Origin of the sequence: Pseudomonas sp. SMN11 (genome assembly GCF_052041945.1) — a bacterium.
Classification (GTDB): Bacteria; Pseudomonadota; Gammaproteobacteria; order Pseudomonadales; family Pseudomonadaceae; genus Aquipseudomonas.
The window spans coordinates 115,344-173,014 of sequence record NZ_JBKGGW010000007.1; the positions used below are offsets into that span (position 1 = coordinate 115,344).

At 64.6% G+C, this 57,671-nt stretch carries 46 protein-coding genes (2 of these 46 cut by a window edge); 25 read left to right on the plus strand and 21 right to left on the minus strand.

Going from position 1 to position 57,671, the window contains the following annotated elements:
* Positions 1-129, plus strand: the end of a protein-coding gene (locus ACLEJU_RS09570; protein WP_435425327.1) for a 1-aminocyclopropane-1-carboxylate deaminase/D-cysteine desulfhydrase. Its footprint begins 756 nt before the window's first position; 129 of the gene's 885 nt are visible here — the last part of the coding sequence; its start codon lies off the left edge, out of view; the stop codon is at positions 127-129.
* On the opposite strand, the gene cybB is transcribed toward ACLEJU_RS09570, so the two are convergent.
* Positions 120-665 carry a cytochrome b561 gene (gene cybB / locus ACLEJU_RS09575; protein WP_435425326.1) on the minus strand — a complete coding sequence of 182 codons (546 nt, stop codon included), beginning with the start codon at positions 663-665 and terminating at the stop codon, positions 120-122. The genes ACLEJU_RS09570 and cybB overlap by 10 nt on opposite strands.
* A gap of 57 nt (positions 666-722) precedes the next feature.
* On the minus strand, positions 723-1,748 hold the full coding sequence (locus tag ACLEJU_RS09580; RefSeq protein WP_435425325.1) for a DUF1853 family protein: 1,026 nt from the start codon (positions 1,746-1,748) through the stop codon (positions 723-725).
* 44 nt (positions 1,749-1,792) lie between these two features.
* Here ACLEJU_RS09580 and ACLEJU_RS09585 point away from each other — a divergent pair, with 44 nt between their 5' ends.
* From ACLEJU_RS09585 to ACLEJU_RS09635, 11 genes are all read left to right on the plus strand, one after another.
* Positions 1,793-2,683: an NAD(+) kinase gene (locus ACLEJU_RS09585; RefSeq protein WP_103449750.1), complete on the plus strand. Its 891-nt coding sequence runs from the start codon at positions 1,793-1,795 to the stop codon at positions 2,681-2,683.
* Entirely contained in the window at positions 2,683-3,654 is a 972-nt protein-coding gene (locus tag ACLEJU_RS09590) for a metallophosphoesterase (RefSeq protein ID WP_435425324.1), read from the plus strand. The genes ACLEJU_RS09585 and ACLEJU_RS09590 overlap by 1 nt, the downstream gene beginning before the upstream one ends.
* A complete protein-coding gene (locus tag ACLEJU_RS09595) occupies positions 3,651-4,538 on the plus strand; it encodes a rhomboid family intramembrane serine protease (RefSeq protein WP_435425323.1) in 888 nt (295 codons plus the stop codon). Before ACLEJU_RS09590 ends, ACLEJU_RS09595 begins: the two co-directional genes overlap by 4 nt.
* Positions 4,539-4,551: 13 nt before the next feature.
* The gene (locus ACLEJU_RS09600) at positions 4,552-4,812 is read left to right on the plus strand and encodes a YeaC family protein (protein ID WP_016485539.1); all 261 of its coding nucleotides are present in this window, start codon (positions 4,552-4,554) and stop codon (positions 4,810-4,812) included.
* On the plus strand, positions 4,809-5,639 hold the full coding sequence (locus ACLEJU_RS09605) for a DUF2797 domain-containing protein (protein WP_435425322.1): 831 nt from the start codon (positions 4,809-4,811) through the stop codon (positions 5,637-5,639). The genes ACLEJU_RS09600 and ACLEJU_RS09605 overlap by 4 nt, the downstream gene beginning before the upstream one ends.
* A gap of 13 nt (positions 5,640-5,652) precedes the next feature.
* On the plus strand, positions 5,653-8,310 hold the full coding sequence (pepN, locus tag ACLEJU_RS09610) for an aminopeptidase N (protein ID WP_435425321.1): 2,658 nt from the start codon (positions 5,653-5,655) through the stop codon (positions 8,308-8,310).
* Between the two features lie 268 nt (positions 8,311-8,578).
* Positions 8,579-9,604, plus strand: coding sequence for a WD40/YVTN/BNR-like repeat-containing protein (locus tag ACLEJU_RS09615; protein ID WP_435425661.1), 1,026 nt, complete (start codon positions 8,579-8,581; stop codon positions 9,602-9,604).
* A 20-nt stretch (positions 9,605-9,624) separates the two neighbouring features.
* Positions 9,625-12,000 carry an efflux RND transporter permease subunit gene (locus tag ACLEJU_RS09620; protein WP_435425660.1) on the plus strand — a complete coding sequence of 792 codons (2,376 nt, stop codon included), beginning with the start codon at positions 9,625-9,627 and terminating at the stop codon, positions 11,998-12,000.
* A 149-nt stretch (positions 12,001-12,149) separates the two neighbouring features.
* Positions 12,150-12,440 carry a DUF5629 family protein gene (locus tag ACLEJU_RS09625; RefSeq protein WP_435425688.1) on the plus strand — a complete coding sequence of 97 codons (291 nt, stop codon included), beginning with the start codon at positions 12,150-12,152 and terminating at the stop codon, positions 12,438-12,440.
* The gene (locus tag ACLEJU_RS09630) at positions 12,406-13,536 is read left to right on the plus strand and encodes a lactonase family protein (RefSeq protein WP_435425687.1); all 1,131 of its coding nucleotides are present in this window, start codon (positions 12,406-12,408) and stop codon (positions 13,534-13,536) included. Before ACLEJU_RS09625 ends, ACLEJU_RS09630 begins: the two co-directional genes overlap by 35 nt.
* 123 nt (positions 13,537-13,659) lie before the next feature.
* Positions 13,660-13,836 (plus strand): hypothetical protein, encoded by a 177-nt coding sequence (locus ACLEJU_RS09635; protein WP_177331676.1) that lies wholly within the window; start codon positions 13,660-13,662, stop codon positions 13,834-13,836.
* A gap of 146 nt (positions 13,837-13,982) precedes the next feature.
* On the opposite strand, the gene ACLEJU_RS09640 is transcribed toward ACLEJU_RS09635, so the two are convergent.
* The 9 genes from ACLEJU_RS09640 to ACLEJU_RS09680 form a co-directional block, all read right to left on the minus strand.
* Positions 13,983-14,576 carry a glutathione S-transferase gene (locus ACLEJU_RS09640; RefSeq protein WP_435423365.1) on the minus strand — a complete coding sequence of 198 codons (594 nt, stop codon included), beginning with the start codon at positions 14,574-14,576 and terminating at the stop codon, positions 13,983-13,985.
* Positions 14,573-18,217 carry an AAA family ATPase gene (locus tag ACLEJU_RS09645; protein WP_435423364.1) on the minus strand — a complete coding sequence of 1,215 codons (3,645 nt, stop codon included), beginning with the start codon at positions 18,215-18,217 and terminating at the stop codon, positions 14,573-14,575. Before ACLEJU_RS09645 ends, ACLEJU_RS09640 begins: the two co-directional genes overlap by 4 nt.
* Positions 18,214-19,452, minus strand: coding sequence for an exonuclease SbcCD subunit D C-terminal domain-containing protein (locus ACLEJU_RS09650; protein ID WP_435423363.1), 1,239 nt, complete (start codon positions 19,450-19,452; stop codon positions 18,214-18,216). The genes ACLEJU_RS09645 and ACLEJU_RS09650 overlap by 4 nt, the downstream gene beginning before the upstream one ends.
* A 374-nt stretch (positions 19,453-19,826) precedes the next feature.
* Positions 19,827-21,452, minus strand: coding sequence for a BatD family protein (locus ACLEJU_RS09655; protein WP_435423362.1), 1,626 nt, complete (start codon positions 21,450-21,452; stop codon positions 19,827-19,829).
* Positions 21,449-23,167, minus strand: coding sequence for a tetratricopeptide repeat protein (locus ACLEJU_RS09660; RefSeq protein ID WP_435423361.1), 1,719 nt, complete (start codon positions 23,165-23,167; stop codon positions 21,449-21,451). The genes ACLEJU_RS09655 and ACLEJU_RS09660 overlap by 4 nt, the downstream gene beginning before the upstream one ends.
* Complete coding sequence (locus ACLEJU_RS09665) at positions 23,164-24,240, minus strand: vWA domain-containing protein (protein WP_079227103.1); 1,077 nt, start codon at positions 24,238-24,240, stop codon at positions 23,164-23,166. Before ACLEJU_RS09665 ends, ACLEJU_RS09660 begins: the two co-directional genes overlap by 4 nt.
* Positions 24,233-24,727: a DUF4381 domain-containing protein gene (locus ACLEJU_RS09670; protein WP_435423360.1), complete on the minus strand. Its 495-nt coding sequence runs from the start codon at positions 24,725-24,727 to the stop codon at positions 24,233-24,235. Before ACLEJU_RS09670 ends, ACLEJU_RS09665 begins: the two co-directional genes overlap by 8 nt.
* Before the next feature lie 13 nt (positions 24,728-24,740).
* Positions 24,741-25,685, minus strand: coding sequence for a DUF58 domain-containing protein (locus ACLEJU_RS09675; protein ID WP_435423359.1), 945 nt, complete (start codon positions 25,683-25,685; stop codon positions 24,741-24,743).
* 3 nt (positions 25,686-25,688) lie between these two features.
* The gene (locus ACLEJU_RS09680) at positions 25,689-26,648 is read right to left on the minus strand and encodes an AAA family ATPase (RefSeq protein ID WP_027919334.1); all 960 of its coding nucleotides are present in this window, start codon (positions 26,646-26,648) and stop codon (positions 25,689-25,691) included.
* Positions 26,649-26,822: 174 nt separating this feature from the next.
* Here ACLEJU_RS09680 and ACLEJU_RS09685 point away from each other — a divergent pair, with 174 nt between their 5' ends.
* Positions 26,823-28,028 carry a phospholipase effector Tle1 domain-containing protein gene (locus tag ACLEJU_RS09685; RefSeq protein ID WP_435423367.1) on the plus strand — a complete coding sequence of 402 codons (1,206 nt, stop codon included), beginning with the start codon at positions 26,823-26,825 and terminating at the stop codon, positions 28,026-28,028.
* A 60-nt stretch (positions 28,029-28,088) separates the two neighbouring features.
* On the opposite strand, the gene ACLEJU_RS09690 is transcribed toward ACLEJU_RS09685, so the two are convergent.
* The 4 genes from ACLEJU_RS09690 to ACLEJU_RS09705 all read right to left on the minus strand — a co-directional run bounded on the left by ACLEJU_RS09690 (position 28,089) and on the right by ACLEJU_RS09705 (position 32,003).
* The gene (locus tag ACLEJU_RS09690) at positions 28,089-29,420 is read right to left on the minus strand and encodes an MFS transporter (RefSeq protein ID WP_435423358.1); all 1,332 of its coding nucleotides are present in this window, start codon (positions 29,418-29,420) and stop codon (positions 28,089-28,091) included.
* A 43-nt stretch (positions 29,421-29,463) separates the two neighbouring features.
* Entirely contained in the window at positions 29,464-30,657 is a 1,194-nt protein-coding gene (gene lhgO / locus ACLEJU_RS09695) for an L-2-hydroxyglutarate oxidase (protein WP_435423357.1), read from the minus strand.
* 103 nt (positions 30,658-30,760) lie between these two features.
* A complete protein-coding gene (locus ACLEJU_RS09700; RefSeq protein WP_435423356.1) occupies positions 30,761-31,471 on the minus strand; it encodes a FadR/GntR family transcriptional regulator in 711 nt (236 codons plus the stop codon).
* Positions 31,472-31,649: 178 nt separating this feature from the next.
* A complete protein-coding gene (locus ACLEJU_RS09705) occupies positions 31,650-32,003 on the minus strand; it encodes a hypothetical protein (protein WP_435423355.1) in 354 nt (117 codons plus the stop codon).
* Between the two features lie 275 nt (positions 32,004-32,278).
* Here ACLEJU_RS09705 and ACLEJU_RS09710 point away from each other — a divergent pair, with 275 nt between their 5' ends.
* Positions 32,279-37,144 carry an NAD-glutamate dehydrogenase gene (locus ACLEJU_RS09710; protein ID WP_435423354.1) on the plus strand — a complete coding sequence of 1,622 codons (4,866 nt, stop codon included), beginning with the start codon at positions 32,279-32,281 and terminating at the stop codon, positions 37,142-37,144.
* A gap of 220 nt (positions 37,145-37,364) precedes the next feature.
* Here the strand turns inward: ACLEJU_RS09710 and ppsR are convergent, their stop codons facing one another.
* Complete coding sequence (ppsR, locus tag ACLEJU_RS09715; protein WP_103449905.1) at positions 37,365-38,183, minus strand: posphoenolpyruvate synthetase regulatory kinase/phosphorylase PpsR; 819 nt, start codon at positions 38,181-38,183, stop codon at positions 37,365-37,367.
* 190 nt (positions 38,184-38,373) lie between these two features.
* On the opposite strand from ppsR, the gene ppsA reads away from it, so the two are divergent.
* From ppsA to ACLEJU_RS09755, 8 genes are all read left to right on the plus strand, one after another.
* The gene (gene ppsA / locus ACLEJU_RS09720; RefSeq protein ID WP_435423353.1) at positions 38,374-40,749 is read left to right on the plus strand and encodes a phosphoenolpyruvate synthase; all 2,376 of its coding nucleotides are present in this window, start codon (positions 38,374-38,376) and stop codon (positions 40,747-40,749) included.
* Positions 40,750-40,851: 102 nt separating this feature from the next.
* Positions 40,852-41,841, plus strand: a complete 990-nt coding sequence (locus ACLEJU_RS09725) for an alpha/beta fold hydrolase (RefSeq protein ID WP_435423352.1) — start codon at positions 40,852-40,854, stop codon at positions 41,839-41,841.
* A 191-nt stretch (positions 41,842-42,032) separates the two neighbouring features.
* The gene (gene rraA / locus ACLEJU_RS09730) at positions 42,033-42,524 is read left to right on the plus strand and encodes a ribonuclease E activity regulator RraA (RefSeq protein ID WP_085674904.1); all 492 of its coding nucleotides are present in this window, start codon (positions 42,033-42,035) and stop codon (positions 42,522-42,524) included.
* A 27-nt stretch (positions 42,525-42,551) separates the two neighbouring features.
* Complete coding sequence (locus ACLEJU_RS09735; protein ID WP_435423351.1) at positions 42,552-43,547, plus strand: zinc transporter ZntB; 996 nt, start codon at positions 42,552-42,554, stop codon at positions 43,545-43,547.
* Positions 43,548-43,640: 93 nt separating this feature from the next.
* Positions 43,641-43,904 carry a CrfX protein gene (locus tag ACLEJU_RS09740; RefSeq protein ID WP_294334533.1) on the plus strand — a complete coding sequence of 88 codons (264 nt, stop codon included), beginning with the start codon at positions 43,641-43,643 and terminating at the stop codon, positions 43,902-43,904.
* Between the two features lie 2 nt (positions 43,905-43,906).
* Positions 43,907-44,731, plus strand: coding sequence for a mechanosensitive ion channel family protein (locus ACLEJU_RS09745; RefSeq protein WP_159409471.1), 825 nt, complete (start codon positions 43,907-43,909; stop codon positions 44,729-44,731).
* Between the two features lie 113 nt (positions 44,732-44,844).
* Positions 44,845-45,411 (plus strand): RNA polymerase sigma factor SigX, encoded by a 567-nt coding sequence (gene sigX, locus ACLEJU_RS09750; RefSeq protein WP_003248665.1) that lies wholly within the window; start codon positions 44,845-44,847, stop codon positions 45,409-45,411.
* A gap of 110 nt (positions 45,412-45,521) precedes the next feature.
* Positions 45,522-46,559 (plus strand): OmpA family protein, encoded by a 1,038-nt coding sequence (locus ACLEJU_RS09755; RefSeq protein WP_435423350.1) that lies wholly within the window; start codon positions 45,522-45,524, stop codon positions 46,557-46,559.
* Between the two features lie 77 nt (positions 46,560-46,636).
* On the opposite strand, the gene ACLEJU_RS09760 is transcribed toward ACLEJU_RS09755, so the two are convergent.
* The 4 genes from ACLEJU_RS09760 to ACLEJU_RS09775 all read right to left on the minus strand — a co-directional run bounded on the left by ACLEJU_RS09760 (position 46,637) and on the right by ACLEJU_RS09775 (position 51,626).
* On the minus strand, positions 46,637-48,304 hold the full coding sequence (locus ACLEJU_RS09760; protein ID WP_435423349.1) for a protein kinase domain-containing protein: 1,668 nt from the start codon (positions 48,302-48,304) through the stop codon (positions 46,637-46,639).
* A 9-nt stretch (positions 48,305-48,313) separates the two neighbouring features.
* Positions 48,314-49,525 (minus strand): nitrate/nitrite transporter, encoded by a 1,212-nt coding sequence (locus tag ACLEJU_RS09765; protein WP_435423348.1) that lies wholly within the window; start codon positions 49,523-49,525, stop codon positions 48,314-48,316.
* A gap of 311 nt (positions 49,526-49,836) precedes the next feature.
* Complete coding sequence (locus ACLEJU_RS09770) at positions 49,837-50,412, minus strand: ANTAR domain-containing response regulator (protein ID WP_110632488.1); 576 nt, start codon at positions 50,410-50,412, stop codon at positions 49,837-49,839.
* Between the two features lie 11 nt (positions 50,413-50,423).
* Complete coding sequence (locus tag ACLEJU_RS09775) at positions 50,424-51,626, minus strand: CmpA/NrtA family ABC transporter substrate-binding protein (RefSeq protein ID WP_435423347.1); 1,203 nt, start codon at positions 51,624-51,626, stop codon at positions 50,424-50,426.
* 126 nt (positions 51,627-51,752) lie between these two features.
* On the opposite strand from ACLEJU_RS09775, the gene ACLEJU_RS09780 reads away from it, so the two are divergent.
* Positions 51,753-52,778 carry a quinone-dependent dihydroorotate dehydrogenase gene (locus ACLEJU_RS09780; RefSeq protein WP_435423346.1) on the plus strand — a complete coding sequence of 342 codons (1,026 nt, stop codon included), beginning with the start codon at positions 51,753-51,755 and terminating at the stop codon, positions 52,776-52,778.
* A gap of 96 nt (positions 52,779-52,874) precedes the next feature.
* On the opposite strand, the gene rmf is transcribed toward ACLEJU_RS09780, so the two are convergent.
* Entirely contained in the window at positions 52,875-53,090 is a 216-nt protein-coding gene (rmf, locus tag ACLEJU_RS09785) for a ribosome modulation factor (protein ID WP_079227119.1), read from the minus strand.
* A gap of 563 nt (positions 53,091-53,653) precedes the next feature.
* On the opposite strand from rmf, the gene rlmKL reads away from it, so the two are divergent.
* Together rlmKL and ACLEJU_RS09795 are read left to right on the plus strand one after the other, a co-directional pair.
* Positions 53,654-55,846: a bifunctional 23S rRNA (guanine(2069)-N(7))-methyltransferase RlmK/23S rRNA (guanine(2445)-N(2))-methyltransferase RlmL gene (gene rlmKL, locus ACLEJU_RS09790; protein ID WP_435423345.1), complete on the plus strand. Its 2,193-nt coding sequence runs from the start codon at positions 53,654-53,656 to the stop codon at positions 55,844-55,846.
* A gap of 94 nt (positions 55,847-55,940) precedes the next feature.
* Positions 55,941-57,671, plus strand: the 5' portion of a protein-coding gene (locus ACLEJU_RS09795; RefSeq protein ID WP_435423344.1) for a sensor domain-containing diguanylate cyclase. Its footprint extends 663 nt past the window's final position; 1,731 of the gene's 2,394 nt are visible here — the first part of the coding sequence; it begins with the start codon at positions 55,941-55,943; its stop codon lies off the right edge, out of view.

Here is a 57,671-nt window from a genome sequence, read left to right on the forward strand (position 1 = left end):
GAAGCGCTCTATACCGGCAAGGCCTTGCTGGCCCTGCGCGATCAGGTCGAGACCGGGCTGTTCGTGCCCGGTACCCGCCTGATCTTCGTGCACACCGGTGGCCTGCAGGGCCGTCGTGGTTACTTGTAGGGCAGCATGCGCAGCAGCGTGTTGTCGCGCTGCACGTAGTGGTGGTACAGCCCGGCCAGGGCATGCAGGCCTATCAGCCAGTAACCCCAGGTCGCCACCCGCTCATGCCAGCCCTTGATGAACTTGGCCTGGTCCGGGTCGGGGCCGATCAGGTGCGGCAGTTCCAGGCCGAAGAACGGCACTGGTTTGTCGGCGGCGCTGAGGATCAGCCAGCCGGCCAGGGGCAGGCCAATCATCAGCAGGTACAGCGCCAGGTGCATCAGGTGCGCAAGGCCGGTCTGCCAAGCCGGCGGCTTGGGCACGATTGGCGGGGTCGGGCGGCTGATGCGCACGGCCAGGCGCAGCCAGACCAGCACGAACACACTCAGGCCGAGCATGAAGTGCAGGTCTTTCATCAGGTTGCGTTCGGCGCTGTCCTTGGGGAACAGGCCGCGAAATTCGATACAGGCGTATACGGCGGCCAGCAGCACCAGCATTAGCCAGTGCAGGGCGATGGACAGGCGTGCGTAATGGGGCGCGGGGGTGGATGAAACCATGATCGGTCCTCGTCATCAGGGTCGGAATGGCGCTCTTGTTGGCGCTCAAATAGCACTCTAATGGCTATTTGAAACAAATCTTTGCGCTGGATCTGTGAAAATTCTGTTGTCCGGCAAATGTGGCCAACTGTCTGCCACTAGAAACACGCGCTCGACTTCCTGCCAGGCACCTTCGTCATCCGGCTCCATCCTGACCAGCAGCTGCGCGGGGGCATGTTCGTCCAGCTGGGCCAGCCAGGCCTCGAACTGCGGCACGGTCCAGCATTCGTCTGGTTCTGCCCGTGCTGGCGCCAGCCAGGCATGCCGTGGCAGCGGTTGCCAGCGTTCGTCTGCTGTCGCTGCCCAATTCCGCCGTCGCACCCAGCGCCCACGCAAATGCCGGGGGTTGGCACCTGCAGGCGGCTCGGCGTGGCCCGGCCACGGATAGAACAGGTAACCGCCCAGCCACAGGTGCGCCTGCACCTGATCGACCCCTACCGCGGCCAGCGCTTCGCGACTCTGCGTGTCTGCCGACATGGGCAACTGGTGCCCGGCCAGGTGAGCCAGTTTGCTGCCAAGCCGATCGTGGCAGCCAGGCCCGAGCCAGTGCGCCGGGTCGCGTCCGTCGTCCTCGGTCGGGCCCAGGTACAGCTTGATGGCCAGCTCCAGATGATGGGTGCCTTCGCCATCACGCAGCAGAATGTCCAGCTCGCCCAAGGTTCGCCCGCCTGCACGAATCGCCAGGTTGGACGCCAGCAGCTCGACCCTGGGCGCGTGCGCCAGGGCGAACTGCCACAGACCTTCGTAGTACAGCCCCAGGCGCCGGCTGGTGATCTTCGCCAACCACTCGCGCAAGGGCAGATCATCTGCATCCAGTGCGTGCAACCAGTTCTGCAAGCGTTGCGGATCGCCCGCCCAGGCGCTGCCCGCCAGCGGATGGCGCTGGGGGCAGGGCGGGGCGCTCAGCAGCGCGGGCGACAGCAGGGTCCAGGCCAGGTCGCGCACGGCAGGGCGGCGCAATCGGCGGGGCAGCTCATGGAGCTCGGCAAATGGCATCATGCTGCGAGCATAGCCGGTTTGCCGCTGCCCGGTCGTTTCGCCCATAATCGCGACATCGTCACCCCGCCGCAGAGCCTCGCAGGAGCCCCATGGAGCAATTTCGCAATATCGGTATCATCGGCCGCCTTGGCAGCTCGCAGGTGCTCGACACCATTCGCCGACTGAAAAAATTCCTCCTCGAGCGCCACCTGCACGTGATCCTCGAGGACACCATCGCCGAGGTGCTGCCCGGCCACGGCCTGCAAACCTCCACGCGCAAGCTGCTCGGCGAGGTCTGCGACCTGGTCATCGTGGTCGGTGGCGACGGCAGCCTGCTCGGCGCCGCCCGCGCCCTGGCCCGGCACAATGTACCTGTGCTGGGCATCAACCGCGGCAACCTGGGCTTCCTCACCGACATCCGCCCGGACGAGCTGGAAGAGAAAGTCGCCGAGGTGCTCGACGGCCACTACCTGGTGGAAAACCGCTTTCTGCTGCAGGCTGAAGTACGCCGCCATCACGAAGCCATCGGCCAGGGCGACGCGCTCAACGACGTGGTCCTGCACCCGGGCAAGTCGACGCGGATGATCGAGTTCGAGATCTATATCGACGGCCAGTTCGTCTGCAGCCAGAAGGCCGACGGCCTGATCGTCGCCACCCCGACCGGTTCCACCGCCTACGCGCTGTCGGCCGGCGGCCCGATCATGCACCCCAAGCTCGACGCCATCGTCATCGTGCCGATGTACCCGCACACCCTGTCGGGGCGGCCGATCGTGGTCGACGGCAACAGCGAGCTGAAGATCGTGGTGTCCAAGGACCTGCAGATCTACCCGCAAGTGTCCTGCGACGGCCAGAACCACTTCACCTGCGCCCCGGGCGACACCATCACGGTGAGCAAGAAGCCGCAGAAGCTGCGCCTGATCCACCCGCTCGACCACAACTACTATGAGGTGTGTCGTACCAAACTCGGCTGGGGCAGCCGCCTGGGAGGCAGGGACGACTGATGCTCGATCCGGCGCGCAGTTTCGACATCATCGGCGATGTGCACGGCTGTGCACTGACCCTCGAACGCCTGCTCGACGCCCTCGGCTACAAACGTGTCGGCGGCGTCTGGCGTCACCCTCGGCGCCAGGCCCTGTTCCTTGGCGACATCGTCGACCGTGGCCCGCGCATCCGCGAGGCGCTGCACATCGTGCATGACATGGTCGAGGCCGGCCAGGCGTTCTGCATCATGGGCAACCACGAGTACAACGCCCTGGGCTGGGTCACCCCGGCACTGCCTGGCAGCGGCAAGTCGTTCGTGCGCGAACACACCCCGCGCCACGCCCGGCTGATCGACGAAACCCTGACCCAGTTCGCCCACCACCCCGGCGACTGGCACGACTTCGTGCAGTGGTTCTACGACATGCCACTGTTCGTCGACGCCGGGCGCTTCCGCCTGGTGCACGCCTGCTGGGACCCGCGGCTGATCGAACCGCTGCGCCAGCAGTACCCGGGCGGGTGCATCGACGAGCATTTCATCCAGGCGTCGGCGGTGTCCGGCAGCTTTGCCGCCACCGTGTGCAACCGCCTGCTGCGCGGCACCGACATGCGCCTGCCGGACGGCCTGACCCTGACCGGCGGCGACGGCCTGACCCGCGCCTTCTTCCGCACCAAGTTCTGGGAAGAAGACCCGCAGACCTACGGCGACATCGTCTTCCAGCCTGATGCGCTGCCCGACGATGTTGCTCGCACGCCACTGAGCCATACCGAAAAGAATGCCCTGCTGCGCTACGCCGAGGACGAACCGCTGCTGTTCGTCGGCCATTACTGGCGTAGCGGCCGCCCGGCGCCGATCCGCGCCAACCTGGCCTGCCTGGACTACAGCGCGGTGCTGTACGGCAAGCTGGCGGCCTACCGGCTGGATGATGAAACCCGCATCGACCCGCACAAGTTCGTCTGGGTCGACGTTGAACGCCCTCAGGCCAATCAATGAAAATCATCGAAGTGATGCGCCTGCCGCTGTCGGTCGACCTCAGCGGCTTCGTCCACCTGCTGCAGCGCCTGCAGGTACCGCACCGGGTCAGCGAGGAGGGCGAGGAGCAAGTGCTCTGGGCCCCCGACACTTTGGTTGCCGACGTGCGCGAACTGTACCAGCGCTTCCCCGATGGTAACGCCGACGTGCAGCTTGCGCAGGACCCTGCAGGAGCGGATTCATCCGCGATGGCCCCCGCACAGCCCTCCCTGGCCGACCAGGCCAAAGCCTGCAAGGTCACCGCCACCATCCTGGTCCTGTGCCTGATCGTCGCCGGCCTCACCAGCCTGGGCGACAACCTCAATGCCATCAGCTGGTTCACCTTCCTCGACTTCCGCGTCCAGGGTGAATACCTGCATTTCACCCCCCTGGCCCAGGGCCTCGCCGAAGGCCAGTGGTGGCGCCTGGTCTCGCCCATGCTGCTGCACTTTGGCGTGCTGCACCTGGCGATGAACGGCCTGTGGTACTGGGAGCTGGGCAAACGCATCGAACTGCGCCAGGGCCCCTGGCTGCTGCTGGGCCTGACCCTGCTGTTCAGCCTGGTGTCCAACCTGGCCCAGCACTACACCAGTGGCCCGAGCCTGTTCGGCGGCCTGTCCGGCGTGCTCTATGGCTTGCTCGGCCACGTCTGGCTGTACCAGTGGCTGGCGCCCAACCCTCACTTCAACCTGCCCAAGGGCGTGCTGGTGATGATGCTGATCTGGTTGGTGATCTGCCTGACCGGCGTGGTCGGCCAGCTCGGCTTCGGCCAGATCGCCAACGCCGCCCATGTCGGCGGGCTGCTCATCGGATGCCTGACCGGGCTCTTGGGCGGGGCGCTGGCCCGGCGTAAACTGTCGGCTTGAATCAGGAGACACTATGTCCACTTTCGCGCAAATGATCGAAAACATCACCCCGGAAATCTACGAGAGCCTGAAACTGGCCGTGGAAATCGGCAAATGGTCGGACGGGCGCAAGCTCACCGCCGAGCAGAAAGAGCTGTCGCTGCAGGCGGTGATCGCCTGGGAGATGAAGAACCTGCCCGAAGAGCAGCGCACCGGCTACATGGGCCCGCAGGAATGCGCGTCGAAGTCGGCACCCATCGCCAACATTCTGTTCAAGTCGGACTCGGTACATTGATCGAACTCGCTCGTGGCTCTTTGAGCAAGATGGCGGTCAGCCTGCAGGCACCCCTGGTGCAATACAGCTTCCGCCTGGATGACACCCAGGTGCCGGTCAACCCACTGATCGGCCAGCGCCTGCGCCTGGAATACCTCGGCGCCATTCACTGCAGCCATTGCGGCAAGCGCACCAAGACCAGCTTCAGCCAGGGTTACTGCTACCCGTGCATGACCAAGCTGGCCCAGTGCGACGTGTGCATCGTGGCCCCGGAAAAATGCCACTACGACGCCGGCACCTGCCGTGAACCGTCCTGGGGCGAACAGTTCTGCATGACCGACCATGTGGTGTACCTGGCCAACTCGTCGGGGATCAAGGTTGGCATCACCCGCGCCACCCAACTGCCCACGCGCTGGCTCGATCAGGGCGCCAGCCAGGCGCTGCCGATCATGCGTGTGGCCACCCGCCAGCAATCGGGCCTGGTTGAAGACGTCCTGCGCAGCCAGGTACCGGACCGCACCAACTGGCGCACGTTGCTCAAGGGCGACGCCGAGGTGCTCGACCTGCCGGCCATCCGCGATCAGATCTTCGACGCCTGTGCCGACGGCCTACGCGAGCTGCAGGGCCGCTTCGGCCTGCAGGCGATCCAGCCGCTGCCGGACGCCGAAGTGGTGGAAATGCGCTACCCGGTCGAGGCGTATCCGAAAAAGATCGTCAGCTTCAACCTCGACAAGGACCCGGTGGCCGAAGGCACGCTGCTGGGCATCAAGGGCCAGTACCTGATCTTCGACACCGGCGTGATCAATATTCGCAAGTACACGGCCTACCAGTTGGCCGTGCTCCAGTAAAAAGGACCTGCACATGCGTACCGAACAACCGCAAGTGATCTACCTCAAGGATTACCAGGCGCCCGAGTACCTGATCGACGAGACGCACCTGACCTTCGAGCTGTTCGAGGACCACACCCTGGTCCACGCGCAACTGGTCATGCGCCGCAACCCGGCACGCGGTGCCGGCCTGCCGCCACTGGAACTGGACGGCCAGCAGCTGGAGCTGCTGCGCGCCTCGCTGGACGATGTCGAACTGCAGGCGAGCGACTACCAGCTCGAAGCCGACAGCCTGACGGTCCATCCCAAGGCCGAACGTTTCACCCTCGACACCAGCGTCAAGATCCACCCGGAAAGCAACACCGCGCTTGAAGGCCTGTACAAGTCCGGCAAGATGTTCTGCACCCAGTGCGAGGCCGAGGGCTTCCGCAAGATCACCTATTACCTCGACCGCCCGGACGTGATGAGCACCTTCACCACCACGGTGATCGCCGAGCAGCATCGCTATCCGGTACTGCTGAGCAACGGCAACCCGATCGGCAGCGGCCCGGCAGAAGACGGCCGGCACTGGGCGACCTGGGAAGACCCGTTCATGAAACCGGCGTACCTGTTCGCGCTGGTGGCCGGAGACCTGTGGTGCGTCGAGGACAATTTCGTGCGCCAGTCCGGCCGCGATGTGACCCTGCGCATCTACGTCGAGCCCGAGAACATCGACAAGTGCGACCACGCCATGGTCAGCCTGAAGAAGTCCATGCGCTGGGACGAAGAAGTCTACGGCCGCGAGTACGACCTGGACATCTTCATGATCGTCGCAGTCAACGACTTCAACATGGGCGCCATGGAAAACAAGGGCCTGAACATCTTCAACTCGAGCTGCGTGCTGGCCCGCGCCGAAACCGCCACCGATGCCGCCCACCAGCGCGTCGAAGGTGTGGTCGCCCACGAGTATTTCCACAACTGGTCGGGCAACCGCGTGACCTGCCGCGACTGGTTCCAGCTGTCGCTGAAAGAAGGCTTCACGGTGTTCCGCGATGCCGAGTTCAGCGCCGACATGAACTCGCGCACGGTCAAGCGCATCGAGGACGTCGCCTACCTGCGCACCCACCAGTTCGCCGAAGACGCCGGCCCCATGGCCCACCCTGTGCGCCCGGACAGCTTTATCGAGATCTCCAACTTCTACACCCTGACCGTGTACGAGAAGGGCGCCGAAGTGGTGCGCATGGTCCGCACCTTGCTGGGTGCAGACGGCTTCCGCAAGGGCAGCGACCTGTACTTCGAGCGCCACGATGGCCAGGCCGTGACCACCGACGATTTCATCAAGGCCATGGAAGACGCCAACGGCGTCGACCTGACTCAGTTCAAGCGCTGGTACAGCCAGGCCGGCACCCCGCGCCTGGACGTCAGCGAGGCCTATGACGCCGCCGCGCAGACCTACAGCCTGACCTTCCACCAGAGCTGCCCACGGACCCCGGACAAGGCCGAGAAGCTGCCGTTCGTGATCCCGGTCGAGCTGGGCCTGCTCGATGCCAAAGGCAACGACCTGCCGCTGCAACTGGCTGGCGAAGCTGCAGCAGCGGGCACCTCGCGTGTGCTGTCGGTGACCGAGGCCGAGCAGACCTTCACCTTCCAGGGCATTGCGGCCAAACCGCTGCCGTCGCTGCTGCGCGGCTTCAGCGCCCCGGTCAAGCTGAGCTTCCCGTACGACCGTGACCAGCTGATGTTCCTCATGCAGCACGACAGCGACGGCTTCAACCGCTGGGAAGCGGGCCAGCAGCTGTCGGTGCAGGTGCTGCAGGAGCTGATCGGCCAGCATCAGCGCGGCGAAGCGCTGAAACTCGACCAGCGCCTGATCACCGCGCTCGGTACCGTGCTGGGCAATGAGTCGCTGGACGCCGCCATGGTCGCCGAGATGCTCTCGCTGCCAGGCGAGGCCTACCTGACCGAGATCAGCCAGGTGGCCGACGTCGATGCCATCCACGCCGCCCGCGAGTTCGCCCGCCAGCAGATCGCCGAGCAGCTGTTCGACGCCCTGTGGGCGCGCTACCAGGCCAACCGCGAGGTGTCGCGCAACACCGCCTACGTGGCCGCCGCCGAGCATTTCGCCCGCCGCAGCCTGCAGAACATCGCCCTGTCGTACCTGATGCAGAGCGGCAAGCCGCAGGTGCTGGAAGCGACCCTGGAGCAGTTCGACAAGTGCGACAACATGACCGAGCGCCTGACCGCGCTGGCCGTGCTGGTCAACTCGCCGTTCGAAGCGGAGCGCGCCAAGGCCCTGGAAACCTTCGCCGAGCACTTCAAGGACAACCCGCTGGTCATGGACCAGTGGTTCAGCGTGCAGGCCGCCAGCACGCTGCCGGGCGGGCTGACGCGGGTCAAGGCGCTGATGCAGCACCCGGCGTTCACCCTGAAGAACCCGAACAAGGTACGGGCGCTGATCGGTGCCTTTGCCGGGCAGAACCTGGTCAACTTCCATGCGTCTGATGGTTCGGGCTATCGCTTCCTGGCAGACCTGGTGATCGAGCTGAATGCGCTTAACCCGCAGATCGCTTCACGTCAACTGGCACCGTTGACCCGCTGGCGCAAGTATGACGATGCACGGCAGGTGCTGATGAAGGGCGAGCTGGAGCGGATTCTGGCTTCCGGTGAGTTGTCCAGCGATGTGTACGAGGTGGTGAGCAAGAGCCTGGCGTAAGCCTGGTAGATCCTGGGGCTGCTGTGCAGCCCTTTCGCGACACAAGGCCGCTCCTACAGGAGAATACGAATTTCTGTAGGAGCGGCCTTGTGTCGCGAAAGGGCCGCACAGCGGCCCCAGTTTTTTTCGGTTAACAAAACATAACGTCCCGCGCGTTGAAATCGCGCAACCTTCCCCGATACGATCCCCCAAGCCTCTAACACAGGCTTTTCACAGCACAGACCCACCAAGAAGAACACAACAGGGGATGGTCATGAAGCAGCGGGTGATGACGCAGGCCAGGCGCGGTGCCTGGCCGTTGGCGGCCGGCGCTATGCTGGCGCTGGCACTGGGAATGTGGGCCGACAGCGCGCAGGCCGCTGCCGCCGACGAATACTCGACCGAATCAGCCAAGGCCAGCCAGAGCCTGCTGATCGGCGCCGCCCATGCCGGTAAGCGCCTGGTGGTGGTAGGTGATCGCGGCCACATTCTGTTCTCCGACGACCAGGGCAGCACCTGGACCCAGGCCCGGGTGCCGACCCGGCAGCTGCTCACCGCCGTGTTCTTCCTCGACGACAAGCGTGGCTGGGCGGTCGGCCATGATGCTCAGATCCTCGCCAGCAGCGACGGGGGTGCCACCTGGAGCAAGCAGTTCGAAGACCTTTCCCGTGAAGCGCCGCTGCTGGACGTCACCTTCCTCGACGCCCAGCACGGCTTTGCCGTGGGCGCCTACGGCGCGCTGCTGGAAACCCGCGACGGCGGCCAGCACTGGCAGGACATCGCCGAACGCCTGGACAACCCCGACCAGTTGCACCTCAACGGCATCACCCGGGTGCGCGACGCGGGCCTGTTCATCGTCGGCGAGCAAGGCGGCATGTACCGCTCCAGGGACAACGGCCAGACCTGGGCCAAGGTCCAGGGCCCTTACGAGGGCTCGTTGTTCGGTGTGATCGGTACCGCGAAGGCGAATACCCTGCTGGCCTACGGCCTGCGCGGCAACCTGTTCCGCTCCACCGATTTTGGTGACAGCTGGCAGCCGATCGCGCTCAAAGCCTCCCGCGGCGAACTCGAATTCGGTCTGGCAGGCGCTACGCTTGTCGAAGATGGCAGCCTGGTGCTGGTCGGCAACGGTGGCAGCGTGCTGCGCAGCACCGATGATGGCCAGACCTTCAGCGTCTACAACCGCAGCGACCGCATTGCCCTGGCCGGTGTTACGGGCCTGGCCGACGGTGGCTTGCTGCTGGTGGGGCAGGGGGGTGTACACCTGGCCAGCGCCGACGGCGCAGAGCCGGCTGCCAAGGAGGTGCGTCCATGACCAGCAGGGAGAGCATCACCATGCACCCGCACAATCAGGACAAAGCCACGTTGCTCGAACGCCTGATCTTCAATAACCGGCCGGTGGTCATCGCCTTGTGCCTGCTGGTCAGCATCTTCCTGTTCTGGCAGGCCACGCAGATCCGCCCCTCGACCAGCTTCGAGAAGATGATCCCGCTGCAGCACCCGTTCATTGAACAGATGTTGGAGCACCGCAACGACCTGGCCAACCTCGGCAATACCGTGCGCATCTCGGTCGAGGCGGTCAACGGCGACATCTTCGACAAGGACTACATGGAAACGCTGCGGCAGATCCATGACGAGGTGTTCTATATCCCCGGTGTCGACCGCGCCGGCCTCAAGTCGCTGTGGAGCCCCAGCGTGCGCTGGAGCGAGGTCACCGAGGAGGGGTTCTCCGGCGGCGAGGTCATCCCCAACACCTACAACGGCTCCCAGGACAGCCTCGACACCCTGCGCGACAACGTGCTCAAGTCCGGCCAGGTCGGGCGCCTGGTGGGCAACAACTTCAAGTCCAGCATCGTCGATGTGCCGCTGCTGGAAAGCTTCCCCGACCCGCAGGACCCAGGCAAGCAGGTCAAGCTCGATTACCAGCAGTTCTCGCACCAGCTGGAAGAAAAGATCCGCGACAAGTTCCAGGCGCAGAACCCCAACGTGAAGATCCACATCATCGGCTTCGCCAAGAAGGTCGGTGACCTGATCGACGGCCTGGTGATGGTGGCGATGTTCTTCGGCGTGGCCCTGGTGATTACCTGGATCCTGCTGTACTGGTTCACCTGGTGTATCCGCAGCACCATCGCCGTGCTCATCACCACCCTGGTGGCGGTGGTCTGGCAGCTGGGCCTGATGCACGCAGTGGGCTTCGGCCTGGACCCGTACTCGATGCTGGTACCGTTCCTGATCTTCGCCATCGGCATTTCCCACGGCGTGCAGAAGATCAACGGTATCGCCTTGCAGTCCAGTGACGCCGACAATGCCTTGACCGCGGCCCGGCGCACCTTCCGCCAGCTGTTCCTGCCGGGGATGATCGCCATCCTCGCCGACGCCGTGGGCTTCATCACCCTGCTGATCATCGACATTGGCGTGATCCGCGAGCTGGCCATCGGCGCGTCCATCGGCGTGGCGGTGATCGTGTTCACCAACCTGATCCTGCTGCCGGTGGCGATTTCCTACGTCGGCATCAGCAAGAAGGCCATCGAGCGCAGCAAGAAGGACGCGACCCGCGAGCACCCGTTCTGGCGCTTGCTGTCGAATTTCGCCAGCGCCAAGGTGGCCCCGGTGTCCATCACCCTGGCGCTGATCGCCTTCGCCGGCGGCCTGTGGTACAGCCAGAACCTGAAGATCGGCGACCTTGACCAGGGCGCGCCGGAGCTGCGCCCGGACTCGCGCTACAACCAGGACAACAACTTCATCATCAGCAACTACTCGACCAGTTCCGATGTGCTGGTGATCATGGTCAAGACGCCGCCGGAAAGCTGCTCGATCCACTCGACCATGGCGCCGATCGACGAGCTGATGTGGACCATGCAGAACACCCCTGGCGTGCAGTCGGCGATCTCCCTGGTGACCGTGTCCAAGCAGGTGATCAAGGGCATGAACGAGGGCAGCCTGAAGTGGGAGACCCTGTCGCGCAACCCGGACATCCTCAACAACTCCATCGCACGCGCCGACGGCCTGTACAACGCCGATTGCTCGCTGGCGCCGGTACTGGTGTTCCTCAACGACCACAAGGCCGAGACCCTGGAGCGTGTTACCGCGGTGGCCAAGGCGTTCGCCGACAGCCATGACAAGGAGGGCCTGCAGTTCCTGCTGGCGGCAGGCAACGCCGGGATCGAGGCGGCCACCAACGAGGTGATCAAGTCGGCCGAGCTGACCATCCTGATCCTGGTCTACCTCTGCGTGGCGGTGATGTGCATGATCACCTTCCGCTCGTTTGCCGCGACCCTGTGCATTGTCCTGCCGCTGGTGCTGACCTCGGTGCTGGGCAACGCACTGATGGCGTTCATGGGCATCGGCGTCAAGGTCGCGACCTTGCCGGTAGTGGCCTTGGGCGTAGGTATCGGCGTGGACTACGGTATCTACATCTACAGCCGCCTGGAAAGCTTCCTGCGTGCCGGGTTGCCGTTGCAGGAAGCCTATTACCAGACGCTGCGCTCGACCGGTAAAGCGGTGTTGTTCACCGGTTTGTGCCTGGCGATAGGCGTGTGCACCTGGATCTTCTCGGCGATCAAGTTCCAGGCCGACATGGGCCTGATGCTGACCTTCATGTTGCTGTGGAACATGTTTGGCGCGCTGTGGCTGCTGCCGGCGCTGGCACGGTTCCTGATCAAGCCGGAGAAGATGGTGGGCAAGGAGGGCGGCTCGATCTTCGCCCATTGAATGGCTGGGGGCCGCTTTGCGGCCCTTTCGCGACACAAGGCCGCTCCTACAAGAGAACGCGATCCCTTGTAGGAGCGGCCTTGTGTCGCGATGGGCTGCAAAGCAGCCCCAGGGGTTATAATCCCGGCACATCCCTTACAGGTACCCCCATGTCCCCCCTCGCCACCGCCCTCGCATCCTGCGACATGCTCCTGATCGACGGCCTGCACGCCTTCGATTTCACTTGCGACGATTCCGGCCTCACCGTCGAATGCATGGACGGCCGCCAGCACCGCCGCTGGTCGTTCACCCCCGAGCAACTCGCTGCCGCCGTCGGTGCCGGTGATGAATGGCAACTCGCCGATGCTCAGGGCGAGCATCGTCTAGTCTGTATGAGTGCCTTTCGCGCCCCGGATGAAGACGACGATGAACCGGATCTGGACGAGCCTGCTGACCGCTAGCCTGATGAGCCTGACAATCACCGCCCACGCCGCCACGTTGCTGGTGGGCAGCTACACCGATGGCCAGAGCCAGGGCATCTACCGCTACGCGTTCGACAGCAAGACAGGGCAGATCGACCCGACGCCGCAACAGGTGGTCAAGAGCGTCAGCCCGTCGTGGCTGGTGCTGTCAGCCGACCAGCGCCAGTTGTTCGCGGTCAATGAAACGCCGAACGGCCAGGTCAGCAGCTTCAGCGTCAGCGCCAAGGGCGAGATCAAGGCGCTGAACCAGGTGACCAGCCGTGGTGATGAACCGACCCACGCCAGCCTGAGCCGTGACCAGCGTTACCTGTTCGTTGCCAACTACGCCGTTGCCCCTGACCCGGGCGGCAGCCTGGTGGTGATCCCGGTGGCCAAGGATGGCAAGCTCAAGGACGTGGTGCAGCAGCTGCGGCACAAGCCCAGTGGCGTCAACCCCGAGCGCCAGGCCGGGGCCCATGTGCATTCGCTGGTCCTGTCACCCGATGGCCAGCATGTCTATGCCTGCGACCTGGGCGCGGACAAGGTATTCATCTATCGCTACGACGGCGCCAGTGCCGATCACCCACTGACCCCGGCGATCCCGGCGTCGGTGGACCTGCCCCCCGGTAGCGGGCCGCGTCACCTGCTGTTCGATGCCAAGGGTCGGCATGCGTACCTGACGCTGGAAATGAGCGGTGAAGTGGTCATGTTCGACGTCAAGGACGATGCCCTGCTGGAGCGTCAGCGCCTGCCACTGACCGAGAAACAGGATGCCGCCGCCAAGGCCTCGGGTGGCCTGCACCTGTCGGCGGACGGGCGCTTCCTGTATGTGAGCAACCGCGGCACGGCGAACGAGATCGTGGTGTTCAGCGTGGGCAAGGACGACGGCCAGTTGGCCTTCCTGCAGCGCCGTTCGGTGGAAGGCGACCACCCTCGGGAATTTGCCTTGGACCCGAGCGACAACTTCCTGTTGGTGGCCAACCAGAAGAGCAACCAGATCGTGGTCATGCGCCGCGACCCACGTAGCGGCAAACTCGGCGAGACGGTGCAGACCTTCACCCAGGCTGCGCCTTCGGACCTCAAGTTCTTCAAGTGACTATCGATATCGGTGATAACGCTTACCAGCGCAATGAATTTCTGCAGGCGACCTCAGCGGCGTAAGTTTGACCCAAGGCCCAAGTGGCTGAACGTCAAACCACACACGTCGAGGTCAGCCACCATGAACTTCAATCTCTTCCCCGTGATTGCCGCATCCGCCATCTCCGCCTCCGTCGTGCTGCCGGCCCATGCCCATGCCGACAGCAGCAAGCCCACGGCCACCCACAGCTACACCGAGCAGTACCTGCGCCAGAGCGCCAACTTTCATGCGGCCTTGAGTGGCAAGCACAGCCACTGAGCGTTACTCGGTCTTTGTAGGAGCGGCCTTGTGTCGCGAAAGGGCCTCAAAGCGGCCCCGGCAATCTCGGCGGTGACGCATAAACCTGGGGCCGCTGCGCGGCCCTTTCGCGACACAAGGCCGCTCCTACAAGGGACCGCGTAAACTCACTTGGCCATTACTGACTTGAACAGGTCAGACGCCAACCACCCCTCCAGCCAGCTCCGCACCCGCGGATAAGCCGCCTCGGCGAACCACTGCGGTTCGACCCCGGCAAACTGGCGCATCAGAGGCAACAGGGCGGCATCGGCCAGGCTCGGGTGATCGGCCAGCAGGTATGGCCGGCCATCGAGCAACTGTTCAAGCTCCGCCAGCCAGGCTTCGGCCTGATGGCGATAGTGCTCGCGTGAGTGCTCCGGGTAACGCTCGGCGTACTTGTACAGGTTCACCTGCGCCTTGAACGTGCTGTCGTTGCGGGCTATCAGCGCCTCCGCGTGCTGCGCGGCTGCGGGGTCTGCCTGCAGGCGCCAGTCCTGCGGATCATGCTGCTGCAGTGCCCAACGCATGATGTCCAGGCTCTCTTCCAGTACACCGTCACCGGTATCCAGCACCGGCACCGTGCCCTTGGGCGACAGGGCCAGCAGTGCGGCCGGCTTGTTCTTCATCGCCACCTCGACGATCTCCACCGCGCAGCCGGCATAGCGCAGCGCCAGGCGCGCACGCATCGCCCACGGGCAGCGACGGAACGAGTAGAGGATCACCCGCACACCTCCACGTCGCTCAGGCCATTGCCCTGACGGCGCACCTGGATCTGCACCGGAATGCGCTCGTGCATCTCTTGCACGTGGGAGATCACTGCGACCTTGCGCCCCTGCGCCTGCAGGCCGTCGAGGGCGTCCATGGCCAGTTGCAGCGACTCCGGATCGAGGCTGCCGAACCCTTCGTCGATGAACAGCGACTCGATGCGCAAGGTGCTCGAGGCCATCGATGCCAGGCCCAGGGCCAGGGCCAGTGAGACCAGGAAGGTTTCACCGCCGGACAGCGAGTGTACCGAGCGCAGCTCGTCGCCCATTTCGGTATCCAGCACCAGCAGGCCCAAGGCGCTGCCACCGCGCTTGAGGCGATAGCGGCGCGCCAGCTGGCGCAGCTGGGCGTTGGCGTGGTGCAGCAGCAGGTCGAGGTTGTAGCCTTGGGCGATTTTGCGGAACACGTCGCCCGAGGCCGAGCCGATCAGTGCGCTCAGCCGCGCCCAGCGCTGCCATTGCTGGCGGGCCTGCTCGATTTCCCCGGCCAGAGCCTGGCTCGCCTGCTGGCGGCGCTGGTCGTCGGCCTGCTGCGCGCGCAGTTCGGCGCATTGTTGCTCATGGCCGGCCAGCCGCTCGCGCAGCTCGCCCAGCGCTTGCTCAAGGTCTTCGACCGAAGCATCGACGCTCATCTGCGCGGCATGTTGCTGCAGGCGCTGTGCGCGTTCCTGGAGTAGCACGCGGCTCTGCTCGATGGCTTTTTCGGCAAGTTGCAGGCGCTGGCGCAGCTCACCCAGTTGGGCGTCGTCGATCGCCAGCAGGCGATCCAGTCCGGCGTCGTCCAGCTCCGGATGCTCGGCGCGCCACTGGGCGATGTCGCCCTGCAGCTGCTGGCACTCGCTTTCCAGCGCCTGCTGCTGCAGGGTATTGGCCTTGAGTTCGCTAGCCAGTTGCACACCCTGGGTGCGCAGGTCCTGCAGGCGCTGGGCGGTGTCGGCATCGACAGCGCGGGCCTGCTCCAGCTGGCTGTCCATGTGCTGCTGCCAGGCTTCGGCGCTGGCCTGCTCGCCAAGCAGCTCGGCCAGGGCGGTCTGAGCCTGCTGACGTTGGCTGTCGAGTGCGGCGAGCTGTTGCTCCACCTGCGCCAAGGCTTGCACGCGGGCTTGCTGCTGGTCGCGCAGCTTGTCCAGCTGCACTTGGCGTGCCTGCTGTTCTTCCTGCTCATCCTTGCGCTGCTCCAGCTGTTGCAGGCGCTGGGCAATCTGCTGGTCGAGGGCGAGGAAGGCGTTGGCCGGGTCATCGCTCAGGGCGTTGAGTACGTCGCCCGGGAGCACGTTGGCCAAGTCCTTGAGACCCTGCTCCAGCTGCTGCTCATCACTGGCCAATGCCTGGTGCTGCTGGTCGAGATGGCGCTGGGCCTGTTGCTGGACTTCCTGCGCTGCCTGCAGTTGCTGGTTGAGGCGGGCGGCATCCTTCTGCAGGGCGAGCAGGGCGCTCAGGCGCTTCTCGTCCTTGCCGATTTCTTCATCCAGGCGTCGCAACTGGCTGTCGAGCCAGGCCCCGCGGGCCTTGTCGTCCTGCGGGGCGAGGGCGGGCCAGAGGCTGTGCGTCTGCACCTGCGCCACCAGCAGTTGCAGCTGTTCGCCAAGCTGCTGCTGTTGCTGCTGATAGTCCTTGAGCTGGGCGTTGACCACGCCGAGCTGGGTGCGCAGCTCGACCAGCTTGCCGTTGAGGCTTTCGACCTGTTTCTGCGCGGCTTCTTCTTCAACCTGGTCATGGCGACCGAGGCTCTGCAGCAGGGCTTCAGGTTGATGGAACGGGTGTTCGGCACTGCCGCATACCGGGCACGGCTCGCCATCGCGCAACTGGCCGCGCAGTTCCTCAACGCTGGTGTTACGAGCCAGGCGCTGGCGTTCCAGCAACTGGCGGGTGAGGTTGAGCGCCTGTTCGGCGGCCTCCAGTTCGGCCTTGGCTGCAGTGCCTTCGCCGATCAGTTGCTGGCGTTGTTGCATGGCCTGCTGCTGACGCTCACGCAGGGCATCGAGCTGCTGGCGCAGTTCCTGTTCACGGCCATGCAGGCGTGACAGCTCCTCGACGGCGCGTTGCTGCTTGCGGTTGTCCTGCAACATGTTGCCGAGCAGATCGATCTGTTCGGCCAGGGCCTGGGGTTCGGCCTTGGCTTCGCGGAACAGTAGTTCGAAGTGGTCACGCTGGGTCTGCAGCTGGACATTGGCCTGGCTGGCCTGGGCCTGCAGACCGGGCAGTTCCTCGCGGCCCTTGGCCAGGCGGCCACCGATCAGCATTACCTGCTTGAGTTGTGGCAGGTAGGCCTGCCAGGCATTGGCCAGGCCGGCCAGGTGCAGGCTGTCGGCCAGGGCGGTGTCGATCTGGGCCAGTTGTTGCTGGCTGCGCTGCTGGTGCTCTTCCGTTTGCTGCAGTTGCTGCTGGCCTTCGGCAACGTGCTGCGCGGCCTGATCGCAGGCAGTGCGTTGCCCCGCCAGCTCGTGGTCAAGACGCGCCAGGTTGTCCTGGCCGGCGAAGGCTTGGCGCAGCCGCGGGGCATTATCGCTATGCAGGGTCTGGCTCAGCGCCAGGGCCTCGCGAGACGCCAGTAATGCCTGTTCCAGCTCTGCGGTGCGCGTGTGCAATTCGCTTTGCTGGCGCTGTTGCTCGGCAATCTGCGCAGCGACCGGGGCCAGTTGCGCGCCGAGCATCTGCTGGCGGTGGAACTGATGGCGCTGTGGCGCCAGGCGCTCCAGGCGTTGCAGGTCGAGGCGCTGCTCGGCCAACTGCTGCCAGTCCTGCTCGGCGGCTTGCAGGGTGGCGCCAGCTTCGGCGTGCTGGGCCTGCAACTGGTGTTGTTCATTGAGCCAGTTGCGTTGCTGCTCCAGCTGGCGCTCGCCGGCCTGGTCGGCCTTGAACTGCTGCAGCGCCTGCTCCAGGCGCTGGTCGAGTTCGGCGCGGGCTTCGGCGGCCATCGGCAGCAAGTGACTGGCGCGGTCATTGAGGGCTTTGTGTGCTTCGCCGGTCTCGCGTGCCTTGCTGAAGGCGCGCTGGCCGAGGCGGGTGTAGATGGCGGTGTTGGTGAGCTTTTCCAGCAGCTCGCTGCGCTCTTTGTCGTCAGCCTTCAGGAAGGCGCCGAACTCGCTTTGCGCCAGCATCACCGCACGGGTGAACTGCTCGAAATTCAGGCCCAGGCGGGCTTCGATCAGTTGCTTGTATTCGTTCTTGCCGCTGCCCAGCATCTGTTCGCTGTCCAGGTCGTACAGGCTCTGGCGGCTGAACTGCAGCTTGCCGTTGGCCTTGTCGCGGGCGCGGTTGGCTTCCCAGCGGGCGCGGTAGCGGTGGCCGTCGATGCCGACGAAGTCGACTTCGGCAAAGCCGCTGCCGGTGCCACGGCGCAGCAGGTTGCGCGGGTCAGACGTGGGGATTTCGCCGTCGGCGTCCGGCACCTTGGCTTCGCGACCGATGTCGTTCAGGCGCGGCACGGTGCCGAACAGAGCAAGGCACAGGGCATCGAGCAAGGTGCTCTTGCCGGCGCCGGTGGGCCCGGTGATGGCGAACAGGCCAGCGCTGGCCAGGGGCTCGGCGGTGAAGTCGATGTCGACCGGGCCGGCCAGGGATGCCAGGTTCTTCAGGCGGATGGCGAGAATCTTCATGGCTGTTCCTCTTCCAGCTGGACGTCCTGCAGCAGCAGGCCGAAATCGGCCAGGGCCTGCTCGTCGACGGGGTTGCCGTAGGCCTGCTCCCAGGCCCGGCTGAACAGGTCCTGCGGGGTCATCTGCGCCAGCTCGACGAATGCCAGGTCGTCGTCTTCGCTGTTGTTGCGGCCAGCATATTCAGCGCTGATGCGGATCAACCGCACGGCCTTGCCTGCAAGCGCGGATTCGATCTGCTGGCGCAGATCAGGTTGCGGCTCGTCCAGAATCACTCGCACCTCCAGCCAGGGCTGGCGGTTGGGGTCTTCGAGCAGGTCGATCACCGGCAGCTCGGCCAGTTGTTCGAGCAGTTCGCCCAGCGGCGCCGGGCCGACCCGCTGCAGGGCCACCGCACGCGGTACCGGGCGCGGCTCGACGCTGATCAGCTCGCTGCCCTCGAGCTCGACTTCCAGCACCTGGTGCGGGTAGTTGATTTCGGCGAACGACAGCGGGATCGGCGAGCCGCTGTAGCGGATGCGGCTTTCGCGGTTGACCTTCTGCGGCTTGTGCAGGTGGCCGAGCGCCACGTAGCTGATCGACTTGTCGAACAGCTTGGCCGGCAAGGCCTCGGCATTGCCGATGATCAGGCTGCGCTCGGAGTCTTCCGACACTGCGCCACCGGCCATGTGCGCATGGCTGATGGCGATCAGTGCCTGGTCCTTCTTGCGCTTTTTCTGCGCGGCGCCAATCAGCTGCTGGTGCACCTGGGTGATGCCTTGCAGGTAGTCGTCGCCCAGTTGCGGGCCGGTGACTTCTGCCGGACGCAGGAAGGGCAGGGCCAGGCACCAGGCAGCGACCTTGCCGCGACCGTTGGTCAGCGGAATCAGCAGGCGCTCGGCATCCAGCTGGCCCTCGTCGAGCCAGTGCACCCGGCCCAGCGCGTGGGTGCGCAGGCGGCGCATGAGCGCGGCGGGCAACTCGATGCGCGAGCCGGAGTCGTGGTTGCCGGCGATCATCACGATGTCCAGCTTCGGCTGCTGCTCGTGGGCCTGGACGATGAAGTCGTAGAGCCGCTCCTGGGCTTTGACCGGCGGGTTGACCGTGTCGAAGATGTCGCCGGCGATCAGCAGCGCGTCCGGCTGGCGCAGGCGCAGCTGGCCGAGCAGCCAGTCGAGGAAGCAGGCGTGTTCGAAGTCGCGTTCCTGGCCGTGCAGGCTTTGGCCCAGGTGCCAGTCGGAGGTGTGAAACAGACGCATGGATGACCTGTGGTGTCGAGTCAGCAAGCCGGGGCTTGGCGTGAATGATGGGCTTTGCGGAGCTGGGTATGGTAACCCAAGCTCGGGTTGATTGAGTTTCTGATTGCGTCAGGGCTGCCAGGTGCCTGGCGGGGGAGATACAGCGCCTGTGAGATCGAGGCGGGCCAGTAATGCCTGTGGCAGGCGCGCGCGACCGCCCTGTTGGTACCACGCAATATCGAGTCATACGCCAAGGCGTACGCGCGCAAATATCACAGGAAATATTGGTCCGAAACAAACGTACGAGCGAGCGTAGCTCGCGATGCGCCGCGCGGGGGGCGCTCGACCTCACAAGCGCTGAAAATCCGGAGGCATGCACCTCTCAGCCACACCCCTCACTTCGGATAAAGCGGCGGCAAGCTCCCACTCTCCCCAGCCGGCAACATCACCTGCTCTGCCGGCGGAATCGTCCCGATTGCCCGCCACAAATCTTCACCCTGCCAAAACTGCCCACTCTCGCTGTACAACGCCCCGTTCAACCCATCCAGCGCATCCGACAGCGGCACGAAGCGCGCCGCCATCTCGGCCAAGGTTTCCGGCTGCTGCCGTGCCCAGGCATCGAGCGCCTGGCGGGTGGCCTGGGGGTCGTTGGCCTGGCACGCGCGCTTGAGGTCATCCAACAGAGTACGGGGACTCGGGCCGTTCTGCGCGGCGCGCAGCACCGCCGGTTGCGAGCGGGCGCGCCACCACAGGGCGAAGCCGAGCACCGTGGTCAGGGCGAACAGCAGGGTGGCGAGCTGCCAGGGCCAGAGCAGGTGGCTGGCGCCGCTGCCGTCGCCGGCCGGGGACTCGGCGCTCAGCGCCGGATTGTCCAGCACGTCCAGGGTGCGCGCCGGCAGGCTGCTGTGCTCCAGATGGTCTTCGCGGGTGTTCCACCAGGTGACTTCCAGTGCTGGCAAGGCCAGGTTGCCGCTGTGGGTCGGCACCAGGGCCTCGCGTTCCTCGCGGTTGGCGGTCATGCCGCGTTCACTGATCTCGTTGCGTAGCACCGGCTGGTCGGGGTAGCGGCGCAGGCCGACGATTTCGGTGGCGGGTAGCTGCGGCAGCTGGGTGCTCGACAGGCCCTCGGCACGCAGGGTGATGCTGCGCGTGAGGGAGTCGCCGATCTGTGGCTGCTGGCTGGCCGGGTCGGGATTCCAGTGTTCTTCCAAGGTCAGGCTGCGTGCCGGCAGCCAGGGCACGTTGGCGGGCCAGTCGGCAGGGATGGGGCGGACGGCTAGGCGCAGCGGCAACGAGCTGACCTGGACTTGGCGGCCGACCCGGGTGGTGCCGGCGGGTTGCGGGCCGTTGTCGGCGGCGGTGGCGGTGAAGGTCAACGGTGGGATGTCCAGGTCGCCGCTCTGCTGCGGATACACCGCGTAGCGGGTTTCGATCACCCCATGGCGCACGCCGTTGATTTCTTTCTCATAGGTGCGCGATTCACCCAGCGGCTCGACCTTGGCGTTTTCCAGTTGCAGCGGGCTCAGGCTGCTGTCGTCGTAGAGCGACACTGAGTGGTAGATGCGCAGGGTCAGCACGGCCTGGGCCTGGACGTACACCTCGTTGCTGTCCAGGGTGGCCTCGACGAACACCTGCGAGGCGACTTCCGGGCGGCTGCTGTCGGCCTGCAGCACTTGCAGGTCGATGGCCTGGCTGTGCGACTGGCCCAGCTGCAGTTCGGGGATGCGCAGGCTGCCGCTGCGCCGTGGCAGCAGGGTGATGATCCAGCGGGTGCTGGCGCGGGTTTCGCCGTCGAGGGTGTGCAGGCTGTTCAGCTGGCGCGTACCGCGCACTTCGAAGTCGCTGTCCAGGGCGCGCAGGTCGGGCTTGCCGAACTGGGTCACGTCCTGGCTTTCGAGGGTCAGCTCAAGGGTTTCGCCGGCCTCCAGGCGCGTGCGGTCGACGCTGGCCTGCAGCGTGGGTAGGGCCTGGGCCATGACAGCCCACAACAGGCTGAGTAGAAAGACGCCGAAGCGACTCATCGTGTTTTTTCCTGATGCAATTGCTGTTCATACCAGAATTTGCGCCGCAACAGCTCCGCCGGGTTGTCGGGGATCTCGCGCAGCCATTGTTCCAGGGCCTGGCGCTGTTCGGCATCGAGGCTGGTCGATACCGGGCGCTGTGGCGGCTGGGTGATGCTGTCGTCATCGCCGCCTTGGTTGCCAGGCGCCGCCTGGCTGTTGTTGCTGCCTTCACCGGGTTGTTCGGCCTTGGCCTGTTCATCACTGCCGGGCGTGCCTTGGGTGGGGCTGCTGGCCGAGCTGCTGTTGCCTTCGGTTTCGCTGCCGGGGGTGCCCTGTGCATCGCTGTTGGTCGGCTGTTCTTCGGACTGGGCCTCGCGTTGCTGCAGCAGTTGCTGCACCAGCGCCTGGTTGGCCAGTGCCGGCTGCAGGTCGGGTTGGCGCTCCAGGGCCTGTTCGTAGGCATCCAGGGCGGCTTCCAGCTCGCCACTGCGGGCCAGGGCATTGCCTCGATTGTAGTGGGCTGCGGCGCTGTCGCCTTGGGCGAAGGCCTCGGCGGCACCGGCATAATCGCCGGCCTGGTACAACGCCATGCCCCGCCATTGCGGGTCGTGGAAGTGCCGGGCGGCGTCTGCCGGGCGTTGCTTGCGCAGCAGCATCTGGCCCTGTTGGTCGGGGCGCAGCCACAGGTCATTGAACTCGAAGGCTTGGCTCGGTTGCGGCAGGGCCAGCAGCAGCGGCAGGCAGAACAGCCAGCCGCGGCGCCCGGCACAGGCGGCCAGCAGCAGCAACGGCAGCAGTAACCAGTAGCCCTGGTCAGCCCAGCTGTCCAGTTGCAGGGTCTGGCCGGCATCGCGCAGGTGGCGCGGGTTGTCGAACAGGCCAAGGCCGCGCAGGTCGAGGTCGTCGATGCGGGCATGGCGGTAGCGCCCACCGGTGCCACTGATGAAGGCTTTGAGGCTGGCGCTGTCGAGCCGCGGCAGGAGGATGCCGCCCTGGTCATCCTTGAGGTATTCGCCATTGGCCTGGCGCACTGGCGCGCCGTCACCGGTGCCGATGCCGAGCATCAGCAGGCTCGGGCCCTGGCGGCCGAGGGCCTGCGTGATGCCTTGGCGCTCCGGCGCGCTCAGCGCCGAGCCGACCAGCAGCAGGCGGCCCTGGCCGAGTCCACTCTGGGCCAGCAGGGCCAGGCCTTTTTGTACGGCCAGATCGGCGCGCTGACCCTGTTTGGGCATGATCGACGGGTCGATGGCTTCCAGCAGGTTGCGCGTGGTGCCAAGGTCATCCGACAGCGGCACCAGGGTATGGGCACTGCCGGCATAGACGATCAACGCGGTCTGGCTGTCATTACGGTGTTCGAGCAGGTCGAGGATCTTGCGCCGGGCCTGTTCCAGGCGGTTGGGCGCAACGTCTTCGGCAAGCATCTGCGGGGTCAGTTCGAGCAGGATCACCAGCGGGTCGGCCGGGCGCTGGCGGGTTTCTTCCAGGCGCTGCCAGCTCGGCCCGAGAAGGGCCAGCACCACCAGCAGCCAGGCCAGGCCCAGGGCTACCCAGGGCAGCTTGCTGTTGCTGCCGCTGCCGCCGCCAAGCAGCACCGGGTGGAACGCTGGCGGCAGGATCATCTGCCAACGCCCGGCGCGCTTGCGCCGGTGCCACAGCTTGAACAGCAGCCAGCCTAGCAGGGGCACTACCAGCAGCCAGAGCGGGCGCAGCCATTGTGGCCAGAGATCGATCATCGCCGTTTCCTCAGGCGCAGGCGTTTCAGGCGCTGGCGCCATTCCGGATGGGGCTGCAGGAAACGCGGTTTGCGCAGCACCTTGTGCAGCAGGTTGTCGGGCCATTGCACCGCCACCACCAGCAACACGCTGAGCAGCAGGGCCAAGGCAAGCGGCCAGGCATAAAGCGCTTTGGCCGTGCGCGCCTGGGTCGGTTGCTGGGCCACCGGCTCCAGCTGGTCGAGGGTGTCGCCGATGGCGTTCAGCTCGGCACCGTCATGGGCGCGGAAGTAGGCACCGTGGGTGATGTCGGCGATTTCCTTGAGCGACGCTTCGTCGAGGTCCAGGCTCGGGTTCAGGCCGAGCAGGCCGGGCGTGCCGCTGGCCTCGGGGTTGGCGCCGATGCCGATGGTGTAGATGCGCACGCCCTCCTGGGCGGCCAGGCGGGCGGCGGTCAGCGGGTGGATCTGCCCGCCGTTGTTGGCGCCATCGGTGACCAGCACCAACACCCGGCTTTGTGCCGGGCGCTGGCGCAAGCGCTTGACCGCCAGGCCGATGGCATCACCGATGGCGGTGTTCTTGCCGGCGATCCCGATCTGCGCCTCGTCGAGGAAGGTGCGCACGGTGCGCCGGTCAAAGGTCAGCGGGGCTTGCAGGTAGGCCTGGCTGCCAAACAGGATCAGGCCGACACGGTCGCCTTCGCGGTCCTGCAGGAAGTCGCCGAGCAGCGCCTTGACCAGGTCGAGGCGGCTGATGTCTTCGTCTTTCCACTGCATGTCGGGGAAGTCCATCGAGCCTGACACATCCACCGCCACCAGCAGGTCGCGGCCGCTGGCGGCCACCGGCACCGGCTCACCGAGCCATTGCGGGCGCGCCGCGGCCAGCAGCAGCAACAGCCAGATCAGTACATACGGCGCCTGCTGGCGCAGGGTCGGCAGGTTCAGGCGCGCGCGGCGCCCGGCCAGGCCTTCCAGCTCGTCGAGGAAGCCGACCTTGAGCACCGGCTCGCCGCTGTCGGCGGCGGGCAGCAGCAGGCGCGCCAGCCACGGCAGCGGCAGCAGCACGAAGATCCACGGCCAGGCCAGCTCAAACATGTTTGCGAATCCAGGTTTCGACCGCCTGGCTGAGCCCGACGATGGCCTTGTCGTCGAGCTTGCACTCGGGCTTGTAGGCGCCTTCGACCAGCACCATCCAGCGGGTCAGGCCGGCGGCCGGGCAGCGGTTGTCGAGAAAGGCCAGCCACTGGCGGCCGTTCAAGGTATGGCTGTTGGCACCGGGGTAGTGGTTGCGGCACAGGCGCTTGAGCAGGGCGTTGATCTGCTGCAGCCAGGCGCCGGCCGGCGCGCCGTCGTAGGGGCGCGGCAGGCGGGCGAGTTCGGCCAGGGCTTCCAGGCGCACCGGGTCGAGTGGCAGCTCGGCGCGCACCACCGGGCGCTTGCCCGGGCGCCAGCGGCGCAACCGCCACAGGCCCCAGACCAGCAGCGGCAGCAGCGCCAGCAACAGCCACCAGCCTGGAGCCGGTGGCCACAGGCCGATTGCCGGCGGTGCAAGCAGTGGTTGCAACTGGTCCAGCGGGTTCATTGTGCGCCCCTCATCAGGAATCGCTCCGTGGTCGCTGGGCGTTCAAGTACTCGCGCAGTTGTTCGATCATCTCGCTCTGGGTGCTGAGCGGCATCAGCAGCACGCGCAGCTTTTGCGCCATCAGCTCCCAGCGTTCGATGCGCGCTTCGGCCTGTTGACGGTAGGCCTGGCGCAGGTTGGCGTCCAGGGTGTCGAGCTCCAGCTGCGAGCCGCGCTGGGCGAAGCGCAGCAGGCCGGCGGCGGGCAGGGCGTGGTCGAGCGGGTCGGACACCGGCATCAGCAACAGGTCGCAATGGCGCGAGAGCATGGCCAGGTGCTGCTCGGCCTGGGCGCTGAGCGAGCGTTCGTCGCAGATGACGATGGCCAGGCTGCCGGGGCGCAGTACTTCACGGGCGCGGCGCAGGGCCAGGCCAAGGCTGTCGGCCTGCGGCGCAGCTTCGGTGTGCAGGGCCTGGTTGACCTTGGCCAGCCGGTTGAGCAGCTGCAGCAGGCTCTGCTTGCTGCGCCGTGGCTTGATCTCGTGGTGCTCGTTGTCGCCGAACACCAGCCCGCCGATGCGGTCGTTGTGGCCCAGTGCGGCCCAGCCGAACAGCGCGGCGGCCTCGGCTGCGAGCACCGACTTGAACATCAGCCCCGAGCCGAAGAACAGTCGCTGGCTCTGTTCGACGAGGATGAAAATCGGCCGTTCGCGCTCTTCGTGGAACAGCTTGGTGTGCGGCTCCTGGGTGCGTGCGGTGACGCGCCAGTCGATGTTGCGCACATCGTCACCGGCCTGGTACACGCGCACCTGGTCGAAGTCCACACCGCGCCCGCGTAGCTTGGAATGGTGCAGGCCAACCAGCGGGCTGCGCTGGCCAGGGCGGGAAAACAGCTGGATCTCGCGCACGCGGTGGCGCATGTCGATCAGTTCGGCGAGGCCGATGCGGATGCCGGGTTCGGCCTGCGGCGCGGTGGGCATGGGTCAGGCGACGGCCACGACGTCGAGGATGCGCTGGACCACGCGGTCCTGGTCGATCCCCGCCGCTTCGGCTTCGAACGACAGGATGATGCGGTGGCGCAACACATCGAACAGCACCGCCTGGATGTCTTCGGGGCTGACGAAGTCGCGCCCGGCCAGCCAGGCATGGGCACGCGCGCAGCGGTCGAGGGCGATCGAGCCACGCGGGCTGGCGCCATAGGCGATCCAGTCGGCCAGCTCGGCATCGAATTTGGCCGGAGTGCGGGTGGCCATCACCAGCTGCACCAGGTATTCCTCCACGGCGTCGGCCATGTACAGACCGAGGATTTCCTTGCGCGCGGCAAAGATCGCCTGCTGGCTGACTCGGCGCTCGGGCTTCACTTCGCCGCCCAGCGCTTCGCCTCGGGCCTGGGCGAGGATGCGACGCTCCACGGCGGCATCGGGGAAGCCGATCTTCACGTGCATCAGGAAGCGGTCGAGCTGGGCTTCGGGCAGCGGGTAGGTGCCTTCCTGTTCGATCGGGTTCTGCGTGGCCATCACCAGGAACAGCGGCGACAGGTCGTAGGTGCTGCGGCCCACGCTGACCTGGCGCTCGGCCATGGCTTCGAGCAGCGCCGACTGCACTTTGGCCGGGGCGCGGTTGATTTCGTCGGCCAGCACCAGGTTGTGGAAGATCGGCCCCTGCTGGAACACGAAGCTGCCGGTTTCCGGGCGATAGATCTCGGTGCCGGTGATGTCGGCCGGGAGCAGGTCAGGCGTGAACTGGATACGATGGAACTGCGCCTCGATGCCTTCGGCCAGCTCTTTGATGGCCTTGGTCTTGGCCAGGCCAGGTGCACCTTCGACCAGCATGTGGCCGTCGGCCAGCAACACGATCAACAGCCGCTCGACCAGTTTTTCCTGGCCTAGGATCTGGGAGGAAAGAAAGGTGCGTAGCGCGATCAGCGCTTCACGGTGTTCCATCGGCGACGGTTCCTGGGTTTGCGCCAGGGTGCGAGCAGCCTGGCAGGGGGGGATACTTTAATCTATCCGCAGTGCCGCGTCGAAATCTGCACGCAGGGGTTGTGGGGTTCGCTGATGTTACCCATCGGCAGTTTGTCGCTTTCTGTTGCCTCCAAGGTGAACAGGAATACGACGATGGGCAAGCAATGCAGCTGTGTGCGAGTGGGTATCTTCTTTGACGGTACGGGCAACAACCAAGGCGATGCCTCCCAACCCCTCAGCAACATCGCCCTGTTGCATGGGCTTTACCCGCAAGGGCTGGTGGGTGACCAGGCATTCATCAAACTGTATGTGGAAGGTGTCGGCACGACCACGGGCGAGGCCGATTCGCTGTATGCGCAGGGAACTGGCAGGGGCGCAACCGGTGTGCAGGCGCGTGTGAACCAGGCTTTAGTCAGGGTTGGCGAGCAGTTGCGCCTGCTGGAAGTGCCCGACCGGGTCGAGTTCGACCTGTTCGGTTTCAGCCGCGGCGCGGCGACGGCCAGGCAGTTGGCCAACCAGCTTGGCAGCGATGAAGGGATGCCGACCGAGCTACAGCGGGCGCGGGTGGTCAACTTCATTGGCCTGTTCGACACGGTCGCGGCCATCGTCGAGCCCCTGCGTGGTCACTTCGACCCCGCCGACGCACGCCTGGGCGACCTGCGCCTTGGGTTGCCAGAGGGCATTGCCCGGCAGGTGGTGCAACTGGTGGCCAGGGATGAGCAACGGCACAACTTTGCCTTGGTGCGCAGTGGCAACGACATCATCGTGCCAGGGGTGCATTCCAACATTGGTGGCGGTTATGCGGAATCGATGCTTGAGCAGGTGTTGCTGAACAAGCCCTTTTCGAGCCGGGTGACGCAGGCAACACCAGCCGAACGAACCAACGCCTATGCCCAGGCCCACGCTTTGCTCACCGAGCTTGGCGTCCCCGCGGCGCGCGTGCTTACTTGGGAAGTGCCGGTGAGCGGAGGTCGGGCGCAGCGGGATGATGCGCAGAAACACGTTTATGCGGCGGTTTACCGGGAGCGAGAGGTGTGCGGCCACCTGTCGCGGGTTTATTTGAGCATCATGCGTGAACTGGGGCTGCGCAACGGCGTGCCTTTTCTGCCACTAGGCAATGACGAGGCTCACCGGGTACCGGATGAGTTGCGGGGGATCAGTCGCTCGCTGCACGACTATGTGCTGAACGGCGGGGCAGAGTTGACTGCTGAGGAAGAGGCGTTGTTGCAAACAAGATATGTACATGCCTCGGCGCACTGGAACGCGTTGAAGGGATTGCGCTGCAGCGGGCTGGATGTACTGTTTGTCGACCGGCCGGCGCAGGGTGGCAGGGTGGTGCATGACAATCCTGTTGGCTGAAGGGGCGTGCCTGGCAGTACCTGCCTCATCGCCAGCGAGGTGATGAGGCAGGAACAGGTATCAGTTCTTCGAGCTGGAGTGCTTGCGCCCTTGGTCGCACAGGGCGAACACCACCACCAGCACCCCGGCAATCGCCAGGATCAGCGCCACGCCATCGGTGGAATGGGTTGCCGACCCGGCCACCAGGGCCAGGCCGCCCAGCGGCGCCAGGCCGCCGGCTACCGCGGTGCCGATCTCACGGCCGGTGCCAAAGCCCGACGAGCGTGTCTGGGTCGGGAACTGGCGGCTGAGGAACGACCCCTGCGGAGCGAACATCATCGGCGCGAGGATGCCGGTGCCGATCGCGATGGCGATGTAGATCTGGGTGGGCTCACCAGTGCTCAACAGCTGCAGGAACGGGTAGGCGAACAGTGCCGACAGGACCCCGCCAAGCATCAGTACGGTCTTGCTGCTCCAGCGGTCGCACAGCCAGCCGAAGAACGGCACGGCGAAGATCGCCACCAGGCTGGCGATGGTCACCGACAGCGAGGTGACATGCGCTTCCACGCCCTTGAACTGGGTCAGGTAAGCCAGCGAGAAGGTCTTGAAGATGTAGCTCAGGGCGTTGTAGCCGATGGCCACGAAGAACACCACGGCCAGGCCCTTGAGGTCGTTCCTGAACAGCAGCTTCAGCGGCGACACCTGTGGCTTGCTGCTGTCGGCCTTGTCGAGTTCCTTGAAGTCCGGTGTCTCGGGGATGCTCTTGCGCACCCACAGGCCGACCGCCACCAGGGCGATGCTGGCAATGAACGGGATGCGCCAGCCGCCGGCCAGGAGGAACTCGTTGCCATTCATGGTCAGCAGGTACACGGTCAGCGACGATAGCAGCAGGCCCAGGTTCAGCCCCAGCGCCGGCCAGGCGCCCTGGCTGCCGCGCTTGCCTTCGCTGGCGTGCTCGTAGGAGGTCACCGCCGCGCCGGACAGCTCGGCCCCCGCGCCCAGGCCCTGGATGATGCGGATCACCACCAGCAGGATCGGTGCCCAGATGCCGATGTTGGCATAGCTTGGAATCAGCCCGATGAGCGCCGTGCACACGCCCATCATGCAGAAGGTGATCACCAGCACATGCTTGCGCCCGAAGCGGTCGCCCAGGTAACCGAACAGGATACCGCCGAAGGGGCGGGCGATGAAGCCGATGGCGAAGGTGGAGAAGGCCAGCAGCGAGGCCACCGCGGGGTTGCTGGCATCGAAGAAGATCTTCGAGAACACGATTGCTGCCATGGTCGCGTAGAGGTAGAAGTCGTACCACTCCAGCATCGAGCCGAAGATGGTCGCCGCCGCCACTTTGCGCAGGCGCTTGCGTTGCTGTTGTGGGGTCTCGTGCGCGGCCGGGGCCGCCTCATGTACCGACATGGGGGGTTCCTTATTGTCTTTGTAGTTGTGGGTGACGCAGATTTCAGCGGGCCTTCAGGATCTTCTCGGCGATCATCTGGCCGATGGGAATGGCCGAGGTGGCAGCCGGCGACGGGGCATTGCAGACATGCACCATGCGCGGGGTCTCGGCGAACAGGAAGTCATGCACCAGGGTGCCGTCGCGCATCACCGCCTGGGCGCGAATGCCCGCTTCGTAAGGCAGCAGGTCTGCCACTTCCAGTGATGGGCAGTACTTGCGGCACTGTTCCAGGTAACCGCGCTTGAACAGCGAGTTCTTCATCTCGGTGGTGCCGGAACCGAGGTTGTTCCAGATGGTTTTCCAGAACCCTGGGAAGCGGGCGTACTCGGCTACGTCGCGCCAGTTGACCGAAAGCTTGCGGTAGTTCTCGCGGCCAAAACCGAGCACGGCATTCGGGCCGACGGTAACGCTGCCGTCGATCATGCGTGTCAGGTGCACGCCGAGGAACGGTAGCTCCGGGTCGGGAATCGGGTAGATCAGGTGGTTGACGATCTGGTTCTTGCTGGCCGGCAGGCGGTAGTACTCGCCGCGGAAGGGGATGATCTGGTGGTCGATCTTAACCCCGGCCAGGCGCGCCAGGCGGTCGGACTGCAGGCCGGCGCAGGCCACCAGCTGGCGGGCGCGCCAGGTGTGGCTGTCGGTGCCGACGGCGACATGGTCGGCGTGCTCCTGGATGGCGCGCACGCGGGTGGACAGGTGCACCTCGCCGCCAGCCTGGCGGATCACCTTGGCCATGGCGTTGCACACGTGGGTGTAGTCGACGATACCGGTGGCATCGAGGAACAGCGCGCCCTTGCCGACGATGTTCGGTTCACGTTCAGCCAGCGCGGCGGCGTCCAGGCGCTCGACCTTCAGGCCGTTCTGCTGCGAGCGCTCGTACAGAGCCTGCATGCGTTGCACCTCCAGGTCGTTGGAGGCCACCAGCAGTTTGCCGCAGACCTCGAAGGCGATGCCGTGCTCGCTGCAGAAGTCCTTGGTCGCCTGAGCGCCACGCTTGCACAGTTCGGCCTTGAGGCTGCCCGGTGCGTAGTAGATGCCCGCATGGATCACGCCACTGTTGTGGCCAGTCTGGTGGCGGCCGAGGCTGGCTTCCTTCTCCAGGATCAGCAGAGATGCGCCCGGGCGCTGCTCAAGCAGAGCCATCGCAGTGGCGAGGCCGACGATGCCGCCGCCGATGATGCAGTAGTCGTAGGTCATGCAGGGGTACCTTGATGTTCTTGTCGGTTGATCTGCTTATCAGGTTGTCAGACTAAGTAGTGCGTAAAATGGCCCGCGTCGGGTCGCGTCGGTTTCTCCTTGGTCAGTCGAGGGCGGGGAGGTCGATCTTCAGGCGCTTGGCCGAGGCACGCAGGTGCGCTTCGGCGCAGGCCGCGGCCGCCTGGCGGTCGCCATCGGCGATGGCCTGGTACAGCGCCTGGTGCTCACGATTGGCATCGGCCGAACCACCCACCGAATGGGCAGCGGAGTTTTCCCAGGCGGTGCGACGGGCGCTGGCCAGCTGCCCACCGAGGAAGTCGTGGAAGGCCACGAAGTAATCGTTCTTGCTGGCTTCGGCAATCGCCCGGTGGAAGGCCACGTCGGCGGCCGAGGCGGTGGCGAAGTCGCTGCGCTTGTCGAGCATTTCCTGCAGGGCCTTGGCCATGTGGGCCAGGTCCTGCTCGTCGCGGCGGCGGGCGGCGATGGCGGCGGCCTGGGTCTCGATCCACAGGCGCATTTCGAACATCTGCACCTGGTCCGGTTTGCGGCCATTGCTGCCGGGGAAGCGGAACACGGTGCCGGCGGGTGTTTGCGAGATGTAGGAACCGAGACCGCGACGGGCGATCAGTACGCCGTCGGCCTTGAGCTGCGCCACCGCCTCGCGCACTACCGAGCGGCTGACGTTCAGCTGTTCGGCCAGTTGCTGTTCGGTAGGCAGGCGCGATTCGGCGGCCAGGCGGCCGGAGTCGATCTCGGCGCGGATGGCGCTGACGACCCGGTCTACCAGAGTGTCGGGGCGCTGGAGCTCTAGCATGGAAACGGTTGCCTAGTTATCAGGTTGTCAGACAATGCCTGTCGTGGGGCGGGCTGTCAACGGTTCCAGGTGGTGAAGAGGTTTGGGGTGTATGTCTTTAGAGGTTTGTTGCCTTTGAGATCGAGGGCCGCGCGGGCGGCGCTTGATCTCAAAGGCTGCAAATTCATCGGCATGCGCCTCAAAGCTCGCTGACGAAGGTGCCAGTGCCTTCGAGGATGTTCTTTAGGGTCAGCGCCACTTCCTCAAAGTCCGTCCCCGCCGAAGTCAGCACGATCTCCAGCGCCTCATCCCCTTTCAGCGCATCCCGATCCCCGGCCGCCACCTCGATCAGCAGGCGCTGCGCACTCAAGGTCACCTTCAGCCCGTCCAGGGTCGATGGCTCGTCATCCAGAGTCAGGTCGACGGTGTCTTCATCCGGATAACGGGTCAGCAGAAACATCTGCCCCTTGTCGCTGTGGCAGCACAAGGTCGCCATGTTGTCTTCCTCGTCATCGCAAGGGGTGGCGAACAGCAGGGCGGTCTTGATTTGCATGGCAACGGCTCGGGTTTCTGGAAATGAGAGGGAATTCTGACAGCCTTGCACACATCCATAAACGTAAAGTTGCCAGCCCTTGACCGAAATTGTCGCAGCCTCGCAAGCGGCAATGACCGCTCAGTCGTTAAGCTTCGGCGAGCCCTGAACGTGCCTGCCACGTTCAACGTCTGGTTTTTACCGTCCGGCTTGCCATGGGTTGGCTATTGTTGATCCGTACATGGCGGACGTGCGCGACGCTTCAACTAATACAAAGCCCAAGCGGAGTACCACAGATGGCGTTCTTCACCGCAGCCAGCAAAGCCGACTTCCAGCATCAACTGCAAGCGGCCCTGGCGCAGCACATCAGCGAACAGTCCCTGCCACAAGTGGCGCTATTCGCCGAGCAGTTCTTCGGCATCATCTCTCTCGACGAACTCACCCAGCGCCGGCTTTCGGACCTGGCCGGCTGCACCCTGTCGGCGTGGCGCATCATCGAGCGCTTCGACCCCGAGTACCCGCAAGTGCGGGTGTACAACCCCGATTACGAACGCAATGGCTGGCAGTCGACCCACACCGTGGTCGAAGTGCTGCACCACGACCTGCCGTTCCTGGTCGACTCGGTGCGCACCGAGTTGAACCGCCGCGGCTACAGCATCCACACCCTGCAGACCACGGTGCTGAGCGTGCGCCGCGGCGCCAAGGGCGAACTGCTCGAGCTGCTGCCCAAGGGCACCCAGGGCGAGGGCGTGCGCCACGAGTCGCTGATGTACCTGGAGATCGACCGCTGCGCCAATGCTGCCGAACTGACCGTGCTGGCTCGCGAGATCGAGCAGGTGCTGGCCGAGGTGCGCGTGGCGGTGGCTGATTTCGAGCCGATGAAAGCCAAGCTGCGTGATGTCGTCGCCGAAGTGGAGAACACCGTCTACGGCCCGGCCCAGCATGAAAAGGGCGAGGTGAAGGCCTTCCTCGAATGGCTGCTAGACAACCACTTCACCTTCCTCGGCTATGAAGAATTCACCGTCCGGGCCGACAGCAACGGTGGCCAGATGGTCTACGACGAACAGTCGTTCCTCGGCCTGCCGCGCCGCCTGCGGGTGGGCCTGACGGCGGAAGAACTGCGCATCGAAGACTACGCCGTGTCCTACCTCAATGAGCCACTGCTGCTGTCGTTCGCCAAGGCCGCGCTGCCCAGCCGCGTGCATCGCCCGGCCTACCCGGACTATGTCTCGATCCGCCAGCTGGATGCCGATGGCAAGGTCATCAAGGAACACCGCTTCATGGGCCTGTACACCTCGTCGGTGTACGGCGAAAGCGTGCATGCCATCCCTTACATCCGCGTGAAGGTCGCCGAAGTCGAGCGCCGTTCCGGCTTCGACCCGAAAGCGCACCTGGGCAAGGAACTGGCCCAGGTACTCGAAGTGCTGCCGCGTGACGACCTGTTCCAGACCCCGATCGACGAGCTGTTCAATACCGTGATGTCGATCGTGCAGATCCAGGAACGCAACAAGATTCGCGTGTTCCTGCGCAAGGACCCGTATGGGCGCTTCTGCTATTGCCTGGCCTACGTGCCGCGCGAAATCTACTCCACCGAAGTACGGCAGAAGATCCAGCAGGTGCTGATGGAGCGCCTGAAGGCCAGCGACTGCGAGTTCTGGACCTTCTTCTCCGAATCGGTGCTGGCGCGTGTGCAGCTGATCCTGCGGGTCGACCCGAAGAACCGCATCGATATCGACCCGCAGCAGCTGGAAAACGAAGTCATCCAGGCCTGCCGTTCGTGGCATGACGACTACTCGGCGCTGGTCGTCGAGAACTTCGGCGAAGCCCAGGGCACCAACATCCTCGGCGACTTCCCCAAAGGCTTCCCGGCGGGCTATCGAGAGCGCTTCCCGGCGCATTCGGCGGTGGTCGACCTGCAGCACGTGGTGGCGTTGTCCGAGAGCAAGCCGCTGGCGATGAGTTTCTACCAGCCGCTGACCCGCCTGGGCGAGCGCCTGCTGCATTGCAAGCTGTACCACGCGGACACCCCGCTGGCGCTGTCGGATGTGCTGCCGATCCTGGAAAACCTCGGCCTGCGCGTGCTCGGCGAGTTCCCTTACCGCCTGCGCCACGCCAGCGGGCGTGAGTTCTGGATCCACGACTTCGCCTTCACCTACAGCGAAGGACTGGACCTGGACATCCAGCAGCTCAACGACACCCTGCAGGATGCCTTCATCCACATCGTCAAGGGCGACGCCGAGAACGATGCCTTCAACCGCCTGGTGCTCACTGCCGGCCTGCCATGGCGTGACGTGGCGCTGCTGCGTGCCTATGCCCGCTACCTGAAGCAGATCCGCCTGGGCTTCGATCTCGGCTACATCGCCAGCACCCTGAACAACCACACCGACATCGCCCGCGAGCTGACCCGGTTGTTCAAGACCCGCTTCTACCTGGCGCGCAAGCTCACCAATGAAGACCTGGACGACAAGCAGCAGCGCCTGGAGCAGGCGATCCTCACGGCCCTGGACGAGGTCCAGGTGCTCAACGAGGACCGCATCCTGCGGCGCTACCTGGACCTGATCAAGGCCACCCTGCGCACCAACTTCTACCAGCCGGATGCCAATGGCCAGAACAAGTCGTACTTCAGCTTCAAGTTCAACCCCAAGCTGATTCCCGAGCTGCCCAAGCCGGTGCCGAAGTTCGAGATCTTCGTCTATTCGCCACGGGTCGAAGGCGTGCACCTGCGCTTCGGCAACGTCGCCCGCGGCGGGCTGCGCTGGTCGGACCGCGAGGAAGACTTCCGCACCGAAGTGCTGGGCTTGGTGAAAGCCCAACAGGTGAAGAACTCGGTGATCGTGCCAGTTGGCGCCAAGGGCGGCTTCCTGCCGCGCCGGCTGCCGTTGGGCGGCACCCGCGACGAGATCGCCGCCGAGGGCGTGGCCTGCTACCGCATCTTCATCTCCGGCCTACTCGACATCACCGACAACCTCAAGGACGGTGGTGTGGTGCCGCCGGCCAACGTGGTGCGTCACGATGACGACGACCCGTACCTGGTGGTGGCGGCCGACAAGGGCACTGCGACCTTCTCCGACATCGCCAACGGCATTGCCATCGACTACGGCTTCTGGCTCGGCGATGCCTTCGCCTCGGGTGGCTCGGCCGGTTATGACCACAAGAAGATGGGCATCACCGCCCGTGGCGCCTGGGTTGGCGTACAGCGCCACTTCCGCGAACGCGGCATCAACGTGCAGCAGGACCCGATCACCGTGATCGGCGTCGGCGACATGGCCGGCGACGTTTTCGGCAACGGCCTGCTGATGTCCGACAAGCTGCAACTGGTGGCGGCGTTCAACCACCTGCACATCTTCATCGACCCGAACCCGGACCCGGCCACCAGCTTCGTCGAGCGCCAGCGCCTGTTCGACCTGCCGCGGTCGGCCTGGAGCGACTACGACACCAGCATCATGTCCGAAGGCGGCGGGATCTTCCCGCGCAGTGCCAAGAGCATCGCCATCAGCCCGCAGATGAAAGAGCGCTTTGCCATCGAGGCCGATCGCCTGACCCCGACCGAGCTGCTGCACGCGCTGCTCAAGGCCCCGGTCGACCTGCTGTGGAACGGCGGTATCGGCACCTACGTCAAGGCCAGCAGCGAAAGCCACGCCGATGTCGGCGACAAGGCCAACGACGCCCTGCGGGTCAACGGCAACGAGCTGCGCTGCAAGGTGGTGGGCGAGGGCGGCAACCTCGGCATGACCCAGCTCGGCCGTGTCGAGTTCGGCCTGCACGGCGGCGCCACCAACACCGACTTCATCGACAACGCCGGTGGCGTGGACTGCTCCGACCACGAGGTCAACATCAAGATCCTGCTCAACGAAGTGGTGCAGGGTGGCGACATGACCGAGAAGCAGCGCAACCAGCTGCTCGGCAGCATGACCGACGAAGTCGCCGGCCTGGTGCTGGGCAACAACTACAAGCAGACCCAGGCGCTGTCGCTGGCCGCCCGCCGCGCCCGCGAGCGGATCGCCGAGTACAAGCGCCTGATGGCCGACCTCGAAGGCCGTGGCAAGCTGGACCGGGCCATCGAGTTCCTGCCGTCCGAGGAACAGTTGGCCGAGCGCCTGGCCGCAGGCCAGGGCTTGACCCGTGCCGAACTGTCGGTGCTGATCTCGTACAGCAAGATCGACCTCAAGGAGCAGCTGCTCAAGTCGCTGGTGCCGGACGACGATTACCTGACCCGCGACATGGAAACCGCTTTCCCGCCGTCGCTGGTCAGCAAGTTCGCCGATGCCATGCGCCGTCACCGCCTGAAGCGCGAAATCGTCAGCACCCAGATCGCCAACGACCTGGTCAACAACATGGGCATCACCTTCGTCCAGCGCCTGAAGGAGTCGACCGGCATGAGCCCGGCCAACGTCGCCGGGGCCTATGTGATCGTGCGCGACATCTTCCACCTGCCGCACTGGTTCCGCCAGATCGAGGCGCTTGACTACCAGGTGCCGGCGGAAATCCAGCTGACCCTGATGGACGAGCTGATGCGCCTGGGCCGCCGCGCCACCCGCTGGTTCCTGCGCAGCCGGCGCAACGAACAGGATGCCGGGCGTGACAGCGCGCACTTCGGGCCGAAGATCGCCCAGCTGGGGCTCAAGCTCGACGAGCTGCTGGAAGGCCCGACCCGCGAGCGCTGGATGGTGCGTTATCAGAGCTTCGTCGACGCCGGCGTACCAGAGTTGCTGGCGCGCATGGTTGCCGGCACCACCCACCTGTACACCCTGTTGCCGATCATCGAGGCCTCGGACGTCACCGGCCATGACCCGGCGCAGGTGGCCAAGGCGTTCTTCGCCGTGGGCAGCGCGCTGGACCTGACCTGGTACCTGCAGGAAATCAGCAACCTGCCGGTCGAAAACAACTGGCAGGCTCTGGCCCGCGAGGCGTTCCGCGATGACATCGACCTGCAGCAGCGGGCAATCACCATCTCGGTGCTGCAGATGGTCGATGCCCCGGAAGACATGGATGCCCGTGTGGCGCTGTGGGCCGAGCAGCACCGAGTGATGGTCGAGCGCTGGCGCGCCATGCTCGACGACCTGCGCAACGCCACCGGCACCGACTATGCGATGTACGCGGTGGCCAACCGCGAGCTGGTCGACCTGGCGCTGAGCGGGCAGGCGGCGGTGGTGCCGTCCTGAGTCAGGTACTGAGGTAAAAGAAAGCCCCGGCAGCGATGCCGGGGCTTTTTCATTGGTGCTTGCGCAATCTGTGTAGGAGCGGCCTTGTGTCGCGAAAGGGCTGCAAAGCAGCCCCGGCACTTTGAGAGGCGGAGCTGAAATCCTGGGGCCGCTTCGCGACCCTTTCGCGACACAAGGCCGCTCCTACAGGTACCGCGCAAGCCCTGATGCCGGATCAGGTTTACTTGAACCTGCGCTCGACGCCTTTCTCCACGAGGATCTTCGCCGAAATCTCTTCCACCGAGAAATGCGTGGAATTGATGTTGGGAATGTTCTCCCGGCGGAACAGGTTCTCCACCTCGCGCACCTCGAATTCGCACTGGGCGAAGCTCGAATAGCGGCTGTTGGGCTTGCGCTCGTGGCGGATGGCGGTCAGGCGGTCGGGGTCGATGGTCAGGCCGAACAGCTTACTGTGGTGCTTTTTCAGCACCGCCGGCAACTGCAGGCGCTCCATGTCGTCCTCGGTCAGGGGGTAGTTGGCGGCGCGGATACCGAATTGCATGGCCATGTACAGGCAGGTCGGGGTCTTGCCGCAGCGCGACACGCCAACCAGGATCAGGTCCGCCTTGTCATAGTAGTGGGTGCGCGCGCCGTCATCGTTGTCCAGGGCAAAGTTCACCGCCTCGATGCGTTCCATGTAGTTGGAATTGCCGCCAATCGAGTGCGATTTGCCCACGGAATACGACGAATGGGCAGTCAGTTCCTGCTCGAGTGGGGATAAAAACGAAGAAAAGATGTCGATCATGAAGCCGTTCGACGTCGCCAGGATCTCACGGATGTCCTGATTGACGATGGTGTCGAAGATGATCGGCCGCATGCCGTCGCGCTCTGCGGCAGCGTTAATCTGCTGCACCATGGTCCGCGCTTTTTCCGGGCTATCGATGTACGGACGGGTGAATTTACTGAACGGAATGCTTTCGAATTGAGCGAGCAGGCTCTGGCCCAGGGTTTCGGCGGTGATGCCGGTGCCATCGGAGATGAAGAACGCGGTTCGTTTCATTTGCGATCTGGGCCTTAAGCTGATGACGTTTCTTGGATATGATAAGTTCGGTTTGCCGAACGTGGCTGTCAGCATTCTGCCATATTTTGCGAACCTATTTTCCAGGTACAGGCCACAAGCGTCCGGCCCAGTCAACGAAGGCAGGCGGGCGCCCTTGAGTTTTTCCAATACAGTTAGTGGAGAGATCACCTTGGTAGAGTACGTAGTTTCCCTCGATAAGCTCGGCGTCCACGATGTGGAGCATGTGGGGGGCAAGAACGCATCCCTGGGCGAGATGATCAGTAACCTCGCTGGTGCCGGCGTGTCGGTGCCGGGCGGCTTTGCCACTACGGCTCAGGCGTACCGTGATTTTCTTGAACAAAGTGGCCTGAACGACCAGATCCACGCGGCCCTCGATGCGCTGGACGTGGACGACGTCAACGCCCTGGCCAAGACCGGCGCGCAGATCCGTCAGTGGGTGATGGAGGCCGAATTCCCGGCCCGCCTGGATGCTGAAATCCGCACCGCCTTCGCCGAAATGTCCAAGGGCAACGACAACATGGCCGTGGCCGTGCGTTCCTCGGCCACCGCCGAAGACCTGCCGGATGCCTCGTTCGCCGGCCAGCAGGAAACCTTCCTCAACATCCGTGGCGTCGACAACGTGATCCGCGCGGCCAAGGAAGTGTTCGCCTCGCTGTTCAACGATCGCGCCATCGCCTACCGCGTGCACCAGGGCTTCGACCACAAGTTGGTGGCCCTGTCCGCTGGCGTGCAGCGCATGGTCCGTTCGGAAACCGGCACCGCCGGCGTGATGTTCACCCTCGACACCGAGTCGGGCTTCCGTGACGTGGTGTTCATCACCGGCGCCTACGGCCTGGGTGAAACCGTGGTGCAGGGTGCGGTCAACCCTGACGAATTCTATGTGCACAAACAAACCCTGGAGGCTGGCCGCCCGGCCATCCTGCGCCGCAACCTGGGCAGCAAGGCGATCAAGATGGTCTATGGCGACGAAGCCAAGGCCGGCCGTTCGGTCAAGACCGTCGAGGTCGACCGCGCCGATCGCGCCCGCTTCTGCCTGAGCGACGACGAAGTCAACGAGCTGGCCAAGCAGGCGATGATCATCGAGCAGCACTACCAGCGCCCGATGGACATCGAATGGGCCAAGGACGGTGACGACGGCAAGCTGTACATCGTCCAGGCCCGTCCAGAGACCGTGAAGAGCCGCGCCAGCGCCAACGTCATGGAACGTTACCTGCTCAAAGAAAAAGGCACCGTGCTGGTCGAAGGCCGCGCCATCGGCCAGCGCATCGGCGCCGGCAAGGTCCGCGTGATCAACGACGTGTCCGAGATGGACAAGGTGCAGCCGGGCGATGTACTGGTCTCCGACATGACCGACCCGGACTGGGAGCCGGTGATGAAGCGCGCCAGCGCCATCGTCACCAACCGCGGCGGGCGTACCTGCCACGCGGCGATCATCGCTCGTGAGCTGGGCATCCCGGCCGTGGTCGGTTGCGGCAACGCCACCCAGATCCTCAAGGATGGCCAGGGCGTGACCGTATCCTGCGCCGAAGGCGATACCGGCTTCATCTTCGAAGGCGAGCTGGGCTTCGACGTCAAGCAGAACTCGGTGGACGCCATGCCGGAACTGCCGTTCAAGATCATGATGAACGTCGGCAACCCGGACCGCGCCTTCGACTTCGCCCAGCTGCCTAACGCAGGTGTGGGCCTGGCGCGCCTGGAATTCATCATCAACCGCATGATCGGCGTGCACCCCAAGGCGCTGCTGAACTACGCCGGCCTGCCAGCCGACCTGAAAGAAAGCGTCGACAAGCGCATCGCCGGTTACAACGACCCGGTCGGCTTCTATGTCGAAAAACTGGTCGAGGGCATCAGCACCTTGGCGGCGGCCTTCTACCCGAAAAAGGTCATCGTGCGCCTGTCGGACTTCAAGTCCAACGAGTACGCCAACCTGATCGGCGGCAAACTGTACGAGCCGGAAGAAGAAAACCCGATGTTGGGCTTCCGCGGCGCCTCGCGCTACATCAGCGAGTCGTTCCGTGACTGCTTCGAGCTCGAGTGCCGTGCGCTGAAGCGTGTGCGCAACGAAATGGGCCTGACCAACGTCGAGATCATGGTGCCGTTCGTGCGCACCCTGGGCGAAGCCAGCCAGGTTGTCGACCTGCTTGCCGAAAACGGCCTGGCCCGCGGTGACAACGGCCTGCGCGTGATCATGATGTGCGAGCTGCCGTCCAACGCGATCCTCGCCGAAGAGTTCCTCGAGTACTTTGACGGCTTCTCGATCGGTTCCAACGACCTGACCCAGCTGACCCTGGGCCTGGACCGCGACTCGGGCATCATTGCCCACCTGTTCGACGAGCGTAACCCGGCCGTGAAAAAGCTGCTGGCCAACGCCATCCAGGCGTGCAACAAGGCTGGCAAGTACATCGGCATCTGCGGCCAGGGCCCATCGGACCACCCGGACCTGGCCAAGTGGCTGATGGAGCAGGGCATCGAAAGCGTGTCGCTGAACCCGGACTCGGTCCTGGAGACCTGGTTCTTCCTGGCCGAAGGCCAGGGCGCGGCCTGATGCGGTAAATTGCGGGGGCGCGTCTGGCGCGCCCCCGCCTGGTTTTTTCCAGGGCGAGTTCCAGTGATGGATCACGCCCTTTTTTGTGCACCAAGCAACCTTATGCAAAGCAGCAGCAACCTTTTTCCCGTGGCCTTGCTCAGTGCCGAGCGCCGCGGTGACCTCAGCGAAGACGTATACCGGATCAAGGCCGGCAACGGCCCTGACCCCAGCGTCGAACTCGCCGTAACCCGCCTGGGCCTGGCTGATCAAGGCCGGCCCCAAGGCGAGCCGGTGATTCTGCTGCATGGCAGTTTCTCCAACCGGCGCTTCTGGTATTCGCCCAAGGGCATCGGCCTGGGGGCCTATCTGGCGCGGGCCGGGTTCGATGTGTGGATCCCGGAGATGCGCGGCCACGGCCTGTCACCGCGCAACCGCAACTGGAAGTACAACAGCGTGGCCGACTACGCCCGCGACGACCTGCCGCTGATTGCGGAGTTCGTGCGCGAGCAGTCTGGCCAGGTGCCGCACTGGGTTGGCCATTCCCTGGGGGGAACCACCTTGGTGGCGGCCCTGGGTGGCGGCTTCCTCGAGGCCGGGCAGGTGGCCAGCGTGGCGCTGTTCGGTACCCAGATCAGCCGTGTCTACTGGCCGCTCAAGGTACCGCCGCTGACCTGGGGGGCGAAAATGCTGCTCAAGCGTTGGGGGCAGATTTCCGGGCCGCGGTTCAAACGTGGGCCAGAAGACGAGCCAATCGGCCTGGCCCTTGAGAGCATGCGCTGGCATGGCCTGTTCGGGCGCTTTGGCGACAAGCAGAACGACTGGTGGGCGGGGCTGGCCGACGTGGATGTACCGTTGCTGGCGGTAGCCGGTGGGGGGGACTTTCAGGACCCGGTGTGGGCTTGCCGCAAGCTGTTCGATCAGCTGGGTGGCGAGCGTAAGCAGTTCATGCGCCTGGGCCGTGAAGAAGGTTTCGAGGCCTTTGGGCATGTCGACATGCTGGTGAGCAAGGCGGCGCAGGTGCAGGTCTGGCCGTTGGTGGAGCGCTGGTTGCGCGATCCGCTGTTGCCGGTGCATGAATCGACGGTAGCTGAGTTGGCCAGCGCCGTGTAGGAGCGGCCTTGTGTCGCGAAAGGGCCGCAGCGGCCCCTGGATTTCAGCAGCGGTGCGTGAAATGCTGGGGCTGCTTCGCATTCCTTTCGCGACACCAGGCCGCTCCTGCACCGGTCCCGGATGACTGCGACAGCTTCTACGGTGTAGCCTTGGCCGATACCCGCTTTCGTTGTGACTGACAGGAGCTCCCCATGCAGCATTACGTAACGCCCGACCTGTGTGACGCCTACCCGGACCTGGTACAGGTGCTGGAACCGATGTTCAGCAACTTCGGTGGCCGCGATTCCTTCGGGGGTCAGATCGTCACCATCAAGTGCTTCGAAGACAACTCCCTGGTCAAGGATCAGGTCGAGCTCGACGGCAAGGGCAAGGTCCTGGTGGTCGACGGAGGCGGCTCGCTGCGCCGTGCACTGCTCGGTGACATGCTCGCTGAAAAGGCCGCCAAGAACGGTTGGGAAGGCCTGGTGATCTACGGCTGCGTGCGAGACGTCGACGTGCTGATCCAGACCGACGTCGGAGTGCAGGCGCTGGCCAGCCACCCGATGAAAACCGACAAGCGTGGTATCGGTGACCTCAACGTGGCGGTGACCTTTGCTGGCGTCACCTTCCGCCCGGGCGAGTACCTGTATGCCGACAACAACGGCGTGATCATTTCGCCAAGCCCGCTGAAAATGCCGGAGTGATGCGCCGTACGCGCTGATGGAGCTTTGATGTTCGAGGAAGACAACGCGCAGTGGGGGCTGGTGCATGCCCTGGTGCTCGATGGTAAAGGCAGCGCGCGTTCGATCGCCCGGACCGAGCTGGACGACCTGCAGCTGCAGCCACACGAAAGCCTGTGGCTGCACTGGGATCGCAGTCATCCGCAAACCCGCACCTGGTTGCTGCAGGACAGTGGCCTGAGCGAGTTCGCCTGCGACCTGCTGTTGGAGGAAAACACCCGGCCACGGCTGTTGCCGCAGGCCGCAGAGCAGCTGCTGCTGTTCCTGCGCGGGGTCAACCTCAACCCGGGCGCCGAGCCCGAGGACATGGTTTCGGTACGCATCCATGCCCAGGCGCAGCGCGTCATTTCGCTGCGTTTGCGGCCGTTGCGTGCCAGCGATGAGGTCCTTCAGCAGCTTGAAGAGGGCAGAGGGCCGAAATCGGCGTCTGAACTGTTGCTGTTGATGGGCGAGCTGCTGACCGAGAAGGTCCAGAGCCTGGTCAGCGACCTCTCGGAACTGGTCGATGACGAGGAAGAAAAGGTCGAATCCGACGAACGGTATACGCCGGAGCATGGCAGCCTGCAGCAGATTCGTCGCCGCGCCGCGGGGTTGCGCCGGTTTCTGGCGCCACAGCGGGAGATCTATGCCCAGCTGTCGCGCAGCAAGTGGAGCTGGTTCTGCGATGCCGACGCGGATTACTGGAACGAGCTGAACAACAGTTTGATCCGGTACCTCGAAGAGCTCGAACTGACCCGCGAGCGGGCTGCGCTGGTGCTGGAAAGCGAAGACCGTCGGCGCAGCGAGCGGATGAACCGGACCATGTACCGCTTTGGCATCATCACCTGCATCTTCCTGCCCATGAGTTTCATCACCGGGCTGCTCGGCATCAATGTCGGCGGCATTCCGGGGTCGAGCAACCCTTATGGCTTCCTGCTGGCCTGCATCGTCGTGCTTGGCCTGGCGGTGGGGCAGTGGTGGTTGTTCCGGCGGTTGCGCTGGGTATGAAGATGCTGTGTCATCCTGAAACATTCGTTCCAATGCGATGTGTGACCCATCGCCCGGCCACCTCGTCTCTGAGTGACACTGCGCGAGGTGCCTATGCACGATCCGTTTGAAGAATCCCTGCGTGACCTGCTCAAGGCGTCGCCCTCCGGTGAGGAGCGAGACGATGCCGCGTGCCTGGGTCGCGTGCTGAAAACCGCCAACCGCCAGGTCGGTGCCGGTGATCTGTTCAGCCTGCTTGGCCGCTGGAGCCAGGCGCTGCTGATCGCCGTGAACAATGGCTCGGCGCATGTTGCGCCGGTGCGTCGACACTCTACCCGCAACGCTGCCACTGGCAGCAAAGCAGATAAGGCCGATTGAATATGGAACTCGATCTCTGGACCCAGAGCCTGGTCACTGCGATGACCGCCCTATGGACCAAGGTAGCGAACTTCATCCCCAACCTGTTCGGCGCGCTGGTCGTGGTGCTGCTCGGTTTCGTGGTGGCCAAGCTGCTCGATACACTGCTTTCCAAACTCCTGGCCAAGTTCGGCCTGGACCGCCTGATGGCCGGCACCGGGGCGACCAAGATGCTTGGCCGGGTTGGCATCCAGGTGCCGATCTCGACCTTGATCGGCAAGGTCGTCTATTGGTTCGTATTGCTGATCTTCCTCGTCTCGGCCGCTGAATCGCTGGGCCTGGAGCGGGTTTCGGCAACCCTCGACATGCTCGCCCTGTACCTGCCCAAGGTGTTCGGCGCAGCCCTGGTACTGCTGGCCGGCGTGCTGCTGGCGCAGGTGGCCAACGGCCTGGTACGCGGCGCTGCTGAAGGGATCGGCCTGGAATACTCCGCAGGCCTGGGGCGCATCACCCAGGGGCTGGTGATCATCATCAGCATCTCGGTGGCCATCAGCCAGCTCGAGGTCAAGACCGACCTGCTCAACCACGTGATCGTCATTGGCCTGATTACCGTTGGTCTGGCCGTTGCGCTTGCCATGGGCCTTGGCAGCCGCGAAATCGCCGGGCAGATCCTGGCCGGCATCTATGTTCGTGAACTCTACCAGGTCGGCCAGCAGGTGCGGATTGGAGAGGTTGAAGGAATGATCGAAGAGATCGGCACGGTCAAGACGACGCTGTTGACCGATGATGGCGAACTGGTGTCGCTGTCCAATCGCGTGCTCCTCGAGCAGCGAGTCAATAGCCGCTAACCGCACAAAAGCTGTTAATGTATGCCGCCGCGAAAATCGCCCCATGGGGCTGAGCGGCGACATTGACCTGACTGTCGGCCAGATCCGTTTTGAATAAAGTTCATTCGCCGCCCATGCGTTATGACCCCCGCGAGCTCACCGACGAAGAGTTGGTGGCGCGTTCGCATGAGGAGCTGTATCACGTAACCCGCGCCTATGAGGAACTCATGCGGCGCTACCAGCGGACCCTGTTCAACGTCTGTGCGCGTTATTTGGGGAACGACCGCGACGCTGACGATGTCTGTCAGGAAGTGATGCTGAAGGTGCTGTACGGTCTGAAGAACTTCGAGGGCAAGTCCAAGTTCAAGACCTGGCTCTACAGCATTACCTACAACGAATGCATTACCCAGTACCGCAAGGAGCGTCGTAAACGCCGGCTGATGGATGCCTTGAGTCTGGACCCCGTAGAAGAGGCGTCCGAAGACAAGGCTCCGAAACCGGAAGAGAAAGGCGGGCTGGACAAGTGGCTGGTGCATGTGAACCCGATCGATCGGGAAATTCTGGTGCTGCGTTTTGTCGCGGAACTGGAATTCCAGGAAATCGCCGATATCATGCACATGGGCTTGAGCGCAACGAAAATGCGCTACAAGCGCGCGCTAGACAAGCTTCGTGAGAAATTTGCAGGGCTGGATGAAACTTAGTCCCTTGTAAATATCTCTAACGGATCGGCGAGTTCTGCTAGACTTGCCGTCGAGTTGTCCCCCGGATGTTGGTGGGACTGCTTAACTATCACCAGATGGGGATTTAACGGATGAAATTGAAAAACACCTTGGGCTTGGCCATTGGCTCGCTCGTCGCAGCTACTTCGTTCGGCGTTATGGCTCAAGGCCAGGGCGCAGTCGAAATCGAAGGTAACGTTACCAAGCAGTACTACGACAGCGAACGTAACTTCAAGAACGACGGCACCAACCCTGGCGTTCGTCTTGGCTACTTCCTGACTGACGACGTATCCCTGGACCTGGGCTACAACGAGACTCACAACGCTCGTGGCGAAGTCTTCAACAAAGACATCAGAGGTTCCAAGGCCAAGCTGGACGCTACCTACCACTTCGGTACCGTCGGCGACGCTCTGCGTCCGTACGTTTCCGCTGGTTTCGCTCACGAGAGCCTGGGTCAGGCCACTCGTAGCGGCCGCGACCACTCCACCTTCGCCAACGTTGGCGCTGGCGCTAAGTGGTACATCACCGACATGTTCTTCGCCCGCGCTGGCGTTGAAGCCATGTACAACATCGACGACGGCAACACCGAGTGGGGCCCAACCGTTGGTGTGGGTCTGAACTTCGGTGGCAGCGGTGGCAAAGTTGCTGCTGCTCCGGCTCCAGTTGCTGAAGTCTGCTCCGACTCCGACAACGACGGCGTTTGCGACAACGTCGACAAGTGCCCAGACACCCCAGCCAACGTTACCGTTGACGCTGATGGCTGCCCGGCTGTTGCCGAAGTCGTTCGCGTTGAGCTGGACGTCAAGTTCGACTTCGACAAGTCGGTCGTCAAGCCAAACAGCTACGGCGACATCAAGAACCTGGCTGACTTCATGAAGCAGTACCCACAGACCACCACCGTGGTTGAAGGTCACACTGACTCCGTCGGCCCAGACGCTTACAACCAGAAGCTGTCCGAGCGTCGTGCCAACGCTGTTAAGCAGGTCCTGACCCAGCAGTACGGCGTAGAAGCCAGCCGTGTTGACTCGGTTGGCTACGGCGAAACCCGTCCGGTTGCCGACAACGCCACCGAAGAAGGCCGCGCTATCAACCGTCGCGTTGAAGCTCAGGTAGAAGCCCAGTCCAAGTAATTGGTCTGAAGCTTCAATGAAAAACCCGGCCTCGGCCGGGTTTTTCTTTGCCTGCAGTTTGTGGCCTCAGTGCTTGCTCAGCCCTTGAGCAGGGCGAACAGCAGTATCAGATTGAGCAGCAGGGACAGAAGAGCCAGGGTGCGCCAGACCTTCAACGGCTCACGCTCCAGCAATGGGCGGGGGCGGCTGGGCAGTTCCTGGCGGTCACCGCGTTCGAGCAGCAGCAACCATTGCTCGGCGGTTTCGTAGCGTTGCGCCGGGTCCACGGCAACGGCTTGCAGCACATTGTGCTGGAGCCACTCGGGCAGGTCGGGGCGATAACGGCAGGGGTTTACGGCCTGGCCAAAGCGCGGGCGCTGGAAGGCCTCGATTTCCCCGTACGGATAATGCCCGGTCAACAACCGATAGAGCGTGACGCCGGCGGCGTACAAGTCCTGACGCGGGCTCGGTGGCTGGCCCTCGAAGGCTTCCGGAGCGAGGTACGAGGGCGTGCCGGGCAACGCGTGCATCGGCTCCTGGGACAGGCCCGGGCAATACGCCAGGCCAAAGTCCAGCAGGCGCACCTGGCCATCATCTCCCAGGTGCAGGTTTTCCGGCTTGATGTCGCGGTGCAGCAGGTTGCGCCGGTGCAGCACGCCGACGGCCTGCAGCAGCTGGCGAGCGATTTCCAGCCACTGTGCCAGCGCCAACGGACCCTGTTCGTCGAGGTGCGTGGAGAGTGTCTTGCCGCTGTGTTCGCGCATCACGTAGTACAGGTGCTGGCGCTGGCTTGCGGCATGCAGTTCGGGAAAGTGACGGCCAGCGACCCGCCGCAGGAACCATTCTTCCAGCAGCAGGCCCTGGGCGGCGCCGGGTTCCTGTTCGCGCTCGCTGGGCAGGGTTTTCAGCAACCAGGGTTGGCCCTGGGTATCACGTACCCGGTAGAGCAGCGACTGGCGGCTATGCGCCAGGCGCGTCTCGACCTGCCAGCCATCGAGCGCCTGGCCGTCGCGCAGCGGGCCAGGCAATGGCCATTGCTGCAGTTGTACCAGGGTATCGCCGAGGTTGGCCGTGCCCAGCTGCTCGACCCGCACCAGCAAGGCGCTGGCATTGTCCTGGCTGCCGTTGTGATGGGCGCTGGCAACCAGAGTGTCCGCGGCCGACTGCAGGTCGGGCTGCTCGCGCAGCACGGCCCGGATGTGCTGGTCGCCGAGGCTGGCCCAGACGCCGTCGCTGAGCAGCAGGTAGCACTCACCAGCTTGCAGTTCGCCGTCCAGGTAGTCGACCAGCAGGTGCTGGTCCAGACCCAGGGCGCGCTTGAGCACGTGCTGCATGCCGGGCTGGTCCCAGACATGGTCTTCGCTCAGGCATTGCAGGTGACCGGCGTGCCAGCGATAGGCCCGGCAATCGCCCACGTGGGCCAGGGTGAAGCGGCGCCCGCGTAGCACCAGGGCGCTCAGTGTGGTCAGCAGCGGCTGGCTGCCCTGGGCGCGCAACCAGCGGTTCTGGGCCAGCAGCAGGCGGTCCAGGGCCTGGGCCACGCCCCAGGTGGCAGGCGTGGCGTAATAATCCATGGCCAGCGCCTGCAGGCTGGCGCGGGCTGCCAGGCCACCGTCGGCGCACTGGCTGACGCCGTCGGCGAGGGCGAACAGATAGCCCTTGCTGGCGGCCAGCTCCGGCGCCGGCGTGACCAGGCGCAGGGCGTCCTGGTTCTCCGTGCGTGGTCCGGTGGCACTGGCCTGGGCAAAGCTGAGCTGCAGGCTCATCGTCGTGCCTCAGACCCGTGCAGCGGTAACCGCTGCCGAGCCCCAGGTGGTGCGCCAGCGTTGCTTGACCCCGTGCAGGCCGAACCAGGCGAACAAGCCAAGGCTGGCGAACAGCCAGAGGCCCAGCTGATAGTCGCCAGTGTGCTGCTTGATGGCGCCGAGCCCTGCTGCCAGCAGGAAGCCGCCGATGCCACCGGCCATGCCGATCAGCCCGGTCATCACGCCGATCTCCTGGCGGAAGCGTTGTGGCACCAGCTGGAACACCGCGCCATTGCCGGCGCCGAGGCCGAGCATCGCGCTGACGAACAGCGCCAGGGCGGCTGCGGCGCTTGGCAGGTTGAAGCCGACAGCCGCGATGCAGATGGCGGCCACGCTGTACATGCCGAGCAGCGTGCGGATGCCGCCGAAACGGTCGGCCAGGGCGCCACCCAGCGGGCGCATCAGGCTGCCGGCGAACACGCAGGCGGCGGTGTAGTAGCCGGCGGTGACCGGGCTCAGGGCGTACTGGTCGCTGAAGTAGCCGGGCAGGGCGCTGGCCAGGCCGATGAAGCCGCCGAAGGTGACGCTGTAGAAGAACATGAACCACCAGCTGTCACGGTCGCCCAGGGCTTTGAGGTAGTCGGCTGCCGCCTTGGGCTTGGGCCGTTGCGGCGCATTGCGGGCAAGCAGGGCGAACAGCGCCAGGGTCAGCAGCAGCGGGAACACGGCAAAGCCGAACACATTGTTCCAGCCAAACCCGGCGGCCAGCACCGGGGCCAGCAGGGCGGCGAACACGGTGCCGGAGTTGCCCGCGCCCGCGATGCCCATGGCCTTGCCCTGATGCTGCGGCGGGTACCACTGAGAGGCGAGCGGCAACGAGACGGCGAACGAAGCACCGGCAACGCCGAGGAACACGCCAAGCAGCAGGGCTTGCTCATAGCTGTGCACGCCTAGGTACCAGGCGCCGGCCAGGGCGACGATGACGATCACCTGGCCGATCAGGCCAGCGGTCTTCGGCGACAGGCGATCGACCAGCACACCCATGACGAAGCGCAGTACTGCACCGGCAAGGATCGGCGTAGCCACCATCAGGCCGCGCTGCTGGGCGCTCAGTTGCAGGTCGGTGGCGATCTGCACCGCCAGCGGGCCAAGCAGGTACCAGACCATGAAGCTCAGGTCGAAATACAGGAACGCGGCGAACAGCGTGGGCACATGCCCGGACTTCCAGAAGCTGGTACTCATCGAACACCTCACTCGGCAATGCAACGGAAACGAAAAAGACGCCGCTACCCAGTCCACTGGCGTGGAGGGGAGAGCGACGTCTTTGTCGGGAGTTTTATGAGGCAACCGCCGTTGGCTACCGGTGACGTAACTTCAGCAAAAGCTGGGCCAATTCTGTACCTTGCCGGCACGATCCCTGTAGGAGCGGCCTTGTGTCGCGAAAGGGCCGCAAAGCGGCCCCGGCGATTCCAGCGTTTGCCTCAAGGCTTGGGGGCTGCTTTGCAGCCCTTTCGCGACACAAGGCCGCTCCTACAGGAATCGCGTCTGCGGCGTCAGCCGAGCATTTCATGCATGGCGATGATCTGCTCGGCCACCTGAATGAGCTTCTGCTGCCGGCTCATGGCCTGCCGACGCATCAGGGTGTAGGCCTGTTCCTCGTTGCAGTCCTTCATCTTCATCAGCAGCCCCTTGGCCTGCTCGATACGCTTGCGTTCGGCCAGCTGCTGGTCGCGGGCCAACAGCTGGGCCTTGAGCGCCTGGTCGCTCTCGAAGCGCGCCATGGCGACATCGAGAATGGGCTGCAATCGCGCCGCATGGATGCCTTCGACGATATAGGCGCTGACCCCGGCCTGGATCGCCTGGCGCATCACCGCCGGGTCATGCTCGTCGGTGAACAGCACGATGGGTCGCGGCTGGTCGCGACTGACCAGCACCACCTGCTCCATCACGTCACGGTCGGGTGAGTCGGTATCGATCAGCACCACGTCCGGGCGCACCGTTTCGACGCAGGCCGGCAGGTCGATGGTCAGGTCTGGCGCCTCGATCACTTCGAATCCGGCTTCGCGCAGTGCGGCCTTGAGGCGGCCAACCTTCTTCTGGGTGTCGTCGATCAGCAGGATGCGCAGCATGGTGATGGCCCTCACAGACCGACTCGGGCATCGGGCGCATGGCCCAGGGCGTGCAGGCGGAAGCTGCGGGCATAGGCATACGGATCCGTGCCATCCCAGCGGGTGCCGTCGATCAGCAGGCTGCTGCGCATGGCTGACTCGGCGCAGGGCACGCCGAGTGCGTCGGCAGCCTCGCGGTACAGCGCCAGTTGCTGTACCTGGCGAGCAACGCCGAGGTAGTCGGGGTCGTCACGCAGCAGGCCCCAGCGGCGGAACTGGGTCATGAACCACATGCCGTCCGACAGGTAGGGCAGGTTGGCGCGGCCCTGGTCGAAAAGGCGCAGGGCGTGCCGGTCGTGCCAGGCGTTGCCCAGGCCGTCCTGATAGTCACCCAGCAGGCGCGGCTCGACATTTTCGACCGGTGTGTCGAGGTAGGCGCTACCACTGAGCAGTTGCGCGGTGCTGCGCAGGTTCTCCGGGCTCTGTTCGATGAACCTGCTGGCAGCAAGCACCGCCTTGACCAGTGCGCGTGCGCAATTGGGGTTGTGCTCGACGAAGGTGCGGGTGCAGGCCAGTACCTTCTCCGGGTGGTCAGGCCAGATCGACTGGCTGCTGGCCAGGGTGAAGCCTTGGCCCTGGCTGACGGCCGCAGCGGCCCAAGGCTCACCGACGCAGAAACCGTCGATGCGCCCGGCCTGGATATGCGCCGCCATCTGTGCCGGTGGCACCACCACGCTGCTGACGTCGTGCAACGGATGGATGCCTTGGCTGGCGAGCCAGTAATACAGCCACATGGCATGGGTGCCGGTGGGAAAGGTCTGGGCGAAGGTCAGCCGTGCGCCCTGCTGGTGCACCAGTTGCGCCAGTGCCTCAGGGCTGGTCACGCCCTTGCGCTGCAGGTCCGGCGACAGGTTGATGGCCTGGGCGTTCTGGTTCAGCCCCATGAGCACCGCCAGGTTGGTTGCTGGCACGCCACCGATCCCCAGGTGCACGGCGTAGACCAGGCCGTAGAGGCAATGGGCGGCGTCCAGCTCGCCGCTGGCCAGCTTGTCGCGCAGGCCGGCCCAGGAGCCCTGGCGTTTGAGGTTGAGGGTCAGGCCGTATTGCTGGGCGAAGCCCTGGGTGGCGGCGACCACCACCGAGGCGCAATCGGTCAGGGCCATGTAGCCGATGTTGAGGCTGGGTTTTTCCGGTGCGTCGCTGCCGTTTACCCAGGCTAGAGGTGCTGTATTCACGAAGGCCTCGGCCGAATTGAAAAGGCTGTAGGCAAGGGAAGTAGCAACCCATGTGCCAAGCCCCTGTCATGCCGGGCGCGCGCTGGCTATAATCGCTGCCTCACTCACCCCGAGTCTTGCCCGCCCATGTATACCCTGGCCCGCCAGCTGCTGTTCAAGCTTTCCCCGGAAACCTCCCATGACCTGTCCCTGGACCTGATCGGCGCCGGTGGCCGGCTTGGGCTCAACGGCGTGCTGTGCAAGCAGCCGGCCGCGTTGCCGGTGACCGTGATGGGCTTGAACTTCGCCAACCCGGTGGGGCTGGCGGCGGGCCTGGACAAGAACGGCGCGGCCATCGACGGCTTTGCCCAGCTGGGTTTCGGCTTCGTCGAGATCGGCACCGTGACCCCGCGTCCACAGCCGGGCAACCCCAAGCCACGCTTGTTCCGCCTGCCGCAGGCAACGGCGATCATCAACCGCATGGGCTTCAACAACCTGGGTGTCGATCACCTGCTCGAGCGCGTGCGTGCTTCGCGCTACGACGGCGTGTTGGGCATCAACATCGGCAAGAACTTCGATACCCCGGTCGAGCGTGCGGTCGATGATTACCTGATCTGCCTGAACAAGGTCTATCGCGAAGCCAGCTATATCACCGTCAACGTCAGCTCGCCGAACACCCCGGGCCTGCGCAGCCTGCAGTTCGGCGACTCGCTCAAGCAGCTGCTCGATGCCCTGGCCGAACGCCGTGAGCAGCTGGCCGCCGAACAGGGCACGCGCGTGCCGCTGGCGATCAAGATCGCGCCGGACATGAGCGACGAGGAAACCGCACTGGTGGCCTCGGCGCTGATGGAGTCGGGAATGGATGCGGTGATTGCCACCAACACCACCCTGGGTCGCGAAGGTGTCGAAGGGCTGGAGCATGGTGGCGAGGCCGGCGGCCTGTCGGGTGCGCCAGTGCTGCAGAAGAGCACCCACATCGTCAAGGTGCTGGCGGGCGAGCTGGGTGGCAAGCTGCCGATCATCGCCGCCGGTGGCATTACCGAAGGCCGTCATGCGGCAGAGAAGATCGCCGCTGGGGCGAGCCTGGTGCAGATCTACTCGGGCTTCATCTACAAAGGGCCTGCATTGATTCGCGAAGCGGTGGATGCGATCGCGGCAATGCCCAAGGCCTGAAGGCGGGCATAAAAAAGGGCCCCTTCAAGGGGCCCCTGGGCCGAAGCCCGCCGCCCGGATAGGGCGCGCATGGTAACTCGAATTCAGTGTCCTCGTTCAGCCAACGGCGTGATTTTCGTTGAGTCTATGGATGCCAGCGGTGCCAGTCATTCCGTCCCAGTTATCGCCGCGACCTTCGCGCCAGCCGTTGATCCAGGCTTGGCGAACTGAAGGAAGAGTAAAGGGGCAAAGTTCGCGGGATTTGCCGGTGACCCCGTATTGGTAGCCACGTGAATATGCTCTTTCCAACGGATCACGCTTAAGTCTTCTCATAGGGTGTTGCCCTCACTTGTTGACTGTAATGTCCCGTCGGCCTCTCCGAGGCCGGGCAGAGTCTTTCTGCCGGTTTTGCGCTCGCTGCCGGCGTGGCGAGCTGAAAGTGCCGCCTCGTTGCGAAGCGGCCTGAGACCAGTTCTATCGAATGCAGGTCACCATGTGAATGATCGATTTGTCATAAGCACGTAACCTTTCCAAGGGTGAGGGGATAAGTAAATAAATGCGACTCAACCCTGTTTGACGTTGAGCCCGCTGTGATCAGGGTTTGCCGAACCTTGACGTCATTTCGCCAGCGTTGCTGCGGGATGACAGAAATATTTGGTAATGCGACGAAGGGTCACACTGGCCCCAAAGTCGACGGAAATTATTGGTACTGCCTGATGATCTAAGCTGTTTTTGCCACCTGGCGAGCAGCGGATCGATCAGGCGGCCCGGCCCCCCGGTTGCGCTGAAGCAGCGGGGAAGGCCACTCGGACGCTTGCTGGAAGGGCGTTCGGGCAAACATCGGCCAGGCGATGCGTCGCCTCGTCACTTACATAGCCCAAGGCGCTGGAATACTCATGTCGGACCGTTTCGAACTCTATCTCACCTGCCCCAAAGGCCTGGAAGGCCTGCTTGCCGAAGAGGCCCGAGGCCTCGGCCTCGATGATGTGCGTGAGCACACCTCGGCCATTCGCGGCGCCGCCGACATGGAAACCGCCTACCGCCTGTGCCTCTGGTCGCGCCTGGCCAACCGCGTGTTGCTGGTGCTCAAGCGCTTCTCGATGAAGAACGCCGACGACCTCTACGATGGCGTGCACGCCGTCGACTGGGCCGACCACCTGGCTGCCGACGGTACCCTGGCGGTGGAATTCAGCGGCCATGGCTCGGGCATCGACAACACCCATTTCGGTGCGCTCAAGGTCAAGGACGCGATCGTCGACAAGCTGCGCAACCGGGAGGGCCTGCGCCCGTCGGTGGAAAAGGTCGACCCGGATGTGCGCGTGCATCTGCGCCTGGACCGTGGCGAGGCGATCCTCTCGCTCGACCTGTCCGGCCACAGCCTGCACCAGCGCGGTTACCGCCTGCAGCAAGGCGCCGCGCCGCTGAAGGAAAACCTCGCCGCTGCTGTGCTGATCCGCGCCGGCTGGCCGCGCATTGCCGCCGAAGGTGGCGCCCTGGCTGACCCGATGTGCGGTGTCGGTACCTTCCTGGTGGAGGCGGCAATGATCGCCGCCGATATCGCGCCCAACCTCAAGCGTGAACGCTGGGGCTTCAGTGCCTGGCTCGGCCATGTGCCAGCCACCTGGCGCAAGGTCCACGAAGAGGGCCTGGCCCGCGCGCAAGCCGGCCTGGCCAAGCCGCCACTGTGGATTCGCGGTTATGAAGCCGACCCGCGGCTGATCCAGCCGGGGCGCAACAACGTCGAGCGTGCAGGCTTGGGCGACTGGGTGAAGATCTACCAAGGCGAGGTCAGCACCTTCGAGCCACGCCCGGACCAGAACCAGAAAGGCCTGGTCATCAGCAACCCGCCATATGGCGAGCGCCTGGGTGACGAGGCCAGCCTGTTGTACCTCTACCAGAACTTTGGCGAGCGCCTGCGCCAGGCCTGCATGGGCTGGGAGGCGGCGGTGTTCACCGGCGCACCGGAGCTGGGCAAGCGCATGGGTATCCGCAGCCACAAGCAATATGCCTTCTGGAACGGCGCATTGCCGTGCAAGCTGCTGCTGTTCAAGGTTCAGCCTGATCAGTTCGTTACCGGCGAGCGCCGCGAGGCCCAGGCCGACAATGGCGAGCACCGCCGCCCAGCGGCGGTTGCCAGCGAGCCGGCGCGCCTGTCGGAAGGCGCGCAGATGTTCGCCAACCGCCTGCAGAAGAACCTCAAGCAGCTCGGCAAGTGGGCCCGTCGTGAGCAGATCGACTGCTACCGTCTTTACGATGCCGACATGCCTGAGTATGCCCTGGCAGTCGACATCTACCAGAATTGGGTGCACGTGCAGGAATACGCGGCCCCCCGCTCGATCGACCCGGACAAGGCCCAGGCACGTCTGCTCGATGCCCTGGCGGCGATCCCCCAGGCACTGAATATCGACCCGCAGCGTGTGGTGCTCAAGCGTCGCGAGCGCCAGAGCGGCACTCGCCAGTACGAGCGCCAGGCTACCGAGGGTCGCTTCCAGGAAGTGAACGAGGGTGGCGTCAAGCTGCTGGTCAACCTGACCGACTACCTCGACACCGGGCTGTTCCTCGACCACCGCCCAATGCGCATGCGCATCCAGCGCGAGGCCAACGGCAAGCGCTTCCTCAACCTGTTCTGCTACACCGCCACGGCCACTGTGCACGCGGCCAAGGGCGGTGCACGCAGCACCACCAGCGTCGACCTGTCGAAAACCTACCTGGACTGGGCGCGGCGCAACCTGTCGCTGAACGGTTTCTCCGAGCGTAACCGCCTGGAGCAGGGCGATGTCATGGCCTGGCTGGAAGCCAACCGCGAGAGCTACGACCTGATCTTCATCGACCCGCCGACCTTCTCCAACTCCAAACGCATGGAAGGGGTGTTCGACGTCCAGCGCGACCATGTGCAACTGCTCGACCTGGCCATGGCTCGCCTGGCACCGGGCGGCGTGCTGTATTTCTCCAACAACTTCCGCAAGTTCCAGCTCGACGAGCATGTGAGCACGCGCTATGCGGTGGAAGAAATCAGCGCCCAGACCCTGGACCCGGACTTCGCCCGCAACAACCGCATTCACCGCGCCTGGCGCCTGCAGTTGCGTTAATTCGACGAGGCGCATTGCGTGCCTAATGGCCAATAGCTATAACTCAGCACAGGGCCAGAGAATTCGCAGGACGCTGACGTGATGAGATCGATCTATGTCGAAGTGGGGCGTGCGTGCGAAGGTGCTGGGCCTGTGCAGCGAGGCGATGGCTGGCTGGGCGGTGGCGCTGGTGGCGTTGGTCGCCGGCGTCCTGCTGTCGGTTGGCCTGGCGCTGGCCGCGCAGGCCTTCTACAAACAGCAGTTGCGCCAGCGCTTCGAGCTGCTGGCCAGCGAGCGCCATAGCCGTATCGCCGAGCGTTTTGACGACCAGGAGCAACGCCTGGATGGCTTGCGGCGTTTCTTCACCTACTCCAACGAAATCACCCCGAGCGAGTTCGATGGCTACGCCCGGCCCTTGCTGCAGCGGACCCAGGCCTATTCCTGGGCACCACGGGTCGAGGCCGGGCAACGGCGCGAGTTCGAGCGCCAGGCCAGTATCTGGTTGGGGCAGGATTACCTGATTCGCGAGGTGGATGGGGCAGGCAACTGGCACCCCTCGCCACGGCGCGACCATTATTACCCGGTCCTTTACACCCAGGCCGACCATCTGCAGGGGCAGCCCTACGGGCTCGACCTGCGCAGCCAGCCGGCCCGCGAGCAGACCTTGGCGCGGGCACTGCAGCCTGGCAGCATGGCGGTTTCCGAGCCGCTGGACATGCTCAACGTCGCGCCCGACTTTACTCGAGGGCTGCTGATGGTGGCCCCGGTATTCTCGGATGCGCGGCCTGATGACCCGCCAGCGGGTTATGTCATGGCCTTGCTGAACATGCGCCAGCTGGTCACCGAAGGCCTGCCGGTCGCTGCGAATGACAACCTGGTGGTCCGTATCATCGACCCGAGCGGGCGTGACGGCCATGAAGTGTTGTTCGATTCGCAGAACCCGGTGGCGGCACTGGCCTTGGTCAGCACGCAGTTGCTGCACCTGGCCGACCACCATTTCCAGCTCGACATTCGCCCGAGCCAGGCATTCATGCAGGCCAACCAGTCTTCCGCGGTCCTGGCCGTGGGGCTGCTTGGCGGTTTGTTGAGCCTGTTGCTGAGCGCGTTGCTCTACAGCCTGTTCAGCCAGCGCCAGCGGGCCTTTACCCTGGTCGAGCAGCGCACGGCGGAGCTGCGGGTCAGCGAGCAATCATTGCGCGATACCCACAACCAGTTGCGCAGCGTTCTGGATGCCGCAACCCAGGTGGCCATCATTGCGACCAGCCTCAAGGGCGAGGTCAGCACCTTCAACGCCGGTGCTGAACGCATGCTGGGCTATTCGGCCAGTGAAGCCGTCGGGCACCTGCAACTGGAAGACCTGGTGATGCCTGAAGAACTCAGCCAGCGCGCCCATGCCTTGAGCCTGCGCTATGGGCGGCATATCGGCGGTGGTCAGGCGATGTTCGCCGAGACCATCCAGGACAGTGGTGGCGAACCCGGCGAGTGGACGTTGGTGCGCAAGGATGGCAGCCACTTGCTGGCCAACATGCTGGTCACCGCCGTGCTCGACGAGCAGGGGCTATGGGTCGGCTACCTGGCGATCTGCATCGATGTCACCGAGCGGCGCCGTGTGCACGAGGCGCTGGCCCTGCGTGATCGCTTGCTGGAGAAGCTCAGCGCGGAAGTGCCCGGCGGGATCTATCAGTACCAGCTGGATGCCGATGGTCACTCGTGCTTCCCCTATGCCAGCCAAGGGCTGTTCGACATCTACGAGGTCGACCTGCAGCTGCTGCGCGAGGATGCCAAGGCAGTATTCGAACGCATTCACCCCGATGACCTTGAGCGCGTGCGCCGTTCGGTGCGCTAC

Coding starts and splice junctions, on each gene's coding strand:
- cybB (WP_435425326.1), bottom strand. CDS start 665: ATGGTTTCATCCACCCCCGCGCCCCATTACGCACGCCTGTCCATCGCC.
- ACLEJU_RS09580 (WP_435425325.1), bottom strand. CDS start 1,748: ATGGGCGAAACGACCGGGCAGCGGCAAACCGGCTATGCTCGCAGCATG.
- ACLEJU_RS09585 (WP_103449750.1), top strand. CDS start 1,793: ATGGAGCAATTTCGCAATATCGGTATCATCGGCCGCCTTGGCAGCTCG.
- ACLEJU_RS09590 (WP_435425324.1), top strand. CDS start 2,683: ATGCTCGATCCGGCGCGCAGTTTCGACATCATCGGCGATGTGCACGGC.
- ACLEJU_RS09595 (WP_435425323.1), top strand. CDS start 3,651: ATGAAAATCATCGAAGTGATGCGCCTGCCGCTGTCGGTCGACCTCAGC.
- ACLEJU_RS09600 (WP_016485539.1), top strand. CDS start 4,552: ATGTCCACTTTCGCGCAAATGATCGAAAACATCACCCCGGAAATCTAC.
- pepN (WP_435425321.1), top strand. CDS start 5,653: ATGCGTACCGAACAACCGCAAGTGATCTACCTCAAGGATTACCAGGCG.
- ACLEJU_RS09615 (WP_435425661.1), top strand. CDS start 8,579: ATGACGCAGGCCAGGCGCGGTGCCTGGCCGTTGGCGGCCGGCGCTATG.
- ACLEJU_RS09620 (WP_435425660.1), top strand. CDS start 9,625: ATGCACCCGCACAATCAGGACAAAGCCACGTTGCTCGAACGCCTGATC.
- ACLEJU_RS09625 (WP_435425688.1), top strand. CDS start 12,150: ATGTCCCCCCTCGCCACCGCCCTCGCATCCTGCGACATGCTCCTGATC.
- ACLEJU_RS09630 (WP_435425687.1), top strand. CDS start 12,406: ATGAACCGGATCTGGACGAGCCTGCTGACCGCTAGCCTGATGAGCCTG.
- ACLEJU_RS09635 (WP_177331676.1), top strand. CDS start 13,660: ATGAACTTCAATCTCTTCCCCGTGATTGCCGCATCCGCCATCTCCGCC.
- ACLEJU_RS09645 (WP_435423364.1), bottom strand. CDS start 18,217: ATGAAGATTCTCGCCATCCGCCTGAAGAACCTGGCATCCCTGGCCGGC.
- ACLEJU_RS09650 (WP_435423363.1), bottom strand. CDS start 19,452: ATGCGTCTGTTTCACACCTCCGACTGGCACCTGGGCCAAAGCCTGCAC.
- ACLEJU_RS09655 (WP_435423362.1), bottom strand. CDS start 21,452: ATGAGTCGCTTCGGCGTCTTTCTACTCAGCCTGTTGTGGGCTGTCATG.
- ACLEJU_RS09660 (WP_435423361.1), bottom strand. CDS start 23,167: ATGATCGATCTCTGGCCACAATGGCTGCGCCCGCTCTGGCTGCTGGTA.
- ACLEJU_RS09665 (WP_079227103.1), bottom strand. CDS start 24,240: ATGTTTGAGCTGGCCTGGCCGTGGATCTTCGTGCTGCTGCCGCTGCCG.
- ACLEJU_RS09670 (WP_435423360.1), bottom strand. CDS start 24,727: ATGAACCCGCTGGACCAGTTGCAACCACTGCTTGCACCGCCGGCAATC.
- ACLEJU_RS09675 (WP_435423359.1), bottom strand. CDS start 25,685: ATGCCCACCGCGCCGCAGGCCGAACCCGGCATCCGCATCGGCCTCGCC.
- ACLEJU_RS09680 (WP_027919334.1), bottom strand. CDS start 26,648: ATGGAACACCGTGAAGCGCTGATCGCGCTACGCACCTTTCTTTCCTCC.
- ACLEJU_RS09685 (WP_435423367.1), top strand. CDS start 26,823: ATGGGCAAGCAATGCAGCTGTGTGCGAGTGGGTATCTTCTTTGACGGT.
- ACLEJU_RS09690 (WP_435423358.1), bottom strand. CDS start 29,420: ATGTCGGTACATGAGGCGGCCCCGGCCGCGCACGAGACCCCACAACAG.
- lhgO (WP_435423357.1), bottom strand. CDS start 30,657: ATGACCTACGACTACTGCATCATCGGCGGCGGCATCGTCGGCCTCGCC.
- ACLEJU_RS09700 (WP_435423356.1), bottom strand. CDS start 31,471: ATGCTAGAGCTCCAGCGCCCCGACACTCTGGTAGACCGGGTCGTCAGC.
- ACLEJU_RS09705 (WP_435423355.1), bottom strand. CDS start 32,003: ATGCAAATCAAGACCGCCCTGCTGTTCGCCACCCCTTGCGATGACGAG.
- ACLEJU_RS09710 (WP_435423354.1), top strand. CDS start 32,279: ATGGCGTTCTTCACCGCAGCCAGCAAAGCCGACTTCCAGCATCAACTG.
- ppsR (WP_103449905.1), bottom strand. CDS start 38,183: ATGAAACGAACCGCGTTCTTCATCTCCGATGGCACCGGCATCACCGCC.
- ACLEJU_RS09725 (WP_435423352.1), top strand. CDS start 40,852: ATGCAAAGCAGCAGCAACCTTTTTCCCGTGGCCTTGCTCAGTGCCGAG.
- rraA (WP_085674904.1), top strand. CDS start 42,033: ATGCAGCATTACGTAACGCCCGACCTGTGTGACGCCTACCCGGACCTG.
- ACLEJU_RS09735 (WP_435423351.1), top strand. CDS start 42,552: ATGTTCGAGGAAGACAACGCGCAGTGGGGGCTGGTGCATGCCCTGGTG.
- ACLEJU_RS09740 (WP_294334533.1), top strand. CDS start 43,641: ATGCACGATCCGTTTGAAGAATCCCTGCGTGACCTGCTCAAGGCGTCG.
- ACLEJU_RS09745 (WP_159409471.1), top strand. CDS start 43,907: ATGGAACTCGATCTCTGGACCCAGAGCCTGGTCACTGCGATGACCGCC.
- sigX (WP_003248665.1), top strand. CDS start 44,845: ATGCGTTATGACCCCCGCGAGCTCACCGACGAAGAGTTGGTGGCGCGT.
- ACLEJU_RS09755 (WP_435423350.1), top strand. CDS start 45,522: ATGAAATTGAAAAACACCTTGGGCTTGGCCATTGGCTCGCTCGTCGCA.
- ACLEJU_RS09760 (WP_435423349.1), bottom strand. CDS start 48,304: ATGAGCCTGCAGCTCAGCTTTGCCCAGGCCAGTGCCACCGGACCACGC.
- ACLEJU_RS09765 (WP_435423348.1), bottom strand. CDS start 49,525: ATGAGTACCAGCTTCTGGAAGTCCGGGCATGTGCCCACGCTGTTCGCC.
- ACLEJU_RS09770 (WP_110632488.1), bottom strand. CDS start 50,412: ATGCTGCGCATCCTGCTGATCGACGACACCCAGAAGAAGGTTGGCCGC.
- ACLEJU_RS09780 (WP_435423346.1), top strand. CDS start 51,753: ATGTATACCCTGGCCCGCCAGCTGCTGTTCAAGCTTTCCCCGGAAACC.
- rmf (WP_079227119.1), bottom strand. CDS start 53,090: ATGAGAAGACTTAAGCGTGATCCGTTGGAAAGAGCATATTCACGTGGC.
- rlmKL (WP_435423345.1), top strand. CDS start 53,654: ATGTCGGACCGTTTCGAACTCTATCTCACCTGCCCCAAAGGCCTGGAA.